Annotated in this window: 56 protein-coding genes and 1 tRNA gene (2 of these 57 only partly in view); 43 read left to right on the forward strand and 14 right to left on the reverse strand. The window is 65.7% G+C overall.

All coding sequences use genetic code 11. From position 1 onward, the window contains the following. Positions 1-63, forward strand: the 3' end of a protein-coding gene (locus H9639_RS09135) for an ABC transporter ATP-binding protein (RefSeq protein ID WP_225219430.1). Its footprint begins 618 nt before the window's first position; only the last 63 of its 681 coding nucleotides appear in the window; the start codon falls outside the window, past its left edge; its stop codon occupies positions 61-63. Next, the gene (locus H9639_RS09140; RefSeq protein WP_191807759.1) at positions 60-1,265 is read left to right on the forward strand and encodes an ABC transporter permease; all 1,206 of its coding nucleotides are present in this window, start codon (positions 60-62) and stop codon (positions 1,263-1,265) included. Before H9639_RS09135 ends, H9639_RS09140 begins: the two co-directional genes overlap by 4 nt. A gap of 9 nt (positions 1,266-1,274) precedes the next feature. Here H9639_RS09140 and H9639_RS09145 read toward each other — a convergent pair whose 3' ends face one another. The 5 genes from H9639_RS09145 to H9639_RS09165 form a co-directional block, all read right to left on the reverse strand. Further along, on the reverse strand, positions 1,275-1,715 hold the full coding sequence (locus tag H9639_RS09145; RefSeq protein ID WP_191807760.1) for a hypothetical protein: 441 nt from the start codon (positions 1,713-1,715) through the stop codon (positions 1,275-1,277). A gap of 179 nt (positions 1,716-1,894) precedes the next feature. Then, positions 1,895-1,967, reverse strand: a tRNA-Arg gene (locus tag H9639_RS09150). Between the two features lie 108 nt (positions 1,968-2,075). After that, on the reverse strand, positions 2,076-3,611 hold the full coding sequence (locus H9639_RS09155; RefSeq protein ID WP_191807761.1) for an FAD-dependent oxidoreductase: 1,536 nt from the start codon (positions 3,609-3,611) through the stop codon (positions 2,076-2,078). Continuing rightward, positions 3,608-4,483 carry an FAD:protein FMN transferase gene (locus tag H9639_RS09160; protein WP_191807762.1) on the reverse strand — a complete coding sequence of 292 codons (876 nt, stop codon included), beginning with the start codon at positions 4,481-4,483 and terminating at the stop codon, positions 3,608-3,610. The genes H9639_RS09155 and H9639_RS09160 overlap by 4 nt, the downstream gene beginning before the upstream one ends. Positions 4,484-4,496: 13 nt before the next feature. Continuing rightward, positions 4,497-4,970, reverse strand: coding sequence for an FMN-binding protein (locus tag H9639_RS09165; RefSeq protein WP_191807763.1), 474 nt, complete (start codon positions 4,968-4,970; stop codon positions 4,497-4,499). Positions 4,971-5,194: 224 nt separating this feature from the next. Between H9639_RS09165 and argS the strand changes: the two genes are divergently transcribed. The 9 genes from argS (at position 5,195) to H9639_RS09210 (ending at position 17,165) form a co-directional block, all read left to right on the forward strand. After that, positions 5,195-6,844 (forward strand): arginine--tRNA ligase, encoded by a 1,650-nt coding sequence (argS, locus tag H9639_RS09170; RefSeq protein WP_191807764.1) that lies wholly within the window; start codon positions 5,195-5,197, stop codon positions 6,842-6,844. Positions 6,845-6,851: 7 nt separating this feature from the next. Next, a complete protein-coding gene (lysA, locus tag H9639_RS09175; RefSeq protein ID WP_191807765.1) occupies positions 6,852-8,282 on the forward strand; it encodes a diaminopimelate decarboxylase in 1,431 nt (476 codons plus the stop codon). A 14-nt stretch (positions 8,283-8,296) separates the two neighbouring features. Continuing rightward, the gene (locus H9639_RS09180) at positions 8,297-9,595 is read left to right on the forward strand and encodes a homoserine dehydrogenase (RefSeq protein ID WP_191807766.1); all 1,299 of its coding nucleotides are present in this window, start codon (positions 8,297-8,299) and stop codon (positions 9,593-9,595) included. A gap of 4 nt (positions 9,596-9,599) precedes the next feature. Next, on the forward strand, positions 9,600-10,724 hold the full coding sequence (thrC, locus tag H9639_RS09185) for a threonine synthase (RefSeq protein ID WP_191807767.1): 1,125 nt from the start codon (positions 9,600-9,602) through the stop codon (positions 10,722-10,724). Between the two features lie 9 nt (positions 10,725-10,733). Beyond that, complete coding sequence (gene thrB, locus H9639_RS09190; protein ID WP_191807768.1) at positions 10,734-11,717, forward strand: homoserine kinase; 984 nt, start codon at positions 10,734-10,736, stop codon at positions 11,715-11,717. A gap of 420 nt (positions 11,718-12,137) precedes the next feature. Beyond that, a complete protein-coding gene (rho, locus tag H9639_RS09195; RefSeq protein WP_191807769.1) occupies positions 12,138-14,306 on the forward strand; it encodes a transcription termination factor Rho in 2,169 nt (722 codons plus the stop codon). A gap of 165 nt (positions 14,307-14,471) precedes the next feature. Next, positions 14,472-15,551, forward strand: a complete 1,080-nt coding sequence (gene prfA / locus H9639_RS09200; protein WP_191807770.1) for a peptide chain release factor 1 — start codon at positions 14,472-14,474, stop codon at positions 15,549-15,551. A gap of 8 nt (positions 15,552-15,559) precedes the next feature. Then, positions 15,560-16,426 (forward strand): peptide chain release factor N(5)-glutamine methyltransferase, encoded by an 867-nt coding sequence (gene prmC, locus H9639_RS09205; RefSeq protein ID WP_191807771.1) that lies wholly within the window; start codon positions 15,560-15,562, stop codon positions 16,424-16,426. 22 nt (positions 16,427-16,448) lie between these two features. After that, positions 16,449-17,165 carry an L-threonylcarbamoyladenylate synthase gene (locus H9639_RS09210; RefSeq protein ID WP_191807772.1) on the forward strand — a complete coding sequence of 239 codons (717 nt, stop codon included), beginning with the start codon at positions 16,449-16,451 and terminating at the stop codon, positions 17,163-17,165. Here H9639_RS09210 and H9639_RS09215 read toward each other — a convergent pair. The 3 genes from H9639_RS09215 to H9639_RS09225 are packed head-to-tail and all read right to left on the reverse strand — an operon-like array spanning position 17,162 to position 20,029. Further along, positions 17,162-18,139, reverse strand: coding sequence for an NAD-dependent epimerase/dehydratase family protein (locus tag H9639_RS09215; RefSeq protein ID WP_318242042.1), 978 nt, complete (start codon positions 18,137-18,139; stop codon positions 17,162-17,164). The two genes, H9639_RS09210 and H9639_RS09215, sit on opposite strands and share 4 nt — an antisense overlap. Continuing rightward, the gene (locus H9639_RS09220; protein WP_318242043.1) at positions 18,136-19,128 is read right to left on the reverse strand and encodes a glycosyltransferase; all 993 of its coding nucleotides are present in this window, start codon (positions 19,126-19,128) and stop codon (positions 18,136-18,138) included. Before H9639_RS09220 ends, H9639_RS09215 begins: the two co-directional genes overlap by 4 nt. Position 19,129: 1 nt before the next feature. After that, complete coding sequence (locus tag H9639_RS09225; RefSeq protein ID WP_191807773.1) at positions 19,130-20,029, reverse strand: glycosyltransferase; 900 nt, start codon at positions 20,027-20,029, stop codon at positions 19,130-19,132. 178 nt (positions 20,030-20,207) lie between these two features. Here H9639_RS09225 and H9639_RS09230 point away from each other — a divergent pair, with 178 nt between their 5' ends. The 13 genes from H9639_RS09230 to murA all read left to right on the forward strand — a co-directional run bounded on the left by H9639_RS09230 (position 20,208) and on the right by murA (position 33,065). Next, a complete protein-coding gene (locus H9639_RS09230) occupies positions 20,208-22,193 on the forward strand; it encodes a polysaccharide biosynthesis protein (RefSeq protein ID WP_225219374.1) in 1,986 nt (661 codons plus the stop codon). 11 nt (positions 22,194-22,204) lie between these two features. Then, complete coding sequence (locus H9639_RS09235; protein WP_318242044.1) at positions 22,205-23,197, forward strand: MraY family glycosyltransferase; 993 nt, start codon at positions 22,205-22,207, stop codon at positions 23,195-23,197. A 127-nt stretch (positions 23,198-23,324) separates the two neighbouring features. Continuing rightward, on the forward strand, positions 23,325-23,816 hold the full coding sequence (locus tag H9639_RS09240) for a hypothetical protein (RefSeq protein WP_191807775.1): 492 nt from the start codon (positions 23,325-23,327) through the stop codon (positions 23,814-23,816). 362 nt (positions 23,817-24,178) lie between these two features. Then, complete coding sequence (atpB, locus tag H9639_RS09245; protein WP_191807776.1) at positions 24,179-24,985, forward strand: F0F1 ATP synthase subunit A; 807 nt, start codon at positions 24,179-24,181, stop codon at positions 24,983-24,985. 72 nt (positions 24,986-25,057) lie between these two features. Then, complete coding sequence (atpE, locus tag H9639_RS09250) at positions 25,058-25,273, forward strand: ATP synthase F0 subunit C (RefSeq protein ID WP_191807777.1); 216 nt, start codon at positions 25,058-25,060, stop codon at positions 25,271-25,273. Between the two features lie 44 nt (positions 25,274-25,317). Beyond that, positions 25,318-25,869 carry a F0F1 ATP synthase subunit B gene (locus tag H9639_RS09255; RefSeq protein WP_191807778.1) on the forward strand — a complete coding sequence of 184 codons (552 nt, stop codon included), beginning with the start codon at positions 25,318-25,320 and terminating at the stop codon, positions 25,867-25,869. Beyond that, positions 25,869-26,684 (forward strand): F0F1 ATP synthase subunit delta, encoded by an 816-nt coding sequence (locus H9639_RS09260; protein WP_191807779.1) that lies wholly within the window; start codon positions 25,869-25,871, stop codon positions 26,682-26,684. The genes H9639_RS09255 and H9639_RS09260 overlap by 1 nt, the downstream gene beginning before the upstream one ends. Positions 26,685-26,785: 101 nt before the next feature. Continuing rightward, on the forward strand, positions 26,786-28,423 hold the full coding sequence (atpA, locus tag H9639_RS09265) for a F0F1 ATP synthase subunit alpha (RefSeq protein WP_191747172.1): 1,638 nt from the start codon (positions 26,786-26,788) through the stop codon (positions 28,421-28,423). Positions 28,424-28,520: 97 nt separating this feature from the next. After that, positions 28,521-29,414, forward strand: a complete 894-nt coding sequence (locus H9639_RS09270; RefSeq protein WP_191747173.1) for a F0F1 ATP synthase subunit gamma — start codon at positions 28,521-28,523, stop codon at positions 29,412-29,414. Between the two features lie 76 nt (positions 29,415-29,490). Next, positions 29,491-30,954 carry a F0F1 ATP synthase subunit beta gene (gene atpD / locus H9639_RS09275; RefSeq protein WP_191747174.1) on the forward strand — a complete coding sequence of 488 codons (1,464 nt, stop codon included), beginning with the start codon at positions 29,491-29,493 and terminating at the stop codon, positions 30,952-30,954. Between the two features lie 5 nt (positions 30,955-30,959). Next, complete coding sequence (locus H9639_RS09280; protein WP_066295459.1) at positions 30,960-31,253, forward strand: F0F1 ATP synthase subunit epsilon; 294 nt, start codon at positions 30,960-30,962, stop codon at positions 31,251-31,253. Between the two features lie 9 nt (positions 31,254-31,262). After that, positions 31,263-31,691, forward strand: a complete 429-nt coding sequence (locus H9639_RS09285) for a DUF2550 domain-containing protein (RefSeq protein ID WP_191807780.1) — start codon at positions 31,263-31,265, stop codon at positions 31,689-31,691. A 108-nt stretch (positions 31,692-31,799) separates the two neighbouring features. After that, positions 31,800-33,065, forward strand: a complete 1,266-nt coding sequence (gene murA, locus H9639_RS09290; RefSeq protein ID WP_191807781.1) for a UDP-N-acetylglucosamine 1-carboxyvinyltransferase — start codon at positions 31,800-31,802, stop codon at positions 33,063-33,065. Between the two features lie 68 nt (positions 33,066-33,133). On the opposite strand, the gene H9639_RS09295 is transcribed toward murA, so the two are convergent. Together H9639_RS09295 and nucS are read right to left on the reverse strand one after the other, a co-directional pair. Continuing rightward, positions 33,134-33,337 (reverse strand): cold-shock protein, encoded by a 204-nt coding sequence (locus H9639_RS09295; RefSeq protein ID WP_191807782.1) that lies wholly within the window; start codon positions 33,335-33,337, stop codon positions 33,134-33,136. Between the two features lie 262 nt (positions 33,338-33,599). Further along, the gene (gene nucS / locus H9639_RS09300) at positions 33,600-34,295 is read right to left on the reverse strand and encodes an endonuclease NucS (protein WP_191807783.1); all 696 of its coding nucleotides are present in this window, start codon (positions 34,293-34,295) and stop codon (positions 33,600-33,602) included. A 39-nt stretch (positions 34,296-34,334) separates the two neighbouring features. Between nucS and H9639_RS09305 the strand changes: the two genes are divergently transcribed. After that, entirely contained in the window at positions 34,335-34,694 is a 360-nt protein-coding gene (locus H9639_RS09305) for a hypothetical protein (RefSeq protein WP_191807784.1), read from the forward strand. A gap of 12 nt (positions 34,695-34,706) precedes the next feature. Here H9639_RS09305 and H9639_RS09310 read toward each other — a convergent pair whose 3' ends face one another. After that, positions 34,707-36,011, reverse strand: coding sequence for an AI-2E family transporter (locus H9639_RS09310; RefSeq protein WP_191807785.1), 1,305 nt, complete (start codon positions 36,009-36,011; stop codon positions 34,707-34,709). 269 nt (positions 36,012-36,280) lie between these two features. Here H9639_RS09310 and H9639_RS09315 point away from each other — a divergent pair, with 269 nt between their 5' ends. The 7 genes from H9639_RS09315 to H9639_RS09345 all read left to right on the forward strand — a co-directional run bounded on the left by H9639_RS09315 (position 36,281) and on the right by H9639_RS09345 (position 45,231). Further along, entirely contained in the window at positions 36,281-37,990 is a 1,710-nt protein-coding gene (locus H9639_RS09315) for a hypothetical protein (protein ID WP_191807786.1), read from the forward strand. A gap of 110 nt (positions 37,991-38,100) precedes the next feature. Next, positions 38,101-39,042, forward strand: coding sequence for a tetratricopeptide repeat protein (locus tag H9639_RS09320; protein WP_191807787.1), 942 nt, complete (start codon positions 38,101-38,103; stop codon positions 39,040-39,042). A 156-nt stretch (positions 39,043-39,198) separates the two neighbouring features. After that, positions 39,199-40,074, forward strand: coding sequence for an ABC transporter ATP-binding protein (locus tag H9639_RS09325; protein WP_191807788.1), 876 nt, complete (start codon positions 39,199-39,201; stop codon positions 40,072-40,074). Next, entirely contained in the window at positions 40,056-41,630 is a 1,575-nt protein-coding gene (locus H9639_RS09330) for a transporter (RefSeq protein ID WP_191807789.1), read from the forward strand. The genes H9639_RS09325 and H9639_RS09330 overlap by 19 nt, the downstream gene beginning before the upstream one ends. Before the next feature lie 29 nt (positions 41,631-41,659). Further along, positions 41,660-41,962, forward strand: coding sequence for a DUF3039 domain-containing protein (locus tag H9639_RS09335; RefSeq protein ID WP_191807790.1), 303 nt, complete (start codon positions 41,660-41,662; stop codon positions 41,960-41,962). Between the two features lie 66 nt (positions 41,963-42,028). Further along, positions 42,029-43,444, forward strand: coding sequence for an MFS transporter (locus tag H9639_RS09340; protein ID WP_191807791.1), 1,416 nt, complete (start codon positions 42,029-42,031; stop codon positions 43,442-43,444). Beyond that, positions 43,441-45,231 (forward strand): DEAD/DEAH box helicase, encoded by a 1,791-nt coding sequence (locus H9639_RS09345; RefSeq protein WP_191807792.1) that lies wholly within the window; start codon positions 43,441-43,443, stop codon positions 45,229-45,231. The genes H9639_RS09340 and H9639_RS09345 overlap by 4 nt, the downstream gene beginning before the upstream one ends. Positions 45,232-45,312: 81 nt before the next feature. On the opposite strand, the gene H9639_RS09350 is transcribed toward H9639_RS09345, so the two are convergent. Next, positions 45,313-45,930: a nicotinamidase gene (locus H9639_RS09350; RefSeq protein ID WP_191807793.1), complete on the reverse strand. Its 618-nt coding sequence runs from the start codon at positions 45,928-45,930 to the stop codon at positions 45,313-45,315. Then, positions 45,927-47,249: a nicotinate phosphoribosyltransferase gene (locus tag H9639_RS09355; RefSeq protein WP_191807851.1), complete on the reverse strand. Its 1,323-nt coding sequence runs from the start codon at positions 47,247-47,249 to the stop codon at positions 45,927-45,929. Before H9639_RS09355 ends, H9639_RS09350 begins: the two co-directional genes overlap by 4 nt. A 112-nt stretch (positions 47,250-47,361) precedes the next feature. On the opposite strand from H9639_RS09355, the gene clpS reads away from it, so the two are divergent. The 8 genes from clpS to H9639_RS09395 all read left to right on the forward strand — a co-directional run bounded on the left by clpS (position 47,362) and on the right by H9639_RS09395 (position 53,392). Then, positions 47,362-47,670 carry an ATP-dependent Clp protease adapter ClpS gene (clpS, locus tag H9639_RS09360; RefSeq protein ID WP_191807794.1) on the forward strand — a complete coding sequence of 103 codons (309 nt, stop codon included), beginning with the start codon at positions 47,362-47,364 and terminating at the stop codon, positions 47,668-47,670. 31 nt (positions 47,671-47,701) lie between these two features. After that, positions 47,702-48,265 (forward strand): DUF2017 domain-containing protein, encoded by a 564-nt coding sequence (locus H9639_RS09365; RefSeq protein WP_225219375.1) that lies wholly within the window; start codon positions 47,702-47,704, stop codon positions 48,263-48,265. A 65-nt stretch (positions 48,266-48,330) separates the two neighbouring features. Then, complete coding sequence (gene murI, locus H9639_RS09370) at positions 48,331-49,305, forward strand: glutamate racemase (RefSeq protein ID WP_191807796.1); 975 nt, start codon at positions 48,331-48,333, stop codon at positions 49,303-49,305. Continuing rightward, complete coding sequence (locus H9639_RS09375; protein ID WP_191807797.1) at positions 49,302-50,147, forward strand: MBL fold metallo-hydrolase; 846 nt, start codon at positions 49,302-49,304, stop codon at positions 50,145-50,147. Before murI ends, H9639_RS09375 begins: the two co-directional genes overlap by 4 nt. Before the next feature lie 45 nt (positions 50,148-50,192). Beyond that, entirely contained in the window at positions 50,193-50,957 is a 765-nt protein-coding gene (gene rph / locus H9639_RS09380) for a ribonuclease PH (protein ID WP_191807798.1), read from the forward strand. Then, positions 50,954-51,598, forward strand: coding sequence for an RdgB/HAM1 family non-canonical purine NTP pyrophosphatase (gene rdgB / locus H9639_RS09385; RefSeq protein ID WP_191807799.1), 645 nt, complete (start codon positions 50,954-50,956; stop codon positions 51,596-51,598). The genes rph and rdgB overlap by 4 nt, the downstream gene beginning before the upstream one ends. A gap of 101 nt (positions 51,599-51,699) precedes the next feature. Next, a complete protein-coding gene (locus H9639_RS09390; RefSeq protein WP_191807800.1) occupies positions 51,700-52,386 on the forward strand; it encodes a DedA family protein in 687 nt (228 codons plus the stop codon). A 1-nt stretch (position 52,387) separates the two neighbouring features. After that, positions 52,388-53,392 carry an exonuclease domain-containing protein gene (locus H9639_RS09395; RefSeq protein ID WP_191807801.1) on the forward strand — a complete coding sequence of 335 codons (1,005 nt, stop codon included), beginning with the start codon at positions 52,388-52,390 and terminating at the stop codon, positions 53,390-53,392. 93 nt (positions 53,393-53,485) lie between these two features. On the opposite strand, the gene H9639_RS09400 is transcribed toward H9639_RS09395, so the two are convergent. Then, positions 53,486-54,580: an ADP-ribosylglycohydrolase family protein gene (locus H9639_RS09400; RefSeq protein WP_191807802.1), complete on the reverse strand. Its 1,095-nt coding sequence runs from the start codon at positions 54,578-54,580 to the stop codon at positions 53,486-53,488. Positions 54,581-54,772: 192 nt separating this feature from the next. Here H9639_RS09400 and H9639_RS09405 point away from each other — a divergent pair, with 192 nt between their 5' ends. The 3 genes from H9639_RS09405 to H9639_RS09415 all read left to right on the forward strand — a co-directional run. After that, positions 54,773-55,849, forward strand: a complete 1,077-nt coding sequence (locus H9639_RS09405; protein ID WP_191807803.1) for an MIP/aquaporin family protein — start codon at positions 54,773-54,775, stop codon at positions 55,847-55,849. Between the two features lie 92 nt (positions 55,850-55,941). Continuing rightward, positions 55,942-57,108: an exonuclease SbcCD subunit D gene (locus H9639_RS09410; RefSeq protein ID WP_191807804.1), complete on the forward strand. Its 1,167-nt coding sequence runs from the start codon at positions 55,942-55,944 to the stop codon at positions 57,106-57,108. Next, on the forward strand, positions 57,105-57,216 hold the start of the coding sequence (locus H9639_RS09415; protein WP_191807805.1) for an AAA family ATPase. The gene runs 3,023 nt beyond the window's last position; only the first 112 of its 3,135 coding nucleotides appear in the window; the start codon lies at positions 57,105-57,107; its stop codon lies beyond the right edge, outside the window. Before H9639_RS09410 ends, H9639_RS09415 begins: the two co-directional genes overlap by 4 nt.

The raw sequence follows: 57,216 nt of genomic DNA on the forward strand, positions 1-57,216 counted from the left end.
GCGGACCGGCACTACCTGCTGGACGGCGGGCACCTGCGTGCCGGAACGGAGCCGGCCGCATGAGTTTCTCAGGAATTACCGCCACCCTGGTGGAAGCCTGGACTGAAATCCGGATTCACAAGGCCAGGATCCTGCTGGCCCTGGTGGGTGTGGCGCTCTCCGTGGCGGCCTTGACCGCTGTGGTGGGGCTGGCGGACATGGCCAGGGCGGCCATGGCCCAGGGCTCCGAGTCGCAGGGCGGACGCCCGGCAACCTTGAATGTTTCCGCCTATTCCATGGACGGATCCGAAACTGACGCCGCCGGGCTAAGGGAGGCCTATGTAAATGTTGCGGAACGCTACTCCGTTGAACACTCGTCCTTGTTCCTGCCCACCCAGATTCCCTTCCAGTTCCCCGACGGCGTAGCGCAGACCGATGCCCTTGTTGTGGATGCTGACTTCGGCACCATGCGCCGCGTTAATCTGCAGACTGGAACCTGGTTTACGGAAGCGGACACCCAGCGCATGGCACCAGCAGTGATCGTCAATGAGGCGTTCTACGCCAGGATGGGTTCCCCGGACCTGGCATTGGATCCCGTGGTGGAAATCTGGAACGGCGCTCCGGTGGACGCTGTCATCACCGGGGTCCGGGCCAACACCTGGGAGCAGGAAATGCCCGCCGTCTACCTGCTGACCCCGGCGTACGACAGGCTCGGCCTGACCGGAGGGGGCATGGGTGCTTCACCGATGCTGGAACTGTGGGTCCCGGAGGAGCTTGCGCTTCCCCTGCAGGAAGCCATTACCACTGACCTCACGGCGCAGTTCCCCAACTTCCACGCCAACGTTTACCGGAGCGACTACGCCGCGTGGGGTGACCCGTACGCCGTGATGGAACTTGTTGTCGGCGGAATCGCGGCCATGGTGATGCTCCTGGGAGCGGTGGGCCTGCTCAACATCTCCATGGTGACGGTGAAGTACCGGGTCCGGGAGATCGGCATCCGGCGCAGCTTCGGGGCAACGTCAGGCAGAATCTTCTTCGGCGTGATGCTTGAGTCTGTGGTCGCGACCTTCGCGGCCGGTGTGGTGGGGGTTATGGCCGCCATCGCCGTCGTCAAACTGCCCATTGTTCAGCAGCAGATCGCCTCTGGTGTAGCCGAACACCCGCCGTTCCCCATCGAAGCGGCCCTCCTGGGGCTCGGGGCTGCCACCGCCGTCGGCACCCTGGCCGGGCTGATCCCGGCGCTGGTTGCCGTCCGGGTGAAGGTCATTGACGCTATCCGCTACTAGGCCCAGCCCTCAGCACCCGAGGTCGGACTCCAGTCCGTCCCGGGCGCTGCGGATCTGGTCGATATCATCGGACAGCGAGGCGGCGGCCTGGGGCACCGTCATCGACTCATCGATGTTCGCGACGGCGTCGTCGAAGTTCTTCCAGGCATCGTCGAGCGCGGTCCGGCGGTCCTCGGCAACGGACTCCAGGGCCGGTCCCAGGTCCTGATACGCGTTGCGGATGCTGTCGCGTTCCGCCTGGATTTCCTCGATGGTGGAAGAAGAGTCGATCGATGTTCGTGCGTCGGAGACGGTGCCGGAAAACTCCGCGTAAGCGTCGCAGGCCGACTGTGTGTTCTCCGCGGGGGTGTCGTTGCCGCTGCAGGCTGCTGCCGAGAGGGCAGCAGCGGCGAAAACGGCGGTCAGGGCGAATCGGCTGCTGCGGAACATGGACGCCTCCTGGAGAATCATGGATTTCGGCTGCGCACGGCGCTGCAGGAATCATGGGCCGGATCTACATTCTCCGTAACGTGGGAGACAAGCGGAAGGCAGCGGAGGCGGAGCTGCTGCTGTTCACCGGAAAAGCCCGCAAAAAAGCCAGGCTGTGACTTCCCCGGAGGGAAAATCACAGCCTGGCTGTCTCACATGCGTGCCCTCGATAGGATTCGAACCTACGGCCTGTTGCTCCGGAGGCAACCGCTCTATCCCCTGAGCTACGAGGGCGGGACACTGGTCAGATGCTGTCAGAGAAACAGCGGCTGAACCGGCTTGTCCTGCAGGGACTCAAGAAGCTTAGCAGGTCCGGGGCGGTGCCCGGAAACCCGCCCCGGGTTAGTACCCCAGGAAGGGGTCCGTGTGGACCTTCCGGACACCCGCCCGGCGGACTTCACGCCGGGCGAAAGCAACAGCCGAGGGTGATCCGGCCAGGAAAGCTGACCGCACGGCGGCGTCGGGCACGGCCTGCAGCAACCGGGCCGCATCCGGGAGGCCGGGGCCAAGCCAGGTCCATCCCGGCAGCAGCGGGTCCTGCGGTGTGCAGGCGAACAACTGCACGCCCAGCTGCGCGAGTTCCGCTGAGTAAGCCAGCTCCTGAGCTGATGAGGCAGCATAAACCAGCACGATGTCCCGTCCTCCAGGCCCTCCGGCAGGGCCGCTGCCGAGGGACCGCAGCTGGCTGATAAAGGGCGTGATTCCGATTCCCGAAGCCACCATCAAAATCTTCTGCGCAGGATCGCGGGGAAGCTGGAAGTCTCCGCCCACAGTCGTGGCAGCAACCCGGGTGCCGGGCTTCGCGCCCAGCAGCTTCGTCTTGAAGGAGCTGCCGGGGGAAGCAACCCGCATGGCTATGGACACTTCGCCCGCGTCTGCGGGATCCGAGGTGATGCTGAAGATCCGCCGCAGCCCCCGTCCATCCGCGTTCTGGTGCGGAAGGCTCAGTTCCAGATACTGGCCGGCCCGGTAACGCAGGGGGCGTTCCGGAACGAACACCAGTTCGCGGGACGTTGGGGTCAGTTCCCGGGTTTCGCGAAGGCGCAGGCTGATGCCGCCGCGCTGACCGGCCGCGAAGGCCAGCAGGTTTCCGACAAGCAGCGCCAGCTCAGGGGACATAAAGACCGGCCCGGCGGAGAGCGGAGTTGCGAACAGGACTGCGACGACGCCGGCTTCAGCCAGGCGCTGCCAGCGCAGGGGCGGCAGGGTCAGCGGCTCGGACAGCATAAAACCGGCAAAGAAGATGATGGGGTAGGAGGTGAAGGCAGTGACCAGCCCTTCCAGGGCTGACTCGCCGGAAACGGCGAACCGGAGAACCACAATCCCAACGGTGACCAGGGTAAACACTCCCGCCATCGGCAGCAGCCGGCTTCGGTAGAGCACCAGCAGAGCGGCTGGCAGAACGACAATGAGCATCAGTGGAGCGGCAACCCACCACACCGGTGTGTTGAGCCCCGTCAGGCCAATCACGACGGCGCCGACCGCCGCCGGGTTGAAAATGTGCCGGCGGCGCCAGGCGAGAAGGTATTTCGAGGCAGTGGCGGCAAACGCTGCCAGGGCAACGGTGCCAAGTTCAGGTCCGCTGGTGGTCGGCCAGAAGAGGAAAAACAGCAGGAGGCCGGTGATCAGCGCAGAGTCTGTCTGCGGGAAGGTGCGGAACAGCAGGCCCATCACCCGGCTGGCTACCAGTGTTGAGATCACGGCAGTCCCCAGGGCCGCCCCCAGCTCCGCCGGCGTATAGAAAAGTGCGCCGGTCAGGGAAAGCACGAAGGACCATGCCACCATGGCCAGCAGCGCCAGCACGAGCATGCGGTACATGCTCGTTTTACCGAGCAGGCGCTGCAGCCGAGCGGTGGGGGTACTCAGGGATACGGTCATGAAAAAAGGACTCCAGCCATAGCGTTGGAAAACTGTGCCCTGCCGTCGGAAAACATCCGGACGTACTCGAAGCTGAACTCGGCTGCGAGCAGGGCGGGGTCTGTGATGAAAAGTGCGGTTGCCAGGCCGTCGGCGGTCATCGCGTCGGCAGCCAGCACCCAGGTGGCGGCCACGGCGTCCACCGGGCGGCCCGTGGAAGCATCGAGAACGTGGTGGAGGCCTTCACCCCAGCTCCGGCGGTTGGCGGCTGAGGCGCACAGTGCGCCGTCCTGAAGGTCCAGAACGCCAATGGCCGCTCCCGGATCGTAAGGGTGTTCCAGGGCAACCCGGAGGCTCTCCGGCCCCGAATGCCTCATATCGGAACCGGCGTCTACCACTACCGCAGCATATCCGCGCGCGGTGAGCAGCTCCCAGACGAGGTCCACCAGCTGTCCTTTCCCGGCGGCGCCTACATCCACGGTGGCTGGCTGGTTCAGGGTCAGCGCCACGGTTTCCACTGCCTCCTGGCGCTGCCAGGAGACGGTGGACGTCCAGCCCGGAGCCGCAGCCGGCGGGCCCAGGGGGCGCAGCGGGTATCCGGGTCCATAGCCGAGCTGCTCCAGCGAACCCCCGACCAGCGGGTTCAGCCTGCCCTGTGTCAGCCGTTCCAGGCTGTCGAACAGGTCCAGGAGGGGTGCGGCATAGCCGGGAAGGATGGCGGTTCCGCCACTGTGGCCCAGAGTGGTCACCGCGGAATCCGGACGGAACCGGGACAACGCTGCGTCGTACTGTTCCACGAGCGCGGCCACCTCACTGCGGACAGCAGTGTCCACCGGCACCTCCGTGGTGATGTGCCACTGAGTGCCGATCGCCTCAAAGCTGAAGGACTCCATGAGCTGCGGACCCCTAGCCGGCGGCCTCGCCCTTAATCATCTCCAGGGCCTTGTTGAAGCCCTGGCTGGTGAGGGAGGAACCTGCCACCTTGCCGACATCCAGGCTGTCCAGGGGCTTGCCCACTACCTGCTCCTGGATTCCGTCGGTGAACTCCGCCTGGTACCGCTTCGACGTCGGATTGTTGCCCGACGGCGTGACCTCCACAGCGGTTACGGTGCCGCCGGAAAGGGTCATTTTGACGGTGACTTCTTCCTTCTGGTTCGACGGAGGAATGTAGGAACCGGTTCCCGTGTATTCGCCGTCGGCGTAGTTCCCGGGGCCCTCCGCGCCGGTCCCGGCCGCGGCCGATGCCGGGGAAGAAGCGGGGGAGGACGCCGGCGTGCCTGCGGCATTGTCTGCGGCACCGTCAGAGCCGCAGCCTGCGGTCCCGAGCAGCGTTAACCCGGCAACGACGGTCAGAAGGGGCTTTGTGGCCTGGGGTTTCACGGTTTCTCCTTGGTCTCTGGCGGCGCGTCCGCTGGGAGCAGTTGACCGCCGCGGCGGCTGGGCAGCCGGGCGGGGACGAGAAAGATGCTCCCCCTTTATTACAGCGCATGAACCCTGCAGGTTCGGCTCTTCGGTGCCCGGCACCGAAGAGCCCCAGGTGCGGTGCACAGGGATCCCCAGCGGAGGAATAAGGGCGCGGCGCCTGTCCCCGCTATGCTTAACCGGTGACTCCTGAAGAACTTTCCTCCGCCGTAACTGCCTGCCTCAAAGACGCCATCGATGCGGGTGATTTCAGCATCGAGCTTCCCTCCGAGGTTCGTGTGGAGCGGCCAAAAAACCGGGAGCATGGTGACTGGGCCACGAACATTGCCCTCCAGCTCTCGAAGCAGGCCGGCATGAACCCCCGCCAGTTCGCGGAAATCCTGTCCTCCCGGCTGGAGAAGATCGACGGCGTCGCCAAGGTCGACATCGCCGGCCCGGGCTTCCTGAACATCACGCTCGACGCCGGCGCAGCCGGTGAGCTGGCCAAGGCGATCGTGGAAGCCGGCCCTGCCTACGGCCGCTCCGATACACTGGCCGGCACCCGGATCAACCTCGAATTCGTCTCGGCCAACCCCACCGGGCCAATCCACCTCGGCGGAACCCGCTGGGCGGCCGTCGGTGACGCGCTGGCCCGGGTTTTCGAGTCCCAGGGTGCGGACGTCACCCGCGAGTACTACTTCAATGACCACGGCGCTCAGATCGACCGTTTCGCCCGCTCCCTCCTCGCCTCCGCCAAGGGCGAACCCGCCCCGGAGGACGGTTATGCCGGCGCCTACATCGAGGACATCGCAGCGCGCGTGCTCGCAGCGGAACCGAACATTATGGAACTTCCCGAGGCTGAGGCGCAGGAGCGTTTCCGCGCCGTCGGTGTTGATTTGATGTTTGGTGACATCAAGGAATCCCTGCACAACTTCGGTGTCGACTTCGACGTGTTCTTCCACGAGGACTCCCTGCACGAAAACGGCCAGGTGGAGAAGCTTCTGGAACAGCTGAAGGGCTCGAAGAATCTTTACGAGAAGGACGGCGCGTGGTGGCTGAACTCCACGGAGTTCGGTGACGACAAGGACCGCGTGGTCATCAAGTCCGATGGCAACGCCGCCTACATTGCCGGCGATATCGCCTACATCCAGAACAAGCGCGAGCGCGGCTTTGATCTGAACATCTACATGCTTGGCGCCGACCACCACGGCTACGTGGCCCGGCTGAAGGCCGCCGCGGCGGCCCTGGGGCATGATCCGGAGTGCGTCGAGGTGCTGATCGGCCAGATGGTGAATCTGGTCAAGGACGGCAAGCCGGTCCGGATGTCCAAGCGCGCCGGCACGGTGGTCACGCTCGAGGATCTGGTCGACGCCGTTGGCGTTGATGCCGCCCGTTACACCCTGGCCCGTTTCTCCGCCGACTCGAACATCGACGTCGACCTGGACCTGCTGACCAAGCGCAGCAACGAGAACCCGGTGTTTTACGTCCAGTACGCACACGCCCGGACCTATGCCCTGGCCCGCAACGCGGAGGCCGCCGGCGTTGATGATTCCGCGTTCGACGCCTCGCTGCTCACCCATCCCACGGAAGGCGCGCTGCTGGCAGCCCTGGGCCAGTACCCCGGTGTCCTGGCCCAGGCAAGCACTTTCCGCGAACCGCACCGCGTAGCCCGCCATCTGGAGGTCATCGCCGGCACCTACCACCGCTGGTACGATGCCTGCCGCATCGCCCCGCAGAACGGCGAGGAAGTCACCGACGTCAACCGCACTCGGCTGTGGTTGAACACCGCGGCGCGGCAGGTCCTGGCCAATGGGCTGAACCTGCTCGGCGTCTCCGCACCGGAAAGGATGTAAGGCAGCCATGACCGCATCTGAGCTGGCACCTGCCTGGCTGAGCTACCCCGAAGACGCCAACTCACTCTCCGGGGACATCTGGGCCCGCGATGTGACCCGCGGCGGCAACGGGGAACTGGAGATTTCCGGTATCCCGGTATCGGCCCTGGCCAAGGAGTACGGCACCCCGCTGTTCGTGGTCTCCGAGGCGGATTTCCGCGCCCGTGCCCGGGACTTCAAGGACTCTTTTGATGCGGCGTTTGAGAGCCTGTGCGGGGGAGTGGACGTCTACTACGCGGGCAAATCCTTCCTCTGCACTGAAATTGCCCGCTGGGTCGCTGACGAGGGCCTTCGCCTGGACACCTGTTCCGGCGGCGAACTTGCCGTCGCCAAGCGCGCCGGCATCCCCGGAGCCCATCTGGGCCTGCACGGCAACAACAAGTCGGACGCTGAACTGAACCGTGCCCTGGACATGGAACTGGGCCGGATCGTCGTCGACTCACTTCCCGAACTCGACCGGCTGGGCGCGATTGCCGCCGGCCGCGGTCTCCGCGCCAACGTGATGCTGCGCCTGACCCCCGGCGTCCACGCCCACACCCACGAGTTCATTGCCACCGCGCATGAGGACCAGAAATTCGGCCTGTCCATGGCCCCGGACCCTGAAACAGGTTCCTCGCCGGCAGCGGATGCCGTCGCTGCGGCACTGGCGAACCCGGGGATCCGGCTGCTCGGCCTGCACAGCCACATTGGTTCGCAGATCTTCGATCCCGCCGGCTTTGAGCTGGCCGCCCGCCGCCTGCTGGCGTTTATGGCCGAGATCAAGCAGGTCCACGGCGTCGAACTCCCCGAACTCGACCTGGGCGGCGGCTACGGAATCGCCTACACCGAAGCGGACACCCCGCGTCCGGCGGCGGAAATCGCCAAAGCCATGGCCGCCGTGGTGGGCGCCACCTGCACCGAACTGGACCTGGCTGTTCCGCGGATTTCGATCGAACCCGGACGCGCGATCGTGGGGCCGACCACCTTCACGCTGTACCGCGCCGGAACCATCAAGACCGTCCGCGTGGACACCCCCGAAGGGGGCAGCGCTCCGCGCCGCTACGTATCGGTTGACGGCGGGATGAGCGACAACGCCCGGCCGGTGCTGTACGACGCCGACTACACCGCCGTCCTGGCGTCACGGACCTCGGTTCATGACGCGGTTATGTCGCGCGTGGTTGGCAAACACTGCGAGAGCGGGGACATAGTAGTCAGGGATGTTTACCTGCCCTCGGACGTGGATCACGGGGACCTGCTGGCCGTTCCCGGTACGGGCGCCTACTGCTGGGCGCTCTCCAGCAACTACAACTACATCGCCCGCCCGCCCGTCGTCGCTGTCCGGAACGGTGCCGCGCGGCTGATCATCCGGGGCGAAACCGAAGACGACCTGCTGGCCCGCGACGTCTCAGAACCGGCATAGGAGAAGGCACAGAAATGAAGACCCTCAAAGTAGCCCTGTTGGGATGCGGGAACGTGGGATCCCAGGTGGCACGAGTCCTCCTTGATGATGCCGCTGACCTCAGCGCCCGCACGGGTGCCCGCCTGGAACTTGCAGGCATCGCGGTCCGCAACCCGGACGCTCCGCGCGGCGAAGAACTTCCGCGTGAGCTGTTCACCACGGACGCGGAAGCCCTCGTCGAGTCGGCGGACATCGTCATTGAACTGATGGGCGGCATCGAACCGGCCCGCACGCTGATCCTGCACGCCATCGGCCACGGCGCGTCCGTGGTGACCGGCAACAAGGCACTCCTCGCAGCCGACGGCGCAGCACTGTATGAGAAGGCCGACGCCGCCGGTGTCCGCCTGGCCTACGAAGCCGCCGTCGCCGGCGCCATCCCGATCCTGGGCCCGATCCGCGACAGCCTTTCCGGCGACCGGATCACCCGCGTGCTCGGCATCGTCAACGGCACCACCAACTACATCCTGGACCAGATGGACACCACCGGTGCACAGTTCGCTGACGCACTGGCCGAGGCCCAGCGCCTGGGTTACGCCGAGGCTGATCCGACCGCCGACGTCGGCGGGCACGACGCCGCAGCCAAGGGCGCCATCCTGGCCTCACTGGCCTTCCACACCACGTTCGACATGAAAAACGTGTCCTGTGAAGGCATCACTGACATCACTGCCCAGGACATCGCTGCGGCAAAGGACGCCGGGTTCGTTATCAAACTGCTCGCGATCGCCGAGAAGTTCGAGTCCGACGGCGCCGAGGGCGTCAGCGTCCGGGTGCACCCCACCCTGCTGCCCCGCACCCACCCGCTGGCTGCGGTCCACGGTGCCTTCAACGCAGTGTTCGTCGAGGCCGAAAACGCCGGCGAGCTGATGTTCTACGGCCAGGGCGCCGGCGGCACCCCCACCGCCTCCGCCGTGATGGGCGACGTCGTAACCGTCGCGCGCCGGATGGTCCTCGGCGGACATATGGGCGTGGAAGCTGCCTCCGGGCATGTTCCGGCCCTGCCGCTGGAGAAGGTCACCACCAGCTACAGCATCGGGCTGGATGTTGCCGACGCTCCGGGCGTGTTGTCCGCCGTCGCGCAGGTCTTCGCCGACCACGGCGTCTCGATCGAAACCATGCGGCAGACCAGCCACACCGACGCTGCAAACGCGTCGGCTGAACTGCGTTTTGTCACGCACCGCGCACCCGAGGCCGCCCTGGCGGCCACCGTTGAGGCCATCAAGGGCCTGGACGTCATCAATTCCGTCACATCCGTCCTGCGGGTAGAAGGAGTCTAGAACCGTGGCTCATCAATGGCGCGGCGTTATCCGCGAGTACGCCGACCGTCTGCCGGTTACCGACAGCACCGAAATCATCACCCTTGGTGAAGGCGGCACCCCGCTGGTCCACGCGAAGGCCCTCTCCGAGCTGACCGGCAACGAGGTATACCTCAAGGTCGAAGGCATGAACCCCACCGGGTCTTTCAAGGACCGCGGCATGACCATGGCCATGACCGCCGCGGTGGAAGCCGGGGCGAAGGCCGTTGTCTGCGCTTCCACCGGCAACACCAGTGCCTCCGCCGCTGCCTACGCCACCCAGGCCGGGATCACCTGCGCCGTGCTGGTGCCGGACGGCAAGATCTCCATGGGCAAGCTCAGCCAGGCGATCGCCCACGGCGCGCAGCTGCTGCAGGTCAACGGCAACTTCGACAACTGCCTTGAGGTGGCACGGAAGCTGGCCGAGGCGTACCCGGTGTTCCTGGTCAACTCGGTGAACCCCGCACGCATTGAAGGCCAGAAGACCGCGTCCTTCGAGGTTGTGGATTTCCTCGGCGACGCTCCTGACTACCACCTGCTGCCCGTCGGCAACGCCGGAAATATCACGGCATACTGGCGCGGCTACCAGGAATACGCCCAGCCCTGGACGAACAACGCCGGGACGGAACTTCCTCCCGTCGCCACCAAGACCCCCGTTATGTGGGGCTTCCAGGCTGAAGGTGCGTCCCCGCTGGTCAAGGGGCACCCGGTCACCGAGCCGGACACCATTGCCACGGCTATCCGGATCGGCAACCCGGCCTCCTGGGATCAGGCGATCGCCGCGCGGGACGAGTCCGGCGGACTGATCGAAGCCGTTACCGACACCGAAATCCTCGAAGCGCACCGCTGGCTCTCCTCCCGTGAAGGCGTCTTCGTGGAGCCGGCTTCAGCGGCCGGTGTCGCGGGGCTGCTGAAGAAGCACGCGGCCGGCGAAGCTCCCACGGGCAAGAAGATCGTCATCACGGTCACCGGACACGGCCTGAAGGACCCGCAGTGGGCCCTCCGGACCGCCGACGGCGCTGATGTCGAGCCGACCAAGGTGGAGTTCGACGTCGTAAGCGTCGCCGCTGCCCTGGGCCTCGAAGATTCCGCTCCCGCGGCAGCGCGCTAAGCGAAGCCGATGCAGGTGAAACAGGCACACACTGCGCGGGATGCTGCGCCCGCCCCGCGCGTCGCACCCGGGCAGGACATCACCGTCAGTGTGCCCGCAACAAGCGCCAACCTCGGCCCGGGCTTCGACAGCCTGGGCATGGCGGTCAGCCTGTTCGATACGGTGCGGGTGCGCACCACGGACACCGGACGCATCAGCGTGCGGGTCCGCGGCGAGGGTGCTGACACGCTGCCCACCGACGGAACGCACCTCGTGGCCCGGACCATCGTGGACACCATCGAGAACGCGGGCTGCGGCATCGGCGGGTTCGAACTCGAATGCGAGAACGTGATACCGCACGGCCGCGGCCTGGGGTCCTCGGCGTCGGCCATTGTCTCCGGTGTGCTGGCAGGCAACGCGCTGCTGCCGGCGGCCGTCCAGCTGGATCCGGCCGGGCTGCTGCATGCCTGTTCGGTCCTGGAAGGGCATCCGGACAATGTGGCACCGGCGCTGAGCGGCGGCCTCGCAGTGTCGTGGGAAGAGGAGGGCCGTTTCCGGTCCGTCACGGCCCAGGTTCATCCGGACATTGTTCCCGTAGTGGCAGTGCCTGCAACCGAACTGTCCACGGAAAGCGCGCGCGGACTGCTGCCGCAGGCCGTTCCGCACCGGGACGCGGCGGCAAACTCCGGCCGTGCCGCGCTGCTGATGCACGCCATGGCTGCTGATCCGTCGCTGCTGCTCGCCGGGACCGAGGATTTTCTGCACCAGTCCTACCGGGCACCCGCGATGCAGCCCAGCGCCGCCCTCATCCGGACGCTGCGCGCCGCGGGTTTCGCGGCAGTCGTTTCCGGAGCGGGACCGACCGTTATGGTCCTGGCTGCGGGTGCGGACCAGGCCGCTGCCGCTGCCGTCCTGATCGACCGGCATCTGGCCGCGCAGGCGCTGGAGAATTGGCGTGTGCTGCGGCTTGGCGTAGACCGAGATGGTGCTAGAGTGGTAGTGCACCAACGGTAATAACCGTATTTGTGCTTCCACCGGCAGGTCGTCCGTTCTGTGGACCACCGAGGCTTTTCCCTGAACCGGATTGTGGACCGTTTTGCATGGATATCAGCTCAGAAGCTGGTACCTGGGCATCGATCATAACGATTCGGACGGCGGGGTGGAGTCAGTCCGCGGAAACACAAGCATCGGTGTAGCCTTCCGGAGACTGCCAAGAAACGGTCAGTCGAATGATCATATGATCCTCGCGTTTTCCGACAGCGCAGCTGCCGAAACTCCCGTGGACTCTCCAAACAAGGCGCCAGCAGATTCACCGTTGCCGGGATAGTTCCTGCAGCAGGTGAACCCTAAACCGGTTGTCGAATCAACGGTTCAAGGGCCATTCAACGCGGCCGGCACTGCGCCGGACCGCCCGACGAGGGGGAAGGATCCTTCGTGACAGATACCACCGACCTGACATCAGGTGTGGACTCATCAGCATCCGCCGGTTCCAACGGTGAAGCACATTCCAAGAGCTCCGGGCTCGCCGGCCTGAAGCTTGCACAGCTGCAGGCACTGGCCGGCCAGCTGGGCATCACCGGGGGATCGCGCATGCGTAAGGGAGATCTGGTAACAGCTATCTCCAACCACCAGCGTGGCGGCTCCGTCGCAGACCGCCCGGTCCGCGGCTCCAAGTCCGAAGCCCCGCAGGGTGAGAAAGCCGGCGCTGACCGTTCGGCCAAGGCATCGGCTCCGGCCGAAGCAGCGCCCGCAGCCAAGGCAGAGCAGGGCCAGGCCGCCGCTGCAGGTGAGCAGACCACCGAGCGCCCCGCCCGGACCCGCAACCGTAACCGCCGCGCGGCGAGCGACGGCGTGGTCACCCCTGCCGGCAGCGACGCCGCAGAAGCCCCGCAGGCTGATGCTCCGGCAGCTGCTGCTGAACCGGCCGCTGAAAACGGCCGCGAAGAGGGCCAGCGGGAACGTGGCCGCAACCGCCGCAACCGCCGCAACGACGGCGAGAACACCACCGGCGGCAGCAGCGATACCGCTGGCGAAGGCTCCGGCCAGGACTCCGCCGCGGACAAGACCGCCGAGAAGCCCGCGGAAAAGCAGGACGGTTCCCGCGAGGAAGACCGCTCCGAGCGTCAGGGCCGCTCACGGAACCGGAATGACCGGAACGACCGCGACGGCAACCGCAATGACGGCAACCGCGGCGAAAACAACCGCGGTGACCGCGACGGCAACCGTAATGACGGCAACCGCAGCGAGAACAACCGCGGCGACCGCGACGGTAACCGCAACGACGGGCACCGCGATTCCGACGGCGATGACAACAGCCGCAGCGGACGCAACCGCCGTAACCGCAACCGGAACGACCGCAATGACCGTAATGACCGGTTCCGCGACCGCAACGAGCGCCGCCGCAACCGCGACCGCAGCCCCGACGTCGACGACGTTGAGGTCACCGAGGATGACGTCCTGCTGCCCGTAGCCGGCATCCTGGACGTGCTGGAGAACTACGCGTTCGTCCGCACCTCCGGTTACCTGCCGGGCCCGAACGACGTTTACGTGTCCCTGGCCCAGGTCAAGAAGTACAACCTGCGCAAGGGCGACGCCGTCGTTGGTGCCATCCGCGCCCCGCGTGACGGCGAGAACCAGGGCACCAGTGCACGCCAGAAGTTCAACGCCCTGGTACGCCTGACCTCGGTGAACGGCAAGCCGGCCGAGGACAACAAGGACCGCGTGGAGTTCTCCAAGCTGGTTCCGCTCTACCCCTCCGAGCGCCTGCGCCTGGAGACCTCCGCCAAGGTGATCGGCCCGCGTGTCATCGACCTGGTAGCCCCGATCGGCAAGGGCCAGCGCGGCCTGATCGTCTCCCCGCCGAAGGCAGGCAAGACGCTCATCCTGCAGGCAATCGCCAACGCGATCACCATCAACAACCCCGAAGTGCACCTGATGATGGTCCTCGTGGACGAACGTCCCGAAGAAGTCACCGACATGCAGCGCACCGTCAAGGGTGAGGTTATTGCCTCCACCTTCGACCGCCCCGCCGATGACCACACCACGGTTGCCGAACTCGCCATCGAGCGGGCCAAGCGCCTCGTGGAAATGGGTAACGACGTCGTCGTCCTCCTGGACTCCATGACCCGCCTGGGCCGTGCCTACAACCTGGCCGCTCCGGCGTCGGGCCGTATCCTCTCCGGCGGTGTGGATTCCTCCGCGCTGTACCCGCCGAAGCGCTTCTTCGGTGCTGCCCGCAACATCGAAAACGGCGGCTCGCTGACCATCCTGGCCACCGCGCTTGTCGAGACCGGGTCCAAGATGGACGAGGTCATCTTCGAAGAGTTCAAGGGCACCGGCAACATGGAACTGCGCCTTTCCCGCAACCTCGCGGACAAGCGCATCTTCCCGGCCGTGGACGTCAACGCGTCCGGCACCCGCCGCGAAGAGAACCTGCTCTCTCCGGATGAAGTCAAGATCATGTGGAAGCTGCGCCGGGTCCTTTCCGGGCTGGACACGCAGCAGGCACTGGAACTGCTCACCAATAAGATCAAGGAAACGCAGTCCAACGTCGAGTTCCTGATGCAGGTGCAGAAGACCACGCTGGGCAACAAGAACGATTAGCTGCCTTACCTAGCCGCTCATGCCCCTTGGCCCTCTTCGGAGGGTGAAGGGGCCTGGGCGGCTTGGCGGTTAACCGGCCGGCGGTCCTCCGGGCGAGAATGGTTCAAGGCAGCAACGGGATGTGGGGTCCGCTGACCCCACGGTGCGAAGAAGGAATGGGAAACAATGTTTGAGTCCATACAGGGACTGCTGGATGAGCACGCTGAACTCCAGATGCGGCTCTCTGACCCTGCTGTCCACGCGGACCAGGGCCTGGCCCGGCGGCTCGGCCGCCGCTACGCCGAGCTGAGCCGGATCGTCGACGCGTACAACACCTGGCACGGCTTGGAAGATGACCTTGCGGCCGCCCAGGAAATGGCGGACGAGGATCCTGAATTCGCTGCCGAGGTGCCGGTGCTGAAAGGCCAGCTGGCTGAGGCGCAGGAGAAGCTGCGCCGTCTGCTGATTCCGCGGGACCCCAACGACGGCCGCGACGTGATCATCGAGGTCAAGGGCGGCGAAGGCGGCGACGAAGCTGCACTTTTCGCCGGCGACCTGCTGCGGATGTACACCCGCTATGCGGAGACCCGCGGCTGGCGCACCGAGATCATTTCCGCGACGGAATCCGACCTTGGCGGCTTCAAGGACGTGTCCATGGCGATCAAGGGCTCCTCCAACGATCCCGCTGAGGGCGTCTACGCACGCCTGAAGTACGAGGGCGGCGTGCACCGGGTGCAGCGCGTCCCCGTCACCGAGTCCCAGGGACGGATCCATACTTCCGCTGCCGGCGTGCTGGTCCTGCCTGAAGTGGATGAGCCGGAAGAAGTCGAAATCAGCCAGAACGACCTGAAGATCGACGTCTACCGGTCCTCCGGTCCCGGCGGCCAGTCCGTGAACACCACCGACTCCGCCGTGCGCATTACCCACCTGCCCACCGGCATTGTGGTGGCCATGCAGAACGAGAAGTCGCAGCTGCAGAACCGCGAAGCCGCGATGCGCGTGCTGCGTTCGCGGATCCTGGCGCATGAGCAGGAAAAGATCGACGCCGCGAATTCGGACATCCGCAAGTCCCAGATCCGGACCATGGACCGTTCCGAGCGCATCCGCACCTACAACTACCCGGAAAACCGGATTGTGGATCACCGGACCGGGTATAAGGCCTACAACCTGGATACCGTGATGAATGGTGATCTCGAGGCCGTGGTCCAGGCTGCTATCGAAATGGATGAGCAGGCCCGCCTGGACGCCATCGGTGACGAGGCGTAGTCCTGCCCATGCCGGCCCTTTCCCTTGACCAGGCCCTGCGCGCGGCGGCGGCGGAACTCTCCGCCGCCGGCGTGCCAAGCCCGCGCGTCGACGCGGAGCTGTTGGCTGCTCACCTGCTCGGAGAATCCGTGGGGCGTGTGCGGGCCCTGGCGTTCACCGATGCCCTTGCGCCGGAGGGTTATGCCGGGCTGGTTGCCGAACGTGCCCGCCGGATTCCGCTGCAGCATCTCACCGGCAAGGCGCACTTCCGCCGGCTGGAGCTTGCCGTGGGACCCGGTGTTTTTGTTCCGCGGCCGGAAACCGAAACCGTTGCGCAGCTGGCCATTGACCGGGCGCAGCTGGTCCCGGGCGGGGCTAAGGTCGTGGACCTGGGGACCGGTTCCGGAGCGCTGGCGGCGTCAATCGCGTCCGAGGTTCCCGGCTCGGACGTTTACGCGGTGGAACTGAGCCCGCTGGCGTTGGCCTGGGCACGGAAAAACCTCGATCCGCTGGGCGTCACCGTCCTGGAGGGGGATCTGCGCACAGCGCTGCCCGGACAGGACGGGACGTTCGACGTCGTCGTGTCCAATCCGCCCTATATACCTGCAGACGCAGTCCCGAACGAACCTGAAGCGGCCGACCATGATCCCGCCATGGCCCTGTACGGCGGGGGAGCGGACGGGCTGGAGCTGCCCGGCGCGGCCGCCCGCACCGCCGCCCGGCTGCTGCGCCCTGGCGGCTACTTCGTCATGGAACATGCCGAAGTGCAGGCCAGGGTTATCGCCGCCCGCCTGGCTGCTGATCCGGTCTGGGAAGCAGTAACCTCACACAACGATCTCAACGACCGTCCGCGGGCCACGTCCGCCGTGCGTTCCGCGGCGGCCTCCGGGCGGTAAAGCAACATGAAAGAATGGTGCCGTGACTACCAGCTTTGACTGCACAGATCCCGAGTCCCGCAGCGCAGGTCTGGCCCGCGCCCAGCAGGCCATCGCCAACCGGCAGTGCATCGTCCTGCCTACCGATACCGTCTACGGTATTGGCGCTGACGCGTTCTCGCCGCAGGCCGTGGCCACCCTGCTCGCGGCCAAGGGCCGGGGACGTTCCATGCCGCCGCCCGTCCTGGTGCCGCGCCTGCAGACCATGGACGGCCTGGCGGTGGACGTCAGCCCCGAGGCACGGGCGCTGGCGGAGGCGTTCTGGCCCGGCGGACTGACCCTGATTTTCCATGCGCAGCCTTCCCTGACCTGGGATCTTGGCGACACCAAGGGCACCGTGGCGCTGCGGATGCCGGACGATGAGATCGCCCTGGACCTGCTGGCGCTTACCGGGCCCATGGCCGTGTCCTCCGCGAACCGGACCGGCAATCCTGCCGCCCAGACCGCTGCGCAGGCTCAGGCCCAGCTGGCCGAGTCCGTGGAGGTCTACCTGGAGGCCGGACCCCGGCCGCAGGAAGGCAGCGATGGGATTCCCTCAACGATCGTGGACGCGACGCAGTCGCCGCTGCGTGTGGTCCGCGCCGGTGCGGTGGGACTGGACGAGCTGCGCGCCGTCGTGCCGTCAGTGCTCGGTCTGGGTGAGGAACCGGCCCCGCCGGCTGCGGAAGCCTCCACGGTGGAGGACGTTTCCGCCCTTTAGCCGCGCTGGCGGCGTGCCTCGCGAAGCACTTCCTCAACGTGCGGCGTGGGAACGTTCCCGGTGGCTTCGGCCCACCCGGGCTCCTGCCGCTGCCCAAACCACATCATCTCCACCCGGCGCAGCGGACCGTGGAGGCGTTCACCGAGCAGAGCGGAAACGGCGTAACCGGCTTTCAGCGAGCCGCGGCAGAACCAGACGGGCAGCCGGAACGGCTGCCGGCCGCCGGCAGCTTCCAGGACACCTGCGGCAGTGGCGCCTTCCCACGGCTGCAGGACGAGGGCCGGAACCGGCTCCGGCTGTGCCCCGGCCAACAGGACAAAGCTAGTCAGCGCATCGACGGAACTGACGGGACTGGGCGAATCGCCGCGCCCCGCAACCGAAGCCAGGGGAGAGGCCGCGATGCGGACCAGTTTCGCCGTAGTGTCCCGTGCCGGTCCCTGTACGGAGGTCGCGCGGATGGTAATCACTGAACAGTGCCCCGGAACCCGGGCGGAGAGCGCCTGCTCACCCAGCGCCTTCGAACGGGAATAGGCGGAGAACGGTTCCACCGAAGAGCTCTCGTCCAGGCACGGCCGGTGGCCCTGCACGGCGGCACTGCTGAGATGGACAAAGCGGCGGACCCCGGCGGTGTCGGCAGCGTCGGCCACCAGCACCGGGAGCAGGGCGTTGGCGCCGCGCAGCTCAGGCGAGTCCGCTCCCGAGGGAGTGGCGAGCCCGGCAGCGTTAATGACCACGTCCGCGCCGGCCAGCGCACCCGCCAGGTCCATGGCCTGATCGGTCAGCGCCGCGGCTTCGGCCAGGAGTCCTGCCGCATCGGTGGACCGCGCACTGAGCCTCGGGGCCTTCACCTGGCGGACCGTGATGCCGGCCCGGCCCAGGGACGCCGTGAGGGCGCTGCCGATAAAACCGCTGGCACCGAGTACGGCCCAGACCTGGTCCACGGCAGATTCTGCCGGAGTGGGGGAGCTGCTCACAATGATTCCTGGTTTGAAGGGTCGGGTTCCGTGCCGGCGCCGAGTGCGGGCATGGGTTTCCAGCTCGGGTCACGCAGGATACGGCGGGAACCGCGCCAGCCGCGCCATAGGCTGCCGGCGCCGCGCAGGCTCCGTTCGACGGCGATAAGACGCAGGACTTCCTTGGCGGCGGTCAGTGCCGTGCCGGCAGCGAATCCCAACGGATTGAACCGCCCGTTGGCCCGCAGATACCCCGCCGTGTGCCCGCGGTTGCGCATCGCACAGAACCTGCTGAGGTCGCTGGAGTCATTCAGGTGCCGGATTCCCAGATCGATCTGCTTCTGTGGGCGGACCTTCCGGAGGACGAATTCGTTGACATACACCACGCGGTGGTTCAGGGAGGCCAGCCAGCCGTAGATCTCGTCGTCGCCGTTGATGAAGAAACGTGAATCGGGCAGGCCTATGTCCCGGACAACGCGGGCGCTGACCAGCATGCCCTCAAAGCAGCCGACGTTGGTGGCGAATACCGGACGGTCGGCAAAAACGTTGCCGCGGACCGGAACATGGATACCCAGGAACGGCAGGAACCGGTGCTGCCAGAAGAAGGGGTTGCCGGCGTCGTCAAGCCTGCGGCCGTGGATGCAGTCGTAGGTGGCTGTCCACTTTCCCAGGGCGCCAAGCGCTCCGGGGAGGACTTCGACGTCGTCGTCCATAAGCCAGAGCCACTGCGCTCCGGCGTCCAGGGCCCGGGCCACGCCCGCCGCAAACCCGCCGGATCCTCCGGTGTTCTCGGTGAGCCGCTCCACGCTGAGCGGCACCGGGAATTCCGGCTGCAGCCCGGCGAGGACCTCCGCCGTGTCGTCCGTGCTGGCGTTGTCCACCACTATGACCTGTTCCGGAGCCGGATCCAGGGCAGCCACGGACTCGAGCAACCCCCGCAGGTAGCTTGACCGGTTGAAGGTGACTATCACCAGGGCCAGGCCCTCGATGGCAGCGCCGGGCCGGTTCACGTTAGAAACCCAGATCCGACGGGGGGCCGAAGAGGGTGCCCCTTGCACCGCCTGTGTAGGCCCGCAGCCAGGCGCGGAACCCGCGCAGGTCCCGGGTCCGGGCGAAGTGGATAGGGTAGCCGGCTGCGTCCGCGGCCAGGGAGCGCAGGCGCTTGTGTTTCCACATCAGGTGCCCCCGGTTGCGGAAGAAGTAGAAGCGTTTGAAGTCCGTGTCCGGCACCAGAACGTGCAGGCGCCCGCCGAGGATTTCGTTGACCTCCGACCACGCAGCCGGATGGCTCAGCGCCACGGAGGTCAGGGTGCCGAAGGGGATCCCGGCTTTGCGCAGGCGGATCATAAAGTCTGTTTCATCACCGCGGATGAACAGCCGCAGGTCAGGAAGGCCCACCCGGAAGAATACGTCCCGGCGGATCAGTGCACCGTTGAAGAAGTGCCCGACGTCGGGAAGGAACCCGGCTTTGGCCACCTCGGCACGGTTGTGGGTCAGGCGCCCGTCGATACGGAAGTGAAAGGAGAGGGTGTCCGGCCGGCCGGGGGCAACCACCAGCGGAAGGATCACGTCGAGGTTCCGTTCCTTGGCTCCGTCAATCAGGGCCTGCAGGCACTCCGGGTCCTCCGGATGGGCGTCGTCGTCCATGATCCAGATCCACTCGGCTCCCGAGGCCATCGCTGTGAGGATAGCCAGCGAAAACCCGCCCGCGCCGCCGAGATTGGTTTCCGAGCGGACGTACGTAACGTTCGCCGCGGACGCTTCGGCAATGTCCTGCACCGGGCTCTTTCCCGAGTCGACCAAGGCCACGGAGGAGATGGCGGCGGTCTGAGCCGAAAGCGCCCCCAGCAGTGTCTTGACGTCGTCCGGGCGGTCAAACGTCACAGCTGCAACGGCCACTGAATCCGGCAAGGTGTTCCTCTCCAAGCTCTCCGGACGCACAGGCTTTGCCGGGCGCGGAGGGGTGTGCAGTTAGTATGCTGAATAGATTCCAGTCTATTACACCGGACTCACGGGACTTCCGTGCCCCCAGCACGGCAGGACCTCCAAACAGCCTAGATACGAACCGGGTGCCAACCCGTTGAGGACTATGAACGATTCAAGCAGGGACACAACCACCCCGGTGCGGGACGAGAAACCGGCGCTTTGGCTCTGGTCCCAATACGTGCTGGATTCAATGGCCTGGGTGGTGGCCATCGTCCTGGCGCTGATCCTGCGCTACGAACTCACAGTGGACCAGATCAACGTGGCCGGGCTGGCGGTGTTCTGCGCCGTGGCCGTGGTGACGCAGCTGGTGGTGGGCTATTCCTTTGCCCTCTACCGCGGCCGCTACAGCTTTGGCAGCTTCCACGAGATGCGGCTGCTCGCCGTCGTGACGATCGTGGTTTCGGCAATCCTGGTCCTGGTCAGCGCACTTTTCGGCCTGGCCATCGACATTCCGCGCAGTACCGGTGTGCTCGCCTTCCCGTTTGCCTGCCTGTTTATGGCAGCCATCCGCTACCTGAAGCGCATGTACGTCGAGAGCAAAACCCGCCCCGGCGACGAAGCACAGCGGACGTTGATCTACGGTGCCGGCTTCCTGGGCAACTCGCTGGTGACCCGGATGATGAACGATCCGGATTCCCCGTACTTCCCCGTCGGCCTGATCGATGATGATCCGGCCAAGAAGCACCTCCGCCTGGGAACAGTGCCCGTTGTCGGGAAGCTCTCAGACCTGCGGGAGCTGGTGCAGCGCACCCGCGCCACGGTCCTGATCATCGCAATTGCCGACGTCGACGCCGCGCAGGTGCGGCAGGTTTCGGACAGTGCGGAGGGGCTGGACCTGCGGGTCATGGTTCTCCCGCCGTTGCGGGACATGCTCGCGAAGGGCTCCGGAGCCGGACTGACGGATTTCCGGGAAGTCGCGGTGGAGGACCTCATTGGCCGCCGTCCAGTGGACATCCACGTGGATGAAGTTGCGGGCTACCTCACCGGCAAGAGAGTGCTGGTCACCGGTGCCGGCGGTTCCATCGGCTCCGAACTCTGCCGCCAGATCACGGCCTTCGAACCCGAAGAACTGATCATGGTGGACCGGGATGAGACCGGGCTGCAGCTGACGCAGCTCTCCATCACGGGCCAGGGCCTGCTGAACGGCAAGGACACTGTGCTTGCCGATATCCGTGATGCGCGGGCACTGGACGAGATTTTCACGGCCCGGCGGCCCGACGTCGTATTCCATGCTGCTGCCCTCAAGCACGTTTCGCTGCTGGAGCAGTACCCGCTGGAAGCCTGGAAGACGAATGTGCTGGGCACGGCGAACGTGCTGCGCTCGGCCGAAAAAGCCGGTGTCAGCCACTTCGTGAACATCTCCACGGACAAGGCGGCCAACCCCACCACAGTCCTGGGGCACTCCAAGCGGGTCGCCGAAAAGCTCACTGCCTGGATGGCAGGTCAGAGTGGGCGCCGGTTTGTTTCCGTGCGGTTCGGCAACGTCATCGGCAGCCGCGGTTCCATGCTGCCCCTGTTCACTGAGCAGATCCGCCAGGGCGGTCCGGTGACGGTGACGGATCCTGAGGTCACCCGGTTCTTTATGACCATTCCCGAGGCCTGCCAGCTGGTTATCCAGGCCGGGGCAATCGGCCGCGGGGGAGAAGTCCTGATCCTGGACATGGGCGAACCGGTGAAAATCCTCGACGTCGCCCAGCGCATGATCGCGATGTCGGGCAAGGACATCGACATTGTCTTCACCGGGCTGCGCAAGGGGGAGAAGCTGCACGAAATCCTAGTCGGCACCGGGGAAGACGATTCCCGCCCCCTGCACCCTAAGATCTCGCACACCTCGGTGGCGGTCCTGGCCCCTGAGGACCTTGATGCAGAGGACTGGCTGCGCCGCTGCGGCTTCGGACCAGACGGGTTCCCGGGCAGTGGAACAGGAAGCAACGCCGGTGCTCCGGCGGCGCTCTTCCCGCTGCCGGATACCGCGGCACTGCGCCTGGCTGACCTGCACAATGCCGATCTGCGCAATGCCGATCTGCGCAGTGCCGAACTGCGCAATGGAGCTCCGGCCACCGGACACGAGGATCGGCGGACCGGCTGATGCAGCTCGCCGTGCCTGTTGCGGCCGCATTCCTGGCCAGCCTCCTGCTGCCGTTCGCCTTTATTCCGCTGCTGCGCCGGCTGGGAGTTGTGGACGTGCCCAACGAGCGGTCCTCGCACACCAAGGTTGTCATCCGCGGCGTGGGCGCCACCATAGCCGCCGGAGTCCTGCTGGGCCTGGCCGCGTCCCTGCTGACGGGCTACGTGGCCGTGGACCGGTCCCTGGTCCTGGTGCTGATGGCCGTGATTGCCGCGGCTTCGCTGCTTGGCTGGATTGAGGACTTCCGCGGTTTGTCCGTCCGGGTCCGTTTCGGCCTGCAGCTGCTCATCGGGGCCGCCGGTACGACGGCACTGGCAGCCTCTTTGGGGCAGAGCTTCTGGTGGGTCCCGGTGGGGACCCTGGTGATCGCCGCGTACATCAATGTGGCGAACTTTATGGACGGTGTAAACGGGATTTCCGGACTGCACGGCGTAACCGTCGGCCTGCTCTACGCGGCGAGCGGTGTGCTGTCCGACCAGGTGTGGCTGACTGCCGCCGGCGCGGTGATCGCCGCTGCCTTCGCAGCGTTCCTGCCCTGGAACCTGGGCCGGGGGTCAGTCTTTATGGGCGACGTCGGCAGTTACCTGCTGGGCGCCGCTGTTGCCGGCACCGCCGTCGCGGCCTTCCTAGCCGGCGTGTATATCGAGTATCTGCTCTTTCCCATCCTGATCTATGTCCTTGATACATTCACCACACTCGTCCGCCGGATCTGGCGGCAGGAACGCTGGTACGCGGCACACCGCCAGCATGTCTACCAGCGGCTGACCGACGCGGGACTGAGCCACGTGCAGTCAGCGGTGCTGGTGACACTGTGCACGGCAGCAGTCGGCGCCACGGGCCTTGTGACCGGCGGATCCAGCTGGGGAGTTACCGCAGCAGGCACAGCCTTCGTAGCCGCAGTGGCAGGCTTTTACCTGGCTTCCCCGCGGCTGGTTGCCCGGCTGCGTGCCCGGACCCGGACCTGAGAACCGGGGCCGGGGGAGGGGCTGTGTCACGGGGCAGTTCTATGTGCTGTAGAATTCAAACGTCGCCTCGATCCGTTATGCGACGACGCTATATTTCCTCACAAAGCACAAGGATGATCCTCCAGCCATGAGCCCAGCAGAAGGCCCACGCGCTTCGCGGCTCAGTGTTTCCGGCCCCACAGCGGCGCCGTGGCTGAATATTCTCAAAGCCTGCCTCCTCTGGACCGGGATTCCGGCCGCTGCCGCCGCGGCAGCTGCTTTCCTGGCCGCCGGTGCTCCCGGTGCGGCCAGTGTCGCTTCGGGATGGCTTCTGATAGCTCTCTTCTTTGGAATCAGCCTGCTTGTCGGGCACGTGGTGGGACGGAAAAACCCCTCCGGCGCCATCGGAATGTTTGCCGTAACGTATGCCGTCAAAGTCGTCGGTTTTGCGGTAATTCTCTGGCTGGTTGGAAAACCTGCATGGCTTGAGGGCCCGTGGTTCTTCTATACGGCCATCGGCACCGTGGTGCTGTGGCAGACGGCTGAGGTCATCGCTTTTTCACGCACCCGCCACCTTATTTATTCGGATGCTCCAGCGAGCCCGGATAACTCAGCGAAAGGAATCTCCGGTGCCGGCTAATCGCAGGAATAAAGACGCCGACCAGGTTCCCGCGGCTTTTCAGGCGCCAACGAAAAAGTCACGCGCGGTCCTCCAGTATGTCCTGTCCGGAATCCTTGCCCTGGGTTTGATAGGGTGGGGGCTGGACAGTCTTCTGGGGACCCGCTGGATTCTATTTGCAGGTATCGCTCTGGGCGGTGTCAGCGGTTATTACACAGCTGCCGCCCACGGGCTCACTTCCACCAAGCCACTACCGCCCAAGGGTGGAAAACGGCCGGATGAGGGTTAGAGACATTAATGTCACAAAACTTAGTACACGGGTGCATGAGCCATGTGCCCGCCAATGAAATGCCCAACGATGGACACAGCAGAGAGGAAACGCGTTGATCGCGCTTGCGCTTCCCGCCGCCAATGAAGAGGGATTTGTTCCACCCACCCTCGAAGACATGCACCTCCCTGAGATCCTCCCCTGGGGCGCCCCGTACGGAGACGGGTTTGGAAAGCAGATGCTGCTTATCCTCATCTCGGTCGTCATTCTCGGATGGTTCTTCATAGTCGCAGCACGCAAGGGACAGATGGTCCCGGGCCGGCTGCAGTTCCTGGGCGAAGCGAGCTACAACTTCGTCCGGAACTCGATCGGCCGCGACATCATCGGTGAAAAGGACTTCCGTCCCTACACTCCGCTGCTGTTCTCGCTCTTCTTCTTTATCCTGATCAACAACCTGTGGGGCAGCATCCCGCTGGCACAGCTGCCCACCACCTCGCACGTTGGTACGGCGTATGCGCTTGCAGCGATTGTTTACTTCACGTGGATCATCCTGGGCATCAAGAAGCACGGCATCAAGTACTTCAAGTACGCAACCGTTCCGTCCGGTGTTCCGATTGCGATCCTGCCGCTGGTAGTCCTGATCGAAATCATCTCGACCTTCCTGGTCCGGCCGATAACGCACAGCCTCCGTCTCTTCGCAACGATGCTCTCAGGCCACCTGATCATCATGCTCTCCGCTGCCGGCACCGAGTTCCTGCTGCTGGAAGCTGAAGGACTGCTCAAGCCCCTCGGTGTCCTGACCCTGGTCGGCGGCGTCGCAATGTTCTTGTTCGAAGTTCTGATCCAGGTCCTGCAGGCCTATGTCTTTACCCTGCTGACCGCGATCTACATCCAAGGCTCCATCGCAGCTGCGGAACACTAAAGCCTCCCCTCCCCAGGGGAACCCCCTGAACCAACAACCTGCCTGCGGGCATCTTGAAAGGAACAAGCCAAAATGATTGGTGAAATCAACGGCAACATCAACCTCGTCGGCTACGGCCTCTCCGCCATCGGCGGCGCCATCGGCGTGGGTCTGGTCTTCGCTGCTTACATCAACGGCGTTGCACGCCAGCCTGAAGCTCAGCGTGTTCTGCAGCCGATCGCGTTCCTGGGCCTGGCCCTGACCGAAGCCCTCGCCATCCTTGGTCTGGTTTTCGCGTTCGTCCTCTAACTTCAGCGCGTTTTTCCCTACCAAGTAGATAGGACGGATGAGAAATGAACGAGGCACTTATCCTCGCCGCTGAAGAAGGCGCTAATCCTCTGGTCCCAAACATCTGGGAGATCCTGGTAACACTGCTTGGCTTCGCCGTGCTGATGTTTATCGTCGTCAAGTTCGTCGTCCCGATGTTCGAGAAGACGTTTGCAGAGCGTACCGAGGCCATCGAAGGCGGACTTGCCAAGGCCGAGGCAGCGCAGGCGGAAGCCAGTGCAGCCCTGGACGAGTACAAGCAGCAGCTGATTGACGCACGCACCGAAGCCAACCGGATCCGTGAGGAAGCGCGCTCTGAAGGCGCTCAGATTCTCGCCGACCTGAAGGCTAAGGCAGCCGCTGAGTCAGCACGCATCATGGAACAGTCCCAGGTCACCATCGAAGCAGAGCGCCAGGCAGCAGTTGTCTCGCTCCGCAGCGAAGTTGGCGCCCTGGCGACGGAACTGGCAAGCAAGATCGTCGGGGAGTCCCTCGCGGACGATGCCCGCTCGGCACGCGTTGTCGACCGTTTCCTCGATGAGCTGGAAACCTCGCAGAACGCGGGTGCGGTTCAGTAATGGCAGGTATATCGAGCGAGTCACTGGCAGCAGCCCAGGGTCAGTTGGAAGCACGGCTTCCGCACGCGACCCTTGGTCTGGCTGAGGAACTCTTTGGCATCCTGGGCCTGCTGGACGGCCAGACCGGCCTGCTTCGGGCCCTGACTGATCCGGCTCGGAATGGACAAGAGAAGGCAGCCCTGGTCTCCACACTGGTCGGCGGCAAGGTTTCGGCCGACGCCGAACAGATTGTTGCTTCATTGGTTGAATCCCGCTGGCGCGCACCGCGTGACCTCGGGGACGCTCTGGAAACCCTGGCTGCAACGGTTGTCTCCGCGGTCGCGGAAAACAAGGGACCGGGACTTTCCGGCCTTGAGGAACTGGAGGGCGACCTCTTCCGTTTCAACGAGACCGTGGCGTCCAACCATGACGTGCAGCGCGCGCTGTCCAACCCGCAGTCAAGCGCGGAGGCCAAGGCGGCGCTGGCACTGAAGCTGGTACCCGGTGCATCCGAGGCATCACAGGTATTGATCCGGCAGGCTGTTACCGCTCCCCGCGGACTCCGCCCCACTGCACTGGTCACCCGGTTCCTGGAACTGGTCGCCGGACGGCAGCAGCGGTGGATCGCGGAGGTCCGGACCAGCCTTCCCCTGACCGAGGAGCAGCGCGCCCGGCTGCAGGCGTCCTTGAACGCCCTGTACGGCCGCGAGCTGAAGATCAACGCAACCGTCGATCCCTCGATCGTTGGCGGCATCCGGGTTACGGTGGGCGATGAAGTCGTCGATTCCACCGTGGTGACCCGCCTGTCGGAACTGCGCCGGAAGCTCGCCGTTTAGCCACCTTTATGGCGCAGGCGGGCCATGAGAAACATTTGAGAACCAATCGAAGGTCATCGGCACCAAGCGATGATCACAACATAGGAGAGCAGGGACTGCAGATGGCCGAATTGACCATCAACGCCGACGACGTCCGTAATGCGTTGAATGAATTTGCGGCGTCCTACGAACCCGGAAACGCAGAGCGCGTTGAAGTTGGCCGCGTAACCACCGCCAGCGACGGCATTGCCCGTGTGGAGGGCCTGCCCTCCGTGATGGCGAACGAGCTGCTTCGGTTTGAGGACGGCACGCTGGGCCTGGCCCAGAACCTCGACACCCGTGAAATCGGCGTCGTTGTGCTTGGCGATTTTGGCGGCATCGAAGAAGGCCAGGAAGTTCACCGCACCGGTGAAGTCCTGTCCGTCCCCGTCGGGGATGCCTTCCTGGGCCGCGTCGTCGATCCCCTGGGTGAGCCCATGGATGACATGGGACCGATCCAGGCGGAAGCCCGCCGTGCCCTGGAACTCCAGGCGCCGGGCGTTACCCAGCGTAAGTCGGTTCACGAACCGCTTCAGACCGGCCTGAAGGCTATCGACGCGATGATCCCGGTCGGCCGCGGCCAGCGCCAGCTGATCATTGGTGACCGCAAGACGGGCAAGACTGCCCTCGCCGTCGACACCATCCTGAACCAGCGGGCCAACTGGGCCTCGGGCGACACCAACAAGCAGGTGCGCTGCATCTACGTGGCCATCGGCCAGAAGGCGTCCACGATCGCTGAGATCAAGCGGACCCTCGAAGATGCCGGCGCCATGGAGTACACCACGATCGTGGCCTCCCCGGCGTCCGACCCCGCAGGCTTCAAGTACCTGGCACCGTACGCCGGCTCGGCTATCGGCCAGCACTGGATGTACGGCGGCAAGCACGTTCTGATCATCTTTGATGATCTGTCGAAGCAGGCCGAAGCCTACCGTGCAGTGTCGCTGCTGCTGCGCCGCCCGCCGGGACGCGAAGCCTACCCGGGCGACGTTTTCTACTTGCACTCCCGCCTGCTGGAGCGTTGCGCAAAGCTCTCCGACGAGCTCGGCGCAGGCTCGATGACCGGCCTGCCGATCATCGAAACCAAGGCAAACGACGTCTCGGCCTACATCCCGACCAACGTCATCTCCATCACCGACGGCCAGATCTTCCTGCAGTCGGACCTCTTCAACGCCAACCAGCGCCCCGCAGTGGACGTCGGTATCTCGGTGTCCCGCGTTGGCGGTGCCGCCCAGCAGAAGGCGATGAAGAAGGTCTCCGGTACCTTGAAGCTGGAACTGGCCCAGTACCGCGACATGCAGGCATTCGCCATGTTTGCCTCGGACCTGGATGCGGCTTCCCGCCAGCAGCTGACCCGCGGCGCACGCCTGATGGAACTGCTGAAGCAGGGCCAGTACGCACCCTTCCCGGTCGAAGACCAGGTTGTGTCCATCTGGGCCGGCACCAACGGTTACCTCGACGACGTTCCGGTGGAAGATGTCCGCCGCTTCGAAGCCGAGTTCCTTGACCACGTCCGCCACTCTTCGAAGGTCCTCACCGTTCTGGCTGAGACCAACAAGCTCGAAGATTCCACGGTGGACGAACTCAAGACCCTTATCACCGACTTCAAGCAGGGTTTCTTCGGCGAAGGTGACAACCGCATGGTTGCCGCCGGACACGAGGAAGCTGCGGCTCTGGACGGGGATGCAGTCGACCAGGAAAAGATCGTCAAGCAGAAGCGCTAGCGGCTTCCAGGTTCCGCGGCCGGTTCCCGCCGGCCGCGGCACCGCTGCCCCTTGCCGTAGCCCCTAGTTCAAAACACTAGGAACCGAAAGGAAAAGTATGGGAGCCCAAATTCGGGTCTACCGCCAGAAGATCGCCTCGACCACGTCGATGCAGAAGATCTTCAAGGCGATGGAGCTGATTGCTGCCTCTCGCATTGGAAAGGCCCGCACCCGCGTAGCCGCGGCGCTGCCTTATTCCAACGCGATCACCCGTGCCGTTTCTGCTGTGGCGTCCCAGTCGGAGATCGATCACCCGCTGACGACCGAACCGGAGCAGATCCGCCGGGCGGCAGTGGTCGTTATGACTTCCGACCGTGGTCTTGCCGGGTCGTACTCCGCAGGCGTCCTGAAGCAGAGCGAATCACTGAATGAATTGCTCCGTGAAGAGGGCAAAGAAATCAAGACCTACCTGGTTGGACGCAAGGCCCAGGCGTACTACGACTTCCGTGACCGTGCTTATGAGCGCGTGTGGACCGGCGGTACGGATGCGCCCGAGTTTGAGACTGCCCGGGAAATCGGCAAAGCACTCCTCGATGACTTCAATACGGCCTACGAAGACGGCGGCGTGGATGAAATCCACATCGTGTTCACGCGCTTCAAGTCCATGGTTGTCCAGGAACCTGGGGTCATCCGGCTCCTGCCGCTGGAAGTTGTCGAAGAAGAAGCAGGCGCTGAAACCGAGCTCCTGCCCCTCTACGAGTACGAGCCCGAGCCGGAGAAGGTCCTGGATGCCCTGCTGCCGCGCTACATCGAGTCGCGCATCTTCGCAGCAATGCTCCAGGCCGCCGCTTCCGAGCTCGCAGCCCGCCAGCGTGCCATGAAGTCCGCAGGGGACAACGCCTCCGACCTTATTAAGAAGTACACGCGACTTCGCAATAACGCCCGTCAGGCCGAAATCACCCAGGAACTCTCCGAGATCGTGGCAGGTGCGGACGCGCTCAGCGCTTCCTAGCCCGCAGGTCACGGACCAAGAGGTCCACCAGCAAAAACTTAGCCCACACGCCATCTAACTGAGTGAAGTGAGAGAGATGACTGCCCAAACTGCCGAGCACGGAGCAACCTCCGTAGCACCGGGCGCCACAGGCCGTATCGCCCGTGTCATTGGCCCGGTTGTCGACGTCGAATTCCCGGCTGACGCAATCCCCACCATTTACAACGCGCTTACCACTGAGCTGACGCTCAACGGTGAGACCAAGACCATCACGTTCGAGACCTCGCAGCACCTGGGCGACAACCTCGTACGCGCCATCTCCCTGCAGGCCACCGACGGCCTGGTCCGCGGAGCTGCCGTTACCGACACCGGTGCTCCGATCTCCGTGCCGGTTGGCGACGGCGTCAAGGGCCACATCTTCAACGTCCTGGGCGAGCCCCTGGATGTTCCCGAAGAGCAGCTGGAAATCACCGAGCGCTGGCCGATCCACCGCAAGGCCCCGAACTTCGCGGACCTTGAGGGCTCGACCGAGATGCTGGAGACCGGCATCAAGGTCATCGACCTTCTGACCCCGTACATCAAGGGCGGAAAGATTGGTCTGTTCGGTGGTGCCGGTGTTGGCAAGACCGTTCTGATCCAGGAAATGATCACCCGTGTTGCCCGCAACTTCGGTGGTACGTCCGTGTTCGCCGGTGTCGGCGAGCGTACCCGTGAGGGCAACGACCTCTGGGTTGAAATGGAAGAAGCCAACGTCCTGAAGGACACGGCCCTTGTATTCGGCCAGATGGATGAACCGCCGGGAACGCGTCTGCGCGTGGCCCTGTCCGCTCTGACCATGGCGGAGTACTTCCGCGATGTGCAGAACCAGGACGTGCTGCTCTTCATCGACAACATCTTCCGCTTCACCCAGGCCGGTTCCGAGGTGTCGACCCTGCTGGGCCGCATGCCTTCCGCCGTGGGTTACCAGCCGAACCTTGCCGATGAGATGGGTCTCCTGCAGGAGCGCATCACCTCGACCAAGGGCCACTCCATTACGTCGATGCAGGCCATCTACGTCCCGGCTGATGACTACACCGACCCGGCTCCGGCCACCACGTTCGCGCACCTGGACGCCACCACGGAACTTTCCCGTGAAATCGCGTCCCGCGGTCTGTACCCGGCCGTGGATCCGCTGACCTCGACGTCGCGTATCCTCGACCCGCAGTACGTTGGCCAGCTGCACTACGATACGGCTGTCCGCGTCAAGCAGATCCTCCAGAAGAACAAGGAACTGCAGGACATCATTGCCATCCTCGGCATTGACGAACTGGGCGAAGAAGACAAGATCGTCGTCGCCCGTGCACGCCGCATCCAGCAGTTCCTGTCGCAGAACACCTACACCGCCAAGCAGTTCACCGGCGTCGAAGGTTCGACGGTTTCCATCAAGGACACCATCGAAGGCTTCAAGGCCATCTGCGACGGCGACGTTGACCACATCGCCGAGCAGGCGTTCTTCAACGTCGGCGGCATGGATGATGTCGAGCGTCAGTGGGCGAAGATCCAAGAGCAGACCGGGAAGTAAGCCCCATGGCTGAAACTGCTGAACTCGAAGTCGAAATTGTCGCGGCAGATCACTTTGTGTGGTCCGGTGCGGCGAAGATGGTCAAGGCACGCACCGCGGACGGCGAAATCGGGATCCTTCCCGGCCACTCTCCGGTGCTGGCGATCCTGGCCGAAGGCGAGCTGGCCATCGAGCCGGTGTCCGGCAGCCGGATCACGGTTGGGGTCGACGGCGGTTTCTTCTCCGTTGACAGCAACCGCGTGGTCATTGTCGCGGATAACGCGCAGTTGAACGACGCAGCCAACGCTGGGACCCGCTGACCCTAACCAATGGACAGTACCTACGTGTTCCTTGCACTGGCAGCGCTCTTCGCTCTGCTGGCCCTGGCAACGGCACTTTTCTGGGTACGCCGCACACAGCTGCGGCGTACCCTGGGTACCTTTGACGCCTCCATTTGCCTCCCGCCCGGCGGGTGGCGGATGGGGGTTTGCCGTTATACGGACACCCATCTTGAGTGGCTTCGCCTGCTCTCGCTGAGTCCGCGCCCGCCGTACCGGTTCCTCCGGAGCTCCCTGGAAATCAAGGGGTGGCGCCAGCCCACAGAGGCTGAGCGGGCCCGGATCCAGCCGGGTGCTCTGGTGGTAACGCTCGAGTACGAGGGGCGGGAACTGCTGATCGCGATGAAGTACGAGGTCTACACGGGCCTGTCCTCCTGGCTGGAGGCCGGACCGGTGATTGGTATCGGTACCTGGCGCTAGCCGCCCGGTTCTTGGAACGCACGAAGGCGCAGGGAAATTGATCCCTGCGCCTTCGGCGTATCCTCCCTGAGTGCATGGCGGGGGAGTGCCGCGTCCTAGTATGGAGGGATGGAAGACGTCATTGTTGTCACCGGTCCCTGCACGCTCAACGGCTCGGTGACAGTCCCCGGGGCGAAGAACAGCGTACTGAAACTCATGGCAGCTACGCTGCTGGCCGAGGGACGCTCCACCATCACGAATGTGCCAAACATTCAGGACGTCTGGATCATGGCCGAACTGCTCCGCCGGCTGGGCTGCGCGGTGGACTACGACGCCGATGCCGGCGAGGTGCGGATTGAGGTCCCCGACGTCCCGGGGCATCAGGCCGACTACGATCTGGTGCGCGCCATGCGTGCGTCCATCTCCGTGCTGGGACCCCTGGTGGCACGGTGCAGGCGTGCCGAAGTGGCGCTGCCGGGCGGCGATGCCATTGGGTCGCGCGGGCTCGATATGCACCGGGCCGGGCTCGAGGCCATGGGAACCACCATCACCATCGACCACGGCTATCTCGTAGCCTCGGTTCCGCAGGGACTGCAGGGAGCCCGGCACATCCTTGACTTCCCGTCGGTGGGCGCCACGGAGAACATCATGATGGCGGCCACGCTGGCCCGCGGCACCACCGTGATCGACAACGCGGCACGGGAACCGGAAATTACCGACATCGCCGAAATGCTCAATGCAATGGGTGCCAGGATCAGCGGCCTCGGGACCAACACGCTGACGATTGAAGGCGTGGAAAAACTCACTCCGGTGGAACACCGGGTGGTGCCGGACCGCATCGTCGCCGGCACCTGGGCCTTCGCTGCCGCGGTCACCGGCGGCAGCATCGAAGTGCGCCGCGCGGATCCGGGAGCGTTGACAGTCGTCCTGGACAAGCTGGTGCAGGCCGGTTGCGCGGTTGAACTCGCAGAGGACGGTTTTACCGTCAAGGGTCCGTCCCGTCCGGAACCGATCAACGTGTCCACCCTGCCGTACCCGGGTTTCCCCACGGATCTGCAGCCCTTCGTTGTGGCACTTAACGCTGTGTCCACCGGCTCTGGCATGGTGACCGAGAACGTTTTTGAAGCCCGCTGGGGATTCACTTCGGAGCTGGCACGGCTGGGGGCAGTGGTCCGGCTCGACGGACACCATGCCCTGATCCAGGGCGTGCCGCGGCTGTCCGGCGCCCCGGTGGAAGCCAACGACATCCGGGCCGGCGCTGCCCTGGTGATTGCCGGTCTGGCGGCTGAAGGAACCACGGAGGTCCGCGGGGTGGACCACATCGACCGCGGCTATGAGCGTTTTATGGAGAGCCTGCGCGGGCTCGGTGCCAACGTTATGCGGCGCCGGAGTTAGTTTTCGGCGGCGGGAAGAAACACTAAAGGCGGGAACCAAATGGTTCCCGCCTTTAGTGTGCGAAAAGTTTAGACGGCGGTAACGCCGGTGGCCTGGGGGCCCTTGGCGCCCTGGCCGATCTCGAACTGAACGCGCTGGTTTTCGTCGAGGGTCTTGAACCCGTTCGACTGGATTTCCGAGTAGTGGACGAAAACGTCTCCATCGGAATCATCCGGAGTAATGAAGCCGAAACCCTTTTCGGCGTTAAACCATTTTACGGTTCCCTGTGCCATTGCCTGTCTCCTTTATTGCTGGAACTTAACCGGCACACCGCGTGCCTGTGGTTGTGACCGAAGCGGGAAGTCCAGGTTCCCTGCCGGACGGCAGTTCCTACAGGAGCTTCACGCTCGCAACCGTCTTGCGAGCATGAAAATACACCTACACAAAGACTGCCTATAGCGTTACATACGGCTTAACACCCGTCAACGGATTCGGCGAAAAATTTAGCAGAATCTTTGGGCGGATAACTTTCCCCGGCAGCGGGCAGTATTGCGGTTAAAACAGGCGCGAAGCGCTGTCGTCCACGCCGCGCATTTCGTCATAGTCCAGGGTGAGGCAGTCGATGCCCCGGTCGGCGGCGAGAACCTTCGCCTGCGGCTTGATCTGCTGGGCCGCAAAAACGCCGCGGACGGGAGCCAGCAGCGGATCACGGTTAAGCAGTTCCAGATACCGGGTCAGCTGTTCCACACCGTCAATGTCGCCGCGGCGCTTCAGCTCGACCGCAACAGTGGCCCCGGTGGCGTCGCGGGCCAGGATGTCCACCGGACCGATCGCCGTCATGTACTCCCGGCGGATCAGTGTGTAACCCTCACCCAGCTTCGTGATCTGTTCGGCCAGCAGGCGCTGGAGGTCAGCCTCCACGCCGTCCTTGATCAGGCCGGGATCTGTCCCCAGGTCATGCGCAACGTCCGAAAGATGCTCATAGACACTGATCACGAGTTTGTCGTCGGTTTTGGCGCTTTGGACGTTCCAGATTTCGACGACGCCGGCCTCGGCATCGTCGGCACCCGGTTCGGTAATACGCAGGGTCGCCGGCGGACTCATCCAGTTCAGCGGTTTGTAGGAGCCGCCGTCGGAATGGATCAGGACGGAGCCGTCCGCCTTCACCATAAGAAGGCGGGTAGCCAGGGGCAGATGGGCACGGAGGCGGCCGATGTAGTCAACAGAGCAGCGGGCTATCACTAAACGCACAGTTGCACTTTACCGGCTCCGCTGCGGCAAGATGGTTTTATGCCCCGCTCCAACCAGCCCCGCCGCCGGCTGCCGGCCTCTGCCACGGCTGCCGGACGCAACGCCCGCCGCAAATGGGCGGCACCCGCCCCGGACATTGATCTGGACCGGGCACGGGTTGGGCTGCCGGAACGTCAGAGCGCCGCCGACGGCGAGTGGTCGGTGCGCCGCATCACGGCGCGGAACGCAGCCAAGGACTACCGCTGCCCCGGGTGCGGGCAGATTATCCCGCCCGGCACCGAGCACCTGGTCGTATGGCAGGAGGATTCTCTGCTGGGGCGGCAGACGGCGGTGGAGGACCGCCGGCACTGGCACACCCGCTGCTGGCAGATCCGTCCAGGTGCCGGCCGGCGCCGCTGAAGAGGGTTCCGACTAGCGCCTGTCCTGCTGGGCGATGACAACTTCCTTCATCAGCAGCAGCACGGCTGCCGCCGTCGGAATGGCAATCAGGGCGCCGAGGACACCAAGCAGTGATCCGCCGGCGATAACGGCGATGACAGCCACTGCGCCGGGGACCGCCACGGCGCGCTGCATCACCCGCGGGGAGACGAAGTAGGCCTCGAACTGCAGGTAGGCCATGTACAGGATGGCGAAGACCACCGCCGTCTGCCAGCTGGCCGTCAGCGCCACCAGGGACACCAGAACCAGGGCTATCGGCGGGCCGACCAGGGGGATGAACGCCAGCAGCGCCACGACGAAGGCCAGCAGCACCGAGAACGGCACCCCCGTAATAGTCATGATGACAAAGGCGTAGAGGGCGTCCAGGAGCGCTACGAAGCCCTGGCCAATCACGTAGTTGCCGACACTGCCGGTGATTTCCTCCGAGAGCGCTTCCACCCGGCGGCGGCGGCTGCGCGGCGCCAGCCGGTAGGCCCACTTCTTCATGGACGGCAGTGAGGCCAGGAAGTAAAGGGTCAGCACCAGAATGATCAGGGCGCCAAAGAGTCCGTTGGCGATCACCGAGCCGACGCTGAGCACACCGCCGAAGATTCCGCCCACCGCATCGGCATTGGAGAAGAATTTCTGCACTTCCTCATCCACTCGTTCGCGGATTTGGAACTGCTGCTCCACGGACACGAAGAAGTCCGAGGAGAGGAACCGGTCCACATAGCCCGGAGCCGCGTTGATGATCTCGGTGGTCTGGCTGACGATCGTGGGGATCAGGGTGGCGAAGAACCCGCCCACCGCGCTGGCCACCAGCAGGACAGTGAGGGCGATCCCGGCCGGCCGCGGAACTCCCCGCGCACTGAGCCAGCGGACCACGGGGTCAAGGCCCAGGGCGATGAAAAGTGCGGCACCAATCCAGACCAGCAGTTCACCCACATTGGTCACGATGAAGAACAGCAGCAGTGCGAAGCCGACACCGACAGTGAACATAAAGCCGAACCGGATCGGATGCCCCTCCGGGCCGCGGCCACCGGTGAAAGGCGCCGGAGCGCCGCTGAACCGGCGCCGTTCGTCGGAGAGCTCCGCGTCCTCATCAACCGCGGGTGCCGGTATGCGGCCCTGGTCTCCATCCTCCGGCGGGACATCGAAGCGCGGGCGCGGCCGGGCCCCGGGCACGTGGGCCAGCAGCTGCTGAAAGCGGGAACCGGCGGATCTGGGCCGGCCGGGCGCATCTGCTCCGGGTGCGGGGAGTGGCTCGTCGACGGGCAGATCCCGATCGTCCTCGCTCATCAGTTTCTTTCTCCCTGCATTCCGTGGTGGCTGGTTTGGTCAGATTCCAAGCTGTGCTGCGGCGCCAGATTATCAGTCAGAGGCCCGGCCGGGGCGCAGGCCCGCTGCCGTACGCTGACATGGGGGCAGGACGCTAAAATGTGTTCTTTACCGGATTTCGTTACCATAGGGTTATAAACCAACCGCCATGACGGTATCCATGGGGCCCGGTAGTCCCGTCACCGCTGCCTGGAGGCGCGCGGAGGACCGTGAACGACGATAGGTAAGTTGTGCGAAACAAAATTGCAGTCCCGCTGATCGTGCTCGGAGTGCTGATGATGCTGGTCGGAATCGGCCAGCGTACATTCTGGGCACCTCCCGAGACCGTTACGGCGCAGGCCCCCGCCGGCTCGGGCACGTCCCCGGTCGCCGTCCTCGATGCAAGCCTGCTGGCCTCGCATACGGATGGCGCAGAGGTCACCATCCGTTCCGAAGAGGGGGTTTTCCTGGCCGTCGGACGGGCGGCGGATGTTGACGCCTGGGTCGGCGATGCGGCGGTGACGCGCATCAGCGCCGGCGCGGATGATTCACTCACCGCCGATTCCACCGAGGGGGAGGCCACGGTCCCTAACCCGGCAGGCTCGGACCTGTGGATCAGCGAGGAAACCGCGAAGGGGGAGCTCTCCTACACATGGACCGAACCGGCAGAGGGCGAGTTCTCGATCCTGATTGCCACTGACGGAACCGCCCCGGCACCGACAGATATCGCGGTCAGCTGGGCCAATGACGAAGGCACGCCCCTTGCCGTTCCGCTGATCATCGCCGGCGCGCTCATTGCTGTGCTTGGCCTGGCCCTGGCGTTTATGGCCCGCACAGGCGGGGGAACGCCGGCCGCTCCCGGAAGCCGCCGCGCCGTCCGCGAATCAGACACCGCAGCACAGAAAACCGTCGCCGGACCCGCCCAGAGTGCCGGTGCCGCGAAGTTCAGCGTGACGGGCCCCGCCCGCCAGGGTCTGGCCGGAGTCCTCGCCGCAGCGCTGGCAGGGGGACTGGCCATAGCCCTGGTACCCGCTGCCGCTTCGGCCACGCAGCAGGAGTCTGCCGAGGAATCCCGTCCGGTGGTTTTGGACAGCCAGCTGACCCGGATCCTGGGCAATGTGGCCGGAACGGTGCAGAAGGCCGATGCAGCCCGGGACGCCACCGTACTGAAGGACCGCGCTGCGTCCACCGCCCTCGCCCTGCGCGAGGCCAACTACGCCACAGCGGCCAAGGCCCCGGACACCAAGGCTCCCGCCGCCGTCGCCGCGTCCCCGCTTCTGACGGACATGGTTTCCTCTGGAACAGGGTTCCCCCGGACCGTCGTCGCCGTGACGCAGGGACAGGACAACACCGTGCCGCAGGCACTGATGCTGGTTCAGGCGTCCCCGCGGGAGAACTACAAGCTGGTCTCCGCAATCCAGATGCTGCCCGGCACCACCTTCCCGCAGCCGCCGGCCAACGGCACCGGTGTCTCCGCCGTCGCAGCTGATTCCTCCGAGGGGCTGAGCATGTCCCCGCAGGGCGCCGTTGATGCCCTGGCAGACGCCCTGACCAACCCGGACGGAGCCAACAAGGACGCGTTCGCCTCGAACAGCTTCGCGGAAGCGGTCACCACGTTCCAGACGAATGTCACCACCAACCCGGACAACGAGTTCGCCGCGATCACGTTCAAGCACACCCCGGTCCCCTCGGATACCCGGGCACTGCGGACAGCAGACGGCGGGGCGATTGTCTTCGGATACATGTCCCACAGCTATTCAAGCGTTCCGCGTGAGGCAGGGGACTCGATCAACCTGGAGGGCACGATCTATGAGACCCTCACCGGCCAGAAAAACACGGAAGCCGGAATTGATGTCACGCACGGTGAAGCCGTGATGCTTTACCTCCCGCCGGCCGGAAGTGCGGACCAGGCAGAGGTTGTCGGCGCAGCCCAGGAACTGCTCTCGGCCACGCTCAAGTAATTCACTGATAGGACCACGAAACGGTGCCGCGGCAGCTTCTGCCGCGGCACCGCCGTCGTTAAGGCGGCGCACTTGCTCCGGGGCGGCATCGCCGTACTAGGGTTGAGGGCATGAGCACACCGAACCACCGTTCCGCGCCGTCACCGTCAATGAATCTTCGGGGGGCTGTGGACCTCTCCGCACTCAAGGCAAAGGCCAGCGCTCCGCCGCCCACAGCGGCGTCCGGTGCCGGAGAAGCTGCCGCGTATGTGATCGAGGTGAGTGAACAGTCCTTCCCGCAGGTTGTTCAGCTCTCGGCCACCGTCCCGGTCATCGTGAACATGTATTCCGCCCGCAGCCCGGAATCCGCCCAGGTGACAGCTGTCCTGCAGCAGGAAGCAGCTGCCCGCGGCGGAAAGCTGCTGGTGGCCAACGTTGACGCCGACGCGTATCCCCAGATTGCCCAGGCCTTCCAGGCGGTTTCCGTGCCGACCGTCGCCGCCGTCGTCAAGGGCCAGCCCGTCCCTCTCCTAGACCGGGCCGTTCCCGCCGAGCAGATCCATGCGCTCCTGAACGAGCTGATGCAGGTAGCAGAGGCCAACGGGGTTAACGGTTCCCTGGCCGACGGAGCCGGCGAGGCAGCTCAGGAGGAAGCGCCCCTGCCCCCGCTGCACCAGGAGGCCTACGACGCGATCGTTGCGGGAGACTACGACGCCGCGGCTGCCGCCTACCGGCAGGCACTGGCCGAGCAGCCGGCAGACGCTGAAGCCAAGGCCGGCCTGGCCCAGGTGGAACTGATGCAGCGGCTCAAGGGCGCTGACGCCGACGCCGTCCGCACCGCAGCTGCAGACCAGCCGGAGAATGTGGACGCCCAGCTCCAGGTAGCGGACCTGGATCTTTCCGGCGGGCACGTCGAGGATGCCTTCAACCGGTTGATCCGGCTCATTGCGCGCACCGCGGGGGAGGACCGGGAACGGGTACGCCTGCGCCTGCTGGATCTCTTCGAGATTGTCGGGAGCTCCGACCCCCGGGTCACGAAAGCACGGTCCGCGCTGGCACGCGCCCTCTTCTAAATCTTCGCTGCTGCCCGTTCTGCGCTCCGGAATCCGCCGGAGTGCAGAACGCAGCACGGGCCTAGTCCGCACGGCGGGTGCGGTGCGCGGCGGCGGCCGGGAATTTAGTTCACAAGGCGGAGGCCGCGCGGGGTCAGAGTTGCTAGCGTTACAGCTATGAGCGAGACACCCGAGCGTCCCACCCACCAGAATGGTCCGGACAACCTGCCGGTGCAGTCCGCGGCAGCCCCGCCGCAGGCTGCCCCGGGCACCCCCGGAGGGGCCCCGGCACAGACCCAGGCCCCTGCGCTGGCCATCCGCGGACTGGCCAAGCGTTTCGGCGAAAAGATCGCGGTGAACGGGATCAATCTCGACGTACCCGCAGGATCCTTCTACGGGCTGGTCGGTCCCAATGGAGCCGGCAAAACCACCGCTCTGTCCATGGCCACCGGATTGATGCGGCCCGACTACGGCCAGGTCTGGGTACACGGTGTGGATGTTTGGGCCCACCCGATTGAAGCCAAACGCATCATGGGCGTCCTGCCCGACGGCGTGCGCCTCTTCGACCGCCTGACCGGCGAGCAGCTGGTCACCTATGCCGGGCTCCTGCGCGGAATGGACCGGGAAACCGTGGCCTCACGGGTTGCGGACCTCCTGGCGGCCCTGGACCTGACGGCCGACGCCGGAACCCTGGTGGTGGATTACTCCGCAGGCATGACCAAGAAGATCTCCCTGGCTTCGGCGCTTATCCACGCGCCCCGGCTCCTTGTTCTGGACGAACCGTTCGAGGCAGTGGACCCGGTCTCCGCAGCCAACATCCGGGACATTCTCTCGAGTTACGTATCCTCCGGCGGCACCGTCATTGTCTCCAGCCATGTTATGGACCTGGTCCAGCGGATGTGCGACCACGTTGCGGTGGTGGCAGGCGGGAACGTCCTCGCTGCCGGAACGGTTGATGAGGTCCGTGCCGGGCGCAGCCTGGAGGAAACCTTCGTCGAGCTGGTTGGCGGACGCAGCACCTCGGAAGGGCTGGCATGGTTGCGCACCTCCTAAGACTCAAACTTCTCCTGCTGCGCAATTCCCTGCGCCGCAGTCCGTGGCAGCTGGTGGGCATCATTTTCGGCGCGCTGTACGGCCTCGGCATGTTGACCCTGCTGATGGGCGGACTGTTCTACCTGAATCTCACGGATCCCGCGCTGGCCCGCACACTGGTCATCCTGGGCGGATCGGCCGCCGTGCTCGGCTGGATGATCATTCCCATCGTGGCGACCGGCGTCGACATGACACTGGACCCGGCGCGGTTCGTCACCTTCGCGATTCCCATGCGGCAGATGATCACCGGGCTGGCGCTCGGCTCACTGATCGGCATCCCCGGGATCGTCACGCTGTTGGCGGCCCTGGTGCAGGCTGCGTCCTGGTGGCAGCACCCTGCCGCTGTCCTCGCCGGCATTCCGGCTGCTGCTGTTGCCGTCCTGACCTGCGTGGTGCTGGCCCGGCTTGCGGTGGCCGCCACGACATCCCTGGCGAGTTCCCGCCGGTTCAAAGACATTTCAGGCATGGTGGCGATCATTCCGCTGATCCTGCTCGGACCCATCTTCGGATTTGTGGCCACCGGGATCTCGGAGTCGGGTGATTTCCTGGGCAGGCTCGCGGATGTTCTGGCCTGGACGCCTCTGGGCGCGGTCTGGGCCGTACCGGGAGATATTGCCCTCGGCAGCCCGGGTGCCGCAGCCGCACGCTTCGCCATCTCGCTGCTCTTCCTCGTCCTCGCCGCCTGGGCCTGGAAGACCCTGCTGCAGCGTGCCCTCGTCACGCCGGCGCACAACGCTGCCTCCCGGAAGGGCGCTGGCAGGCTCGGACTCTTCAACCGGTTCCCGGCAACCCCCACGGGCGCCGTCGCTGCCCGTGCGCTGACCTACTGGCTCCGCGACCCGCGCTACAGCATCTCCCTGATTGTTGTTCCGGTCCTGGCCGCTGTGCTGATCTTTGCGGTCCAAACCGGTGAGGACCTGCCGCCGGTGGTACTGATGCTGGGCCCCTTGGTGGCCTTCCTGCTGGCCTTCGGTATTTCCGCGGACATCAGCTATGACAACACCGCCTTCGCCCTGCACCTCTCTGCCGGCGTGAGCGGGGCGGCGGACCGGGCCGGCCGGGCGATTGCCTGCGCGGTGTTTGCCCTCCCGGCAACCATCCTGGCCGCGGTGCTTCCTGCGCTGGTTGTCGGCCGGCCGGGGGCTATCCCGGTGCTGCTGGGGCTGTCCCTCGGGCTGCTGCTGAGCGGGCTCGGACTCTCCAGCGTCTTCTCCGCCCGCTATACGTACAATGTTCCGCTGCCGGGGGAGAACGCGTTCAAAACCCCTCCCGGATCGGCTGGCCGCACCATGCTCGCCCAGGGTCTGTGGCTGCTGGCTCAGCTGGTGCTGGCCCTGCCGCTCCTCGCCCCGGCCCTAGCTTATGCATTCGGTGCCGGGCAGGTCTGGGGATGGGTCACCCTGGCGGTCGGAACCGTGCTCGGATCAGTGCTGCTCGTGGCGGGAATCCGGGTGGGCGGGCGCTGGCTGGATCAGCGTGGACCCGAAGTGCTGCTGGCTGTTTCAGTCAATAAATAGCCGGGAGGGCCGGGTACTAAGATGGGATTATGACTCTGCCTCCTGATCCTTCCGAATCCGATCCAATGCGCCGGTCGGACAGCGGTTCCTCCACCGCCGTCATTGAACGCGAAGAGCAGCGCGAACTGGTTGAACCGGGCGACGCCGAACGGTTCTCGCACTACGTCCGCAAGGAAAAGATTATGGAGTCCGCCCTCACAGGTGAGCCCGTGATCGCCCTCTGCGGCAAGGTCTGGACGCCGGGCCGGGATCCCAAGAAGTTCCCGGTCTGCCCCGAGTGCAAGGAAATTTACGAAGGCCTCCGCCCCGGGAAGGACTCCGGCGACAAGTAGCCGCCCCTCCCTGTTGCCCTTCGTCGCCGTCGAACCTGAGCGACGGCAGTAAGTCCCGATGCCTTCATGAGTGATCCCCTGCCCGAGGGCCGGCCTGCGGGTGCCATGTCCTCCGCCTACCGTCCGCTCACCCTGGGTGTGATTGCGATCGTGACGTGTGCGGCCTTCGAAGCGATGGCCGTCACCACGGCAATGCCTGTGGTTGCGCAGGAGCTGGGCGCCGGAGCAGGTTACGGCCTGGCGTTCTCCATGTTCCTCACCGCGTCCCTGCTGGGTTCCGTCCTGGCCGGGTCAAGGTGCGACGCCGAGGGGCCGCGCCGGCCGCTGGTGGCAGGCATGGCCCTGCTCGTCGCGGGACTGGTCATGTCTTCCGTGGCGGGGGAGTTCTGGCAGGTAACCGCGGGCAGGGCAGTCTCCGGTCTGGGCAGCGGCGCCATGGTTGTGGCGCTCTATGTGATCATCGGCGAGGTGTACCCCTCGAAGCTGCAGCCCATGGTGTTCGGCTGGGTGTCGGCCGCCTGGATCCTTCCCTCCATGATTGGCCCGCTGGCAGCAGGCCTGCTGGCCCAGTACCTGAGCTGGCGCTGGGTCTTCGCCGCCGCGATCCCCATTGTGCTGGTGGCCGCGGCACTGGTCTGGCCCCGGGTGCGGCACCTGGGCGCCCCGGAAAACCCTGCCCTGGACCGCGCGCTGGGCAGGCGGCGCGGCCTGTGGGGCGTTTTCCTGGCTGCCGGCGTCTTCGTGGCCCAATGGGCCGGCAACACGGTGGCCGCAACCGGCTCCCTGCTGGCCGCCGCGGCCACCGCAGCCGGGATCGTGGCCTCTGTGGCGGCGCTTGCGGCGCTGCTTCCGGCGGGCACTCTTTGGCTGCGGCGGGGACTGCCGTCCGTCGTGGCGACACGCGGGCTGATCAACGCGGCGTTTGTGGCTGCCGAAGCCTTTATGCCGGTCATGCTGCTGGCTGTCTACGGGGTGAGTCCGGCCACGGCTGGAATTGCCCTGACGGTCGGCGCGGTAGGCTGGGCCATTGGATCCTTCGTTCAGGCCCGGGTCACCCGGAGACGGTACCTGCTGCTGGCAGCCGGGTCCGGACTCCTGGCCCTGGCGGTTGGCGGAACCGGTCTGCTGGCCGGAGCCCAGGCTCCGTTCTGGGTGCTCGTGCTGGTCTGGTCACTGGCCGGCGTGGCTATGGGTGCGGCTTTGTCCAGCACGTCCGTGATGGTCCTGGACGTCTCCTCGGCGGCGGACCGTGGGCGGAATTCGGCTTCCCTGCAGCTCTCTGACCAGGTGGGGGCCGTGGCAGGCACCACGGTGGGCGGGGCCCTGTTTGCGGTCCTGACGCCGCCTGGAACGGCGCAGGAAGGAACCTCCTTCGCCGTGATGTGGCTGTTCCTGGCCGGCTTTGCCGTCCTTGGAACAGCAGCGGGTATCCGCAGTGCAATTGTTAGACCAAGTACCGGAAAGGTGCCTTCCCAAGAGTGAGTCCCGATACCCTTTTCGGCGGCGGAACAGCCCTGCCCCCTGCCTACCCTGAACGGGCGGCCTGGGGAACAGCCCCTAAGCTGCGGCAGTGGCAGGCCGAAGCACTGGAAAAATACTTCGCCAAGAATGACAGCGACTTTCTCGCCGTCGCGACCCCCGGCGCCGGTAAAACAACCTTCGCGCTCCGGGTCGCCACGGAACTCGTGGACCGGGGCATCGTCAACCGGATCACCGTCGTCGCGCCCACCGACCACCTCAAACGGCAGTGGGCTGACGCGGCTGCCCGGGTGGGCCTGGCCCTGGACCCCAACTTCAAGAACGCCGATGGCCGGCATGGCCACGGGTTCATCGGGGTGGCGGTGACCTATGCCCAGGTGGCGAGCAAACCCATGCTGCACCGCGCCAAGACCGAAGCTGCCCGGACCCTGGTGATCCTGGACGAAATCCACCACGGCGGTGACGCCCTGTCCTGGGGCGACGGTATCCGCGAGGCGTTCGAACCGGCCACCAAGCGGCTCTCCCTGACGGGAACCCCGTTCCGTTCTGACACGGCTCCGATTCCGTTCGTCGAATATCAGGAGGACGGCGCCGGTATCCGCCGTTCCAAGGCCGACTACACCTACGGTTACGGCCAGGCGCTGAAGGACCATGTGGTCCGGCCCGTGATGTTTATGGCCTACTCCGGACACATGCGGTGGCGGACCAGTGCAGGCGAGGAAATGGCGGCGTCGCTCGGCGAAGCCGCCGTTACCAAGGACATCACCGCCCATGCCTGGCGCACGGCCCTCAACCCGACCGGGGAATGGATACCGGCGGTGCTGGCCGCCGCGGACCGGCGGCTGAGCGAAGTCCGGCGGACCGTCCCGGACGCCGGCGCCATGGTGATCGCCACGGACCACGAGGACGCCAGGGCGTACGCCGGCCAGTTGAAGAAGATCACGGGAGAATCTCCCACGGTGATCCTCTCCGACGATGCCAAGGCCTCAGACAAGATTGATGAGTTTTCCTCCGGAACCCAGCGCTGGATGGTGGCTGTGCGCATGGTCTCCGAAGGTGTGGACGTTCCGCGCCTCGCGGTGGGTGTGTACGCCACCTCGACGGCGACACCCCTGTTCTTCGCCCAGGCCATCGGCCGGTTCGTGCGCGCCCGCAAGCGCGGAGAAACCGCCTCGGTGTTCCTGCCTTCCGTGCCGAACCTCATGATCCTGGCCAATGAAATGGAAGTCGCGCGGGACCATGCCCTGGACCGGCCGGAGAACCACCTCGAGGAAGAGGGATTCGGCCTCGATGACTCGCTGATGGAAGCGGCAAACCGGGAGGAAAAAGCCTCCGGGGAGCTGCAGAAGCAGAAGTTCGAGGCCTTGGAGTCGCAGGCGTCCTTTGACCGGGTGTTGTTCGACGGCGGCGAATTCGGCACCGGCGGCGAGCTGGGCAGCGAGGAGGAGCAGGACTTCCTCGGTATTCCCGGGCTGCTGGACCCGGACCAGGTGACCACGCTGCTGCGCCAGCGCCAGCACGAACAGCTCTCCCGGCGCGGCCGGCGAAAGCCCGAGGAGGCAGTGCCGGAAGAGCCGCCGTCAGTGGTGGATCACCGGCACCTTACCGAGCTGCGCGGCCAGCTGGCGAAGAACGTTTCCGCATGGTCGGCCCGCTCCGGCATGCCGCACGGTATGGTGCACAGCGAGCTGCGCCGGATCTGCGGCGGCCCCGCCGTCGCCCAGGCCAATGAGGAACAGCTGCAGAAGCGGCTGGACAAGCTGCAGGACTGGTTCATCGGCCGTAAATAGCCGTCCCGGAACGCGAAAGTGCCCGTTTGATTTCTCAAACGGGCACTTCGCGTTCCGGGAGACTGGCGGCAGCCGGCCGGGTTACAGGTCCAGCAGTTCGACGCCGGCGTCCTCGAGTTCGTCGAGCGCGGCGCGTACATCGACCCGGTCCAGGCCGCGGCACAGCTCGGGGATGACGGCGGTGTCGTAGCCGGCGGCCACGGCGTCGAGCGCGGTGGCCTTGACGCAGTAATCGGTCGCCAGGCCCACGATCACCACTTCGTCGACGCCGTTATCCCGCAGCCAGTCATCAAGGCTGACGGAGTCGGCGTCCCTGACCGGTTCGGCGTCGGGTTCACCGAGCGGGACTTCCACGTCCGGTGCGAGCACACCCTCGAAACCCGAGTAGGCGGCCTCGTACTGGCCTTTGCGGAAGTAGGCATCGATGAATTCCGTGTCCAGGTCCGGGTTCAGCGCCGCTCCGTGGGTGCCGGCCACGCAGTGCACCGGCCAGGAATCGCGGAAGTTCGGATTGTCGGAGAAGTGGCTGCCCGGTTCGATGTGCCAGTCCTGGGTGGCAACCACGGCGCTGTACCGGTCCCGGGAGGACTCGATGTAGTCGCTGATTTCACCCGCGGCATCAGTTCCCCCGGGAACAGCAAGGCTGCCGCCTTCGCAGAAGTCGTTTTGGACGTCAACCACTATCAGTGCACGGGTCATCGGGTTTCCTCCTCAAATTCGGTCGGGATTACAGGCTCCCCGCGCTGCAGCCGGTGCGCAGAAGGCGGGAGTTCCGCCAGCGAGGCATCGTGGCGCTGCCGGGCACGGACGACGGCGGCGGGGCCGGTCCAGCTCTCCTGGATAGTACCGCCGGAAACGAATGTGGTCAGCAGTTCGCGGTCGTTGCCGTCATCGGCGGGCTGGGCGCCGACGCCCACCACTTCGGCGGTGGCCCGTCCGCGGGAGTCCAGCCGGCGCAGGGCATACTTGCGTCCGCCCAGGGAGGCCTTGTTCTTGGCCGCCTTGGCCACCGAGACGAAGTTGCCGTCCGTGCCTTCACGGCTCACGAGTTTGTACACCAGGCCCGCAGTGGGCGCTCCGGAACCGGTCACCAGCGAAGTGCCCACTCCGTAAGCATCCACCGGAGCGGAAGCCAGCGCAGCAATCGCGTACTCGTCCAGGTCCGACGTCACCATAATCCGGGTTGAGGTGTTGCCGAGGTCATCCAGGAGCTCACGGACCCACTGGGCCTGGGTGACCAGGTCACCTGAGTCCAGCCGGACGCCTCCCAGCTTGTTGCCCGCCACGGCGACGGCGTTGCGGACCCCTTGTTCGACGTCGTATGTGTCCACCAGCAGTGAAGTGCCAAGTCCAAGGGAAGCGGTCTGCGCCTCAAACGCGGCAACCTCGGAGTCGTGCAGCAGCGTGAAGGAGTGCGCGGCCGTGCCAACCGTCTTCACCCCGTAGCGCCGTCCGGCTTCCAGGTTGGAGCTGCTGTCGAAGCCCGCAATCACTGCGGCACGGGCCGCGGCGACAGCGCTTTCCTCATGCGTGCGGCGGGAGCCCATCTCGATGCACGGCCGTCCGCGGGCCGCCCGGCTCATCCGCGACGCGGCGGAGGCAATGGCGCTGTCATGGTTGAGGATGGAGAGGATCAGGGTTTCCAGGATGCAGGCTTCGCCGAAGCTGGCCTCCACCTGCAGGATGGGGGAGCCGGGGAAGTAGGCCTCGCCCTCGGCGTAGCCATGAATGCTGCCGGTGAACCTGAAGTCCGCCAGCCAGGCGAGGGTCCGGTCATCCACCACCCCGGTGGCGCCCAGGAACTCCAGCTGCGCCTCCTCGAAGCGGAAGTGGGGCAGTGCCTCCAGCAGGCGTCCGGTTCCGGCCACGATGCCGTAGCGGCGCCCGTCGGGCAGCTTGCGCGCGAAGGCTTCGAAGACTGACCTTCGGTCGGCGGTGCCGGCGTGAAGCGCGGCCTGGAGCATCGTGAGCTCGTAATGGTCGGTGTACAGGGCAGTATTGGGGTGCTGCCACGGCATGGGACTGTTCACATCCAAAACTCTAACCCGCCGCTCCGGGCCGGCCGCACCGGGGTCCATCCCGGCCTGCCCCGTCGCACCGGCGTGCCCGCACCAAACTACAATTGGGTTCATGAGCGTTGCCACCCTCCCGGGTACCGGGACAGAAACGGACTCCCGGACCGAGGAACTCACCTACAGCGATGTTCCCTGGGTGGTGATTGTCTGGAACGACCCCGTCAATCTCATGAGCTACGTCAGCTACGTTTTCCAGAGCTACTTCGGCTACTCGGAAGCCAAAGCCAACAAGCTGATGCTGGAGGTGCACAACGACGGTAAATCAGTGGTCGCCACGGGCTCCCGGGAGGACGCTGAACGCCATACGCTGGCCCTGCACTCCTATGGTCTCTGGGCCACGTTCCAGAAAGCCGACCAGCCCTAGGCAGGGCAGCCAACCACAGGAGAACTCTCTTTTGACAACCGGATTCAAGCTCACCCGCAAGGGGATCACGGCCACGCTGGAGCCGGGGGAGCGGACACTGCTGCGCGGCCTGTTCGCGGACGTAGCGGGCATGCTTGAGCCCGAAACCCCGTCACATGAGGACCCGCTGGCCGCACTGGTCGGACTGGACTCCAGCGCCGAAGTGCCGGAGGATCCGGCACTGCTGCGGCTGCTGCCGAACGGTGTCCAGGACAACGACGACGACGCCCTGGAGTTCCGGCGGCTGACCGAGCGTTCGCTGCGGGAAGGGAAGATCGGTGCCCTGCGCGCTGCCTCGATGGCACTGGAATCGAGTCCGGTGCACCTGGATGCGGAGCAGGCCAGGCATTTTGCCCGGGCACTGAATGACGTCCGGCTGGTACTCGGTGCCAGGCTGGGCCTGGCCACGGATGAGGACGCCGAAGCACTGCACTCTATTACGGAGCCCGCAGACGCCCAGGATGTCGATGAGTACCTGGCCCTGGTCTACAACTTCGCCACCTGGCTGCAGGAAACCCTGATGAAAGCACTGCTGGAGACCCTGCCCGGCAACTGACTGTGACAAAGGCCACGGGGTTCGTGGTGCACCCGGCAGCAGCCGGGGACTATTGTCGATACATCATGAGCTCTGACCACCCGGGCAGCCCGCAGCTGCCGGACGCCCTGCCGAAGACCACTGACGCGCCGATCGGCATTTTCGATTCCGGCGTCGGCGGCCTCACCGTGGCCCGCGCGGTCATTGACCAGCTGCCCAACGAATCCATTCTGTACGTCGGGGACACCGCCAACGGCCCCTACGGTCCGCTGCCGATCGCCGATGTCCGCGCGTTCGCGCTGGGAGTGATGGACGAGCTGGTGGACGCCGGCGTGAAGCTGCTGGTGATTGCCTGCAACTCTGCCTCCGCCGCGGTCCTGCGGGATGCCCGCGAACGCTACACCGGGCGTTACGGCATTCCTGTGATCGAAGTGATCCAGCCGGCCGTGCGCCGGGCGGTGGCTGCCACCCGGACCGGACGCATCGGCGTGATCGGCACCGCCGCCACTGTGGGCTCCCGTGCCTATGACGACACGTTTGCCGCTGCGCCGCACCTGGACGTGTCCTCCGTTGCCTGTCCTGCCTTCGTGGAATATGTCGAAGCCGGAGTGACGGCGGGTCCGGAGCTGCTGGAGGTCGCTGAGGAATACCTGGCCCCGCTGAAGGAACGCGGCGTGGACACCCTCGTCCTGGGCTGCACCCACTACCCGCTGCTGACCGGTGTTATCTCCTATGTGATGGGCGACGGCGTCACCCTGGTCTCCAGCGCGGAGGAAACCGCGAAGGACGTCTACCGTTCGCTGCTCACGCACGGCCTGGCGCGCGAATCAGCCACGCCGCCAAACCACCGTTTCGTTGCCACCGGGGACGCAGCTTCCTTTGAACTCCTGGCCCGGCGTTTCCTTGGCCCCGAAGTTCTGCGCGTTGAACATGCCGATTCCGTGGCCGCCCGGTATCCCACCGGAGTCCTGGCCCGGATCACGCCGGAAATGATCGCGGCGGCACGCGAGGCGTCACAGCTGCGCACAGCGCCCGGCGCCCTGCGGAACGGCACGCGATGAAACTGACGATTGTGGGCTGCTCCGGGTCCTTCCCCGGCCCGGCGTCCCCGGCGTCCTGCTACCTGGTGACCGCGGACGACGGCGAGCGGACCTGGCGGATCCTGCTGGACCTGGGCAACGGTTCGCTGGGCACGCTGCAGCGCTACATGGATCTGCGCGACATCGACGCGGTGCTGATCACCCACCTGCATCCGGACCATTTTATGGACCTGTGCGGGCTGCACGTGGCCGTGCACTGGGACCCGAACGGCTGGAACCGGGACCGGGTCAAGGTGTTCGGGCCGTCCGCCACGGCGGACCGGATCGCAGTGGCCTACGGGCTGGATCCCGAGCCCGGCATGCACGAGGACTTCGAGTTCCATACCTGGACGGCCGGGGAACCGGTGCAGATTGGTCCGTTTACGGTGACCCCGTACCCGGTCAGCCATCCCGCCGACGAAGCGTACGCCCTGCGGGTGGAAGCGACGGTGACAACGGAGGACGGGGCAGAGGTGGTCCGCTCGCTGGCGTACTCCGGAGACACGGACAGCTGCCCCGGACTTGAGGAAGCCGCCCGGGACAGCGACGTGTTCCTGTGCGAAGCCGCGTTCCAGGAAGGCCGCGATGACGCCATCCAGGGCGTCCACCTGACCGGCAAACGCGCCGGCGCGGCCGCAACGGCTGCCGGAGCCCGGCGCCTGCTGCTGACCCATCTTCCCGTCTGGAACGATGTGGGCACGGCTGTCAGCGAAGCGCGTGAGACCTACGACGGCGACCTCGCCGTCGCTGTCGCGGGTGTGTCCTACGACGTCGGCACCGCCTTCGCACCGCCGCTGGCTGCGGAACGGGCCCAGCCGCTCTGAACCCGGCCCGGCATCCGGTCCGTGGGGCGGCGATAGACTGGGCCCATGACTACAGCCCCGAATTCCTCCCTGTCGGCCGCCCCTCGGCGTGCTGACGGCCGTGCCCCCGACGAACTCCGCAGCATCACGATCACACGCGGCTGGTCCACCCAGGCCGAAGGGTCGGCGCTGATCGAATTCGGCGGCACCAAGGTGCTGTGCACCGCGTCCCTGACCGCCGGAGTGCCGCGCTGGCTGAAGGGCGAGGGCAAGGGCTGGGTCACGGCTGAGTACGCGATGCTGCCCCGGGCAACCAACACCCGCAACGCCCGCGAGTCGGTCAAGGGCAAGCTCGGCGGCCGGACGCATGAAATCTCCCGGCTGATCGGCCGCTCCCTGCGTTCGATCATCGACACCAAGGCGCTGGGCGAAAACACGATCGTGCTGGACTGCGACGTGCTCCAGGCCGACGGCGGCACCCGCACCGCGGCAATCACCGGTGCCTACGTGGCCCTGGCCGACGCCCTGGCCTGGGCCAAGGAGAACAAGCTGGTTGCCCGTAACGCCGAGCCCCTGCTGGACACCGTGGCTGCCGTCAGCGTCGGCATCATTGACGGGGTCCCCATGCTGGATCTGCCCTACGTCGAAGACGTCCGGGCCGAGACCGACATGAACGTTGTAGTCACCGGCAGCGGCAAGTTCGTGGAAGTCCAGGGCACCGCCGAAGGCGCCCCCTTCGACCGCGCCGAACTCGACGCCCTGCTGGACCTGGCCCTGCACGGCACCTCCCAGCTTGCCGAAATCCAGCGCCGCACCCTCGCCGGCCAGTGAGCGCCGTCGAACCCCGGCTGGTGCTGGCCACCCGGAATCAGGGAAAACTGCGGGAACTGCGTGAGCTGCTGCGCGGCAGGATCGAAGGGCTCGACGTCGACACCCAGGTGATCGACGCGGCCGCCGCCGGAGCCCCGGACGTGGCGGAGACGGGGGTGACGTTCGAGGAGAACTCCCTGCTGAAGGCGCGGGCGGTGGCGGAGGCAACCGGTTTACCGGCTATCGCCGACGATTCCGGACTTGCCGTTGATGTCCTGGGCGGAGCGCCCGGAATTTTCTCGGCCCGCTGGGCAGGTGCCCACGGCGACGATGCCGCCAACCTGGAACTGCTGCTGGCGCAGCTGGCCGACATCGGGCCCGAACACCGCGGCGCAGCCTTTATCTGTGCGGCTGCCCTGGCGGTCCCCGGGGGGTCGGAAACGGTGGAGCGCGGAGAGCTGCGCGGCACCCTCCTGTCCGCGCCGCGCGGCGCCGGCGGCTTCGGCTACGACCCGGTTCTGCAGCCGGACGGCGAGGACCGCAGCTGCGCTGAACTGACCGGCGAGGAGAAGAACGCCATCAGCCACCGCGGCCACGCGTTCCGCGCACTGCTGCCCTCCATTGTCCGGGTCCTGCAGGGCGGACCGGCCTCGAAAGAGTGATTCACGCCACTGCCGCGGCAGTGTGATCCGCGGGTAGGCGCACCCGGGACACGCTGCCGCGTTCTTCCCCCGCGGGGGAGTAGGGCACAATTGGTTCCGATATGAGTATCCTGATCAGCGCCTCAGTTGACCCCTCCAGTTCCGGATCGGCCCTGGGAGGGGTCGCCGAATGGGCTGTGGACATCATGGAGGCCATCGGCGCTCCTGGTGCCGGCCTGGCGATCGCCCTGGAAAACCTCTTCCCGCCGCTCCCGAGCGAAGTGATCCTTCCCCTGGCCGGCTTTGCCGCCAGCCAGGGAAACTTCTCCCTCGTGGCAGCGCTGATCTGGACGACCCTGGGGTCCGTCGTCGGGGCACTGGCCCTGTACGGGCTCGGTGCCTGGCTCGGCCGGGACCGGATGCGGGCCATCGTCGCCAAGGTGCCGCTCGTGGATCTGGAGGACGTGGACAAGGTTGAGGCCTGGTTCGACCGCCACGGGTACAAGGCCGTGTTCTTCGGCCGGATGATCCCCATCTTCCGTTCGCTTATTTCCATTCCCGCCGGCATCGAGAAGATGCCGCTGCTCAAATTCGCGGGCCTGACCACGGCCGGAAGTCTGATCTGGAACAGCATCTTCGTTTTCTCCGGGTACTACCTGGGCGAGAGCTGGCACATCGTCGAGGAATACGCCGGGATCTTCCAGAAGATTGTGATCGCTGCCGTCCTGGTGGCCGGCATCTGGTATCTCACCGTCAAAATCCGTTCCTACCGCCGGAGGAAGGCCCAGCGCACGGCCGACGAGTCCTGACGTGGGCTTGGATTTCACCTCCATTGACTTTGAAACTGCGAACGGCTTCCGGGGTTCGCCCTGTTCGGTGGGACTGAGCAAGGTCCGCGGCGGCAGGATCGTTGAGGAAGCGTCCTGGCTGATGCGACCCCCGGAAGGCCACGATTTCTTTGACCGGCGCAATACCGGCATCCACGGCATCGAGGACTGGATGGTGGCTGACAAGCCGCGGTTCGGTGAGCTGTTCCCGGAAATCGGAGCCTTCATCGGGCAGGACCTGCTGGTGGCCCACAACGCGGCATTCGACCTGGGGGTTATCCGCTCGGCTCTTGAGGTCTCTGAGCTTCCCGGCCCGGCGTATGACTATGCGTGCACTGTCATGCTGTCGCGGCGGACGTACTCCCTGCCTTCCCATTCCCTGCCGTTCGCAGCCGAGGCAGCCGGCGTACCGCTGGAAAACCACCACGACGCCACGGCCGATGCGCGGGCCTGTGCCGGGATCATGATTGACATTGTCCGCCGCTCCGGGGCCGCGGAGCTGGCGGAATTCTTCGCCCTCCAGAAAATGAAGCCGAACCATGCTCCGGCTTACCGCCCCGGCGTTGATGCCCTCTCCAAGGCGACGAGGGATGCACTGGAACGCGGCACCGGAGCCCCTTCCCCGGCCGGAAGCTGGGGCGGCTGGCCCTCGGAAGGGGTCAACCCTGCGCCGAATCCGGCCGCCGCGCCGGACCATCCGCTCTACGGGCAGACCGTGGTGTTCACCGGGAACCTGGGGATGCCCCGCCAGCAGGCAAAGGACCGTGCCGCGGAACTGGGGGCCCGGCCCGCCAGTACCGTGACGCGCGCAACCACGGTGCTGGTGGTCGGCGACGGGTTTGAGCCCGGTGACCTGCGCAACGGACGTGTGACGGGAAAGGCCCGCCGGGTGCTGGACCTGCATGAACGCGGGCAGCGGATTGAAGTCCTCTCCGAAGCGGAATTCCTGCAGATGATCGGCGGAACCTGGCCGCTGGCCAGCCAGTAAGCAGCGCGTCTTCAGTGCATGTTGCAGTGCAGCTTCAGTGCAGGTGAATATGCACTGAAGCTGCACTGGGTGCCGGCTGCGGCCGGACGAACGTCAGCCGACCGTAACGCGGATCAGCGCCTGCGCCATCTTTTCCACCGTCTCGCCGGCGTCGATTGCCTCAACCCACTCCGGAGGCAGGGCATCGCGTCCGTGCAGCGTCCCGAGGATGCTTCCGGCCACCGACGCCGTGGCGTCGCTGTCGCCGTCGTGGTTGACGGCCACCGCCAGGGCTGCTCGGAACTGAGCCTGCGGCGCCCCGGCACGTTCGGCGGACAGCGCTGCGTACAGTCCGATGGCCAGGGCTTCTTCGGCGACCCAGCCTTCACCAAGGACCTCGGTCATGCGCTCGGGCTGCACTGGCTGTTCAGCGGCGAGTGCGACGGCGGCCTCCAGCCGGGCGGCGAGCTCCGGAACACCGCTGGCAGCAGCGCGCTCAAGAGCCTTCGCAGCCGCCGCCTGCAGCGAGGCGCCTTCGGGCAGCAGGTCGTGGATCAGCGTGCTGAAAACCGCTGCGCTGTGCAAAGCGGAGGCATGACCGTGTGTCAGCGCCGCACCATCGGTGGCGAACCGGTACAGGACCTCACCGGCAACGTAAGGCAGCAGGCCGAAGGGTGCCGAGCGGGTCACCGTTCCGCTCTCCTTGGAATCCGGATTGACCGGACGGGACCGGGTTCCCATTTCTCCGGTCAGCAGCGCGGAGAGGCAGGCATTGGCGGGGTCCCTGCGGTGGCGCAGCACTTCCTGGCCGTCAATCCAGCGGTCCGGCTGGTGCGGGGCGTTACCGGGCAGCGCCACCCCCTGGGTCTTCACCCAGCGGAGGTAGGCAAGCCACAGACAGGCTGTCTCATCCGCGCCCACGCCGTCGTTGGCCCACTGCAGCACCTCAACGAGTCCATCCACTGTGTAGAGGGTCATCTGCGTGTCGTCAGAAACAGGAGCGGGGGCCTCCAGCTGGCGAAAATCCGTCAGACCGCTGGTGCCGAAGCGGGCACGGATGCCTTCCAGCGAGTCGAACTCCACGGGATAGCCCAGGGCATCCCCGAGAGCTCCGCCGAGCAGGCAGCCGTGGACTTTGCTGCGGAAGACGACGGCGTCAACGGACTCTTCGGCCTGGGAACCGGGGCTGGATTCGGGGGATTCTTTCACACCTTAAGCATAGGTGTCTGCCGGGGTGCTGCCGCCGGGAAGTCCGCGAGTGTATGCTCAGTGCGCACCCAGCCGGCTCTCAGGTAGCGATGGAAGTCTTGGGTGGTTTGCACGGCGCCCGCCCGATCCGGCGGCACGCCACCCGCCGTCCGCGGCGACCACTTGATTCCAACCGTTAGGAACACCCCCTCCATGACTGCAGAGCCTCACTTCCCGGCCGGTGCCCGCGCCGGCGCCGAAACCGAGAGCGTATCCCTTACGCACCTTCGAGGATATGGGCTCGTCGGCCGCAGCGTTGCCGAAGCGGCCGGCTCCTTCCTGGTGGTGATGGTGGGTCTGGGGGTCGCGTTCTTCAACCCGTCCGGCGGTCTCTCGGCGCCCCTGGCCTTCGGCCTGGTCCTTGCCGCGGCGATGGTGGCGTTCGGCTACATTTCCGGTGGCCACTTCCTTCCCACCATCACGGTTGCCAGTGCCCTGGCAGGCCGGACGGACTGGAAGTCCGTTCTTCCCTACATCGCTGCCCAGCTGATCGGTGCGGTTCTTGCCGCGGGAATCCTCTGGGTGTCCATGACCGGACATCCGCAGATCCCGGAGACACAGCCGTTCTTCTCAGCCGTTGCCAATGGTTTCGCTGAAAACTCCAGCACCCAGTTCCCGCTGGCGGGCGCACTGCTGACTGAGGTCATTGCCGCTGCGCTGCTCACGGCTGTCTTCCTCGGCTCCGGAAGCCGGCTCTCCGCAGCTGCGGGAGCTTTCGCCGTCGGTGTCACCTACGCCGCACTGCTTACCTTCCTTGTTCCCATCACCGGCGGATCCATCAACCCGGCGCGTTCCACGGCGACGGCGATCTTCGCCGAAGGCTGGGCCGTGGGCCAGCTCTGGCTGTTCTGGCTGGCACCCCTGCTCGGCGCCGCCATCACAGGCCTGATCTACCGCAGCCTCGACCTTGCCGACAACACGGCAGCCGGCACTACGGTGGAATTCACCCAGGAGCAGTACCTCGACGAGTCAGTACCGGCAGAGGAAACCACAGCCGGCACGGCCGCAGGAACCGGCGCCACGGCCGCGGACGTGCCGGACGCCGGGACTGCGACTCCGGTTGAGGATGCGCACCGGAAGGACCGCGAGGAGGCCCGCGGCTTCTTCGCCCGTGACAACGCAGGTACCGGGTCCACCCCGTCCTCCGGCGCCACGCCGGAGACCGACACCACAGAAGGTCCCCAGGACGGGCAGACTCCGGGCGGATCCACCGGGCCCAAGCGGCCGTAGGCCCGGCAGCCGGCCTTCCCGCCGGGAACCCTTCCGTTCAGCAGGTGCGCCTGCTGAACGGAAGTGTCACCGGCGGACGGTAGTTTGAAGGTATGCGAATCCTGCACACCTCTGACTGGCACCTCGGCCGTTCCTTCCACGGCGTTGGCATGCTGGAGGCCCAGCGCGGGTTCCTCAGCCAGCTGCTGGACACCGTCAGGTCCTCCCGGGTGGACGCCGTCCTGATTTCCGGCGATGTGTACGACCGCGCCCTTCCCGGCGTCGACGTCGTCCGGCTCCTGGACGAAGCCCTGGCGGGCATCACCGCCGCCGGCGCCCGTGTGATCCTGACCAGCGGCAACCACGATTCAGCTGCCCGGCTGGGGTTCGGCGGCAGGATCTTCGAGCAGGGCGGCGTGCATCTGCGCACGGGGATCGAATCAATCACCTCACCGGTGCTGCTGCAGGACGGAGCAGCCACGGTGGCCGTCTACGGCATCCCATATCTCGAGCCCCGGCTGGCGGCACCCGAACTGGGCGCGGATACCGCCCCAACCCACGCAGGGGTCCTGGGCGAGGCCGTCCGGCGGATCCGGGAGGACACTGCCCGCCGTGAAGCCGAGGGCGCACCGGTGCTTCCCCTGGTCATGGTCCATACCTTCGCCAGCGGCGGGATCACCTCGGACAGCGAACGTGACCTCTCGGTGGGCGGTGTAGGGGCAGTGCCGCTGGACCTCTTTACCGGGTTCACTTACACAGCGCTGGGCCACCTTCACGGCCGGCAGGAGCTGGCCCCCAACGTCTGGTACAGCGGTTCGCCGCTGCCGTACTCGTTCTCGGAAGCCCGCCAGTCCAAGGGCGGGCTGCTGATTGAGATTGGGCCCGGCGGCCTCACAGGCGTCACACCCGTGCCCTGGGAGGCGCCCAAACGACTGGAGCTGCTCCGCGGGACCCTGGACGGGCTGCTGGCCGACCCTTCCCTGACCGCGGCCGAAGATGCCTGGTGCCAGGTCACACTGACCGACGATGACCGTCCGGCGAAGGCGATGGAACGCATCCGGTCCCGTTTTCCGGGCACCCTGGTTTTGGTGTTCGAGCCGGCGTCAGGGAACCGCGGCGTTAACGAAAGCTACAGCCGGCGCCTCGCCAGGGCCACCGACGACCTGGATATCTGCTGCGGGTTCCTGGACCACGTGCGCTCGCGCGAAGCGGCACCCGAGGAGAAGGACCTTTTTGTGGAAGTCCTGGCGAAGGTCAATGCCGCGGAGGTTGCCAAATGAGGATCCACCGGCTGGAAATCCAGGCGTTCGGTCCGTTCGCGGAACGCCAGGTAGTCGACTTCGATGAGCTCGGTGCACAGGGGCTCTTCCTGCTCAACGGTCCCACGG

The organism is Arthrobacter gallicola (genome assembly GCF_014836775.1).
GTDB lineage: Bacteria > Actinomycetota > Actinomycetes > Actinomycetales > Micrococcaceae > Arthrobacter_B > Arthrobacter_B gallicola.

Excerpts from the sequence above, each read along its gene's own strand:
- H9639_RS09140 (WP_191807759.1), top strand. The coding sequence starts at position 60 with ATGAGTTTCTCAGGAATTACCGCCACCCTGGTGGAAGCCTGGACTGAA.
- H9639_RS09145 (WP_191807760.1), bottom strand. The coding sequence starts at position 1,715 with ATGATTCTCCAGGAGGCGTCCATGTTCCGCAGCAGCCGATTCGCCCTG.
- H9639_RS09155 (WP_191807761.1), bottom strand. The coding sequence starts at position 3,611 with ATGACCGTATCCCTGAGTACCCCCACCGCTCGGCTGCAGCGCCTGCTC.
- H9639_RS09160 (WP_191807762.1), bottom strand. The coding sequence starts at position 4,483 with ATGGAGTCCTTCAGCTTTGAGGCGATCGGCACTCAGTGGCACATCACC.
- lysA (WP_191807765.1), top strand. The coding sequence starts at position 6,852 with ATGACCGCATCTGAGCTGGCACCTGCCTGGCTGAGCTACCCCGAAGAC.
- H9639_RS09180 (WP_191807766.1), top strand. The coding sequence starts at position 8,297 with ATGAAGACCCTCAAAGTAGCCCTGTTGGGATGCGGGAACGTGGGATCC.
- thrB (WP_191807768.1), top strand. The coding sequence starts at position 10,734 with ATGCAGGTGAAACAGGCACACACTGCGCGGGATGCTGCGCCCGCCCCG.
- prfA (WP_191807770.1), top strand. The coding sequence starts at position 14,472 with ATGTTTGAGTCCATACAGGGACTGCTGGATGAGCACGCTGAACTCCAG.
- prmC (WP_191807771.1), top strand. The coding sequence starts at position 15,560 with ATGCCGGCCCTTTCCCTTGACCAGGCCCTGCGCGCGGCGGCGGCGGAA.
- H9639_RS09230 (WP_225219374.1), top strand. The coding sequence starts at position 20,208 with ATGAACGATTCAAGCAGGGACACAACCACCCCGGTGCGGGACGAGAAA.
- H9639_RS09240 (WP_191807775.1), top strand. The coding sequence starts at position 23,325 with ATGAGCCCAGCAGAAGGCCCACGCGCTTCGCGGCTCAGTGTTTCCGGC.
- atpE (WP_191807777.1), top strand. The coding sequence starts at position 25,058 with ATGATTGGTGAAATCAACGGCAACATCAACCTCGTCGGCTACGGCCTC.
- H9639_RS09255 (WP_191807778.1), top strand. The coding sequence starts at position 25,318 with ATGAACGAGGCACTTATCCTCGCCGCTGAAGAAGGCGCTAATCCTCTG.
- H9639_RS09260 (WP_191807779.1), top strand. The coding sequence starts at position 25,869 with ATGGCAGGTATATCGAGCGAGTCACTGGCAGCAGCCCAGGGTCAGTTG.
- atpA (WP_191747172.1), top strand. The coding sequence starts at position 26,786 with ATGGCCGAATTGACCATCAACGCCGACGACGTCCGTAATGCGTTGAAT.
- H9639_RS09270 (WP_191747173.1), top strand. The coding sequence starts at position 28,521 with ATGGGAGCCCAAATTCGGGTCTACCGCCAGAAGATCGCCTCGACCACG.
- atpD (WP_191747174.1), top strand. The coding sequence starts at position 29,491 with ATGACTGCCCAAACTGCCGAGCACGGAGCAACCTCCGTAGCACCGGGC.
- H9639_RS09280 (WP_066295459.1), top strand. The coding sequence starts at position 30,960 with ATGGCTGAAACTGCTGAACTCGAAGTCGAAATTGTCGCGGCAGATCAC.
- H9639_RS09285 (WP_191807780.1), top strand. The coding sequence starts at position 31,263 with ATGGACAGTACCTACGTGTTCCTTGCACTGGCAGCGCTCTTCGCTCTG.
- murA (WP_191807781.1), top strand. The coding sequence starts at position 31,800 with ATGGAAGACGTCATTGTTGTCACCGGTCCCTGCACGCTCAACGGCTCG.
- H9639_RS09295 (WP_191807782.1), bottom strand. The coding sequence starts at position 33,337 with ATGGCACAGGGAACCGTAAAATGGTTTAACGCCGAAAAGGGTTTCGGC.
- H9639_RS09305 (WP_191807784.1), top strand. The coding sequence starts at position 34,335 with ATGCCCCGCTCCAACCAGCCCCGCCGCCGGCTGCCGGCCTCTGCCACG.
- H9639_RS09310 (WP_191807785.1), bottom strand. The coding sequence starts at position 36,011 with ATGAGCGAGGACGATCGGGATCTGCCCGTCGACGAGCCACTCCCCGCA.
- H9639_RS09320 (WP_191807787.1), top strand. The coding sequence starts at position 38,101 with ATGAGCACACCGAACCACCGTTCCGCGCCGTCACCGTCAATGAATCTT.
- H9639_RS09325 (WP_191807788.1), top strand. The coding sequence starts at position 39,199 with ATGAGCGAGACACCCGAGCGTCCCACCCACCAGAATGGTCCGGACAAC.
- H9639_RS09330 (WP_191807789.1), top strand. The coding sequence starts at position 40,056 with ATGGTTGCGCACCTCCTAAGACTCAAACTTCTCCTGCTGCGCAATTCC.
- H9639_RS09335 (WP_191807790.1), top strand. The coding sequence starts at position 41,660 with ATGACTCTGCCTCCTGATCCTTCCGAATCCGATCCAATGCGCCGGTCG.
- H9639_RS09340 (WP_191807791.1), top strand. The coding sequence starts at position 42,029 with ATGAGTGATCCCCTGCCCGAGGGCCGGCCTGCGGGTGCCATGTCCTCC.
- H9639_RS09350 (WP_191807793.1), bottom strand. The coding sequence starts at position 45,930 with ATGACCCGTGCACTGATAGTGGTTGACGTCCAAAACGACTTCTGCGAA.
- H9639_RS09355 (WP_191807851.1), bottom strand. The coding sequence starts at position 47,249 with ATGCCGTGGCAGCACCCCAATACTGCCCTGTACACCGACCATTACGAG.
- clpS (WP_191807794.1), top strand. The coding sequence starts at position 47,362 with ATGAGCGTTGCCACCCTCCCGGGTACCGGGACAGAAACGGACTCCCGG.
- murI (WP_191807796.1), top strand. The coding sequence starts at position 48,331 with ATGAGCTCTGACCACCCGGGCAGCCCGCAGCTGCCGGACGCCCTGCCG.
- H9639_RS09375 (WP_191807797.1), top strand. The coding sequence starts at position 49,302 with ATGAAACTGACGATTGTGGGCTGCTCCGGGTCCTTCCCCGGCCCGGCG.
- rph (WP_191807798.1), top strand. The coding sequence starts at position 50,193 with ATGACTACAGCCCCGAATTCCTCCCTGTCGGCCGCCCCTCGGCGTGCT.
- H9639_RS09390 (WP_191807800.1), top strand. The coding sequence starts at position 51,700 with ATGAGTATCCTGATCAGCGCCTCAGTTGACCCCTCCAGTTCCGGATCG.
- H9639_RS09405 (WP_191807803.1), top strand. The coding sequence starts at position 54,773 with ATGACTGCAGAGCCTCACTTCCCGGCCGGTGCCCGCGCCGGCGCCGAA.
- H9639_RS09410 (WP_191807804.1), top strand. The coding sequence starts at position 55,942 with ATGCGAATCCTGCACACCTCTGACTGGCACCTCGGCCGTTCCTTCCAC.